This window comes from Citrobacter sp. Cy070 (assembly GCF_030332245.1).
GTDB lineage: Bacteria > Pseudomonadota > Gammaproteobacteria > Enterobacterales > Enterobacteriaceae > Citrobacter > Citrobacter youngae.
The window spans coordinates 114,368-170,565 of the sequence record NZ_JAOWIG010000074.1 but is presented as its reverse complement, the minus strand read 5'-3'; the positions used below and the strand labels follow the sequence as shown (position 1 = coordinate 170,565).

The window sequence follows — 56,198 nt, the reverse complement described above, 5'->3', positions numbered from 1 at the left end:
TGCATCTCCGGATCGCGTTGCTGCTCTTTGTTCTTGGTCGAGCTGGGTGCCTCAATGATGGTGGCATCGACCAAGGTGCCTTGAGTCATCATGACGCCTGCTTCGGCCAGCCAGCGATTGATGGTCTTGAACAATTGGCGGGCCAGTTGATGCTGCTCCAGCAGGTGGCGGAAATTCATGATGGTGGTGCGGTCCGGCAAGGCGCTATCCAGGGATAACCGGGCAAACAGACGCATGGAGGCGATTTCGTACAGAGCATCTTCCATCGCGCCATCGCTCAGGTTGTACCAATGCTGCATGCAGTGAATGCGTAGCATGGTTTCCAGCGGATAAGGTCGCCGGCCATTACCAGCCTTGGGGTAAAACGGCTCGATGACTTCCACCATGTTTTGCCATGGCAGAATCTGCTCCATGCGGGACAAGAAAATCTCTTTTCTGGTCTGACGGCGCTTACTGCTGAATTCACTGTCGGCGAAGGTAAGTTGATGACTCATGATGAACCCTGTTCCATGGCTCCAGATGACAAACATGATCTCATATCAGGGACTTGTTCGCACCTTCCTTAGTATGATTTATGAAATCAGGAAATCTTTTTCTCCATATTTTACAAAACTCATCTGTTATCTTTTGAGGAATTTGTAATATTGGATGTTCGCTATCCTCAGTTATAATTCCAGGGTTATATTTGGCTGGGATTGTTACTTGAGCTAAATGATAATTTGAACTAATAATTTCATGCTCTTTATTAGCCCACAATCCGGCATGTAATAACAAATAATAATCGTCGGTTTTTTTAATCTGCTGATTATTCATCATCATTTCTTTAATATTGAAATCATCTAATGGATATACATCCCATTTTTCATTAAACCTCTGTGCTAAATATGTTGAATAAAATGCCGCGTCCATTTTTGAATAAAATATAGAAATGCCTTCAATATTCTTATCGTATTTTCGCCATAACGGCTCTAACATCTTTTCATTCTTATGTGTAGTCTTATTATGTATTCCAGTGATCCGACCTAAAACCCATAATTCATGCTCGCTTATGTACTGACAAACTTCTCTATTGCTTTGATAGAAATACATTTCAGAAACTTACTCATCGGTTAAAAGAACAATGAAAAACTAATTTTTATATCAATTATGTGATTCCTGTAGCATAAAACATAAAAAAGCCTGAATCTTTTTTTGAATAATTCAGGCTTTCAATAATTAATTTAATTAAATTTTATTTATGAATGCGTTATAATTTTTTTCCGATGCTTTTATTAACATGATTAACGATTTATACGCTCAATTCTCGCTGGCAACCCCTGACGCACAGCGGCTCCTGAAACCCAATCCAGCCAGGTGTTGGCAACCTTTCGTGTCGGATCCGCAAAGCCCAGATCGTTGATATTGATTCCCGACTTTATCTTTTTATCAAATGGCATCGGCTCACCGTCGAGCGTATGCTGCGCAGCGCCCATCTCTTTATGTCCATAGCCATGCTCAATTGCGATTACCCCAGGCATCACGCCCTGCAGTAAGCTGATTTGCGCTTCAACCTGCCCGCCCGGCGTGGTGATGCGAACGGTATCGCCGTGAGATAAACCATAGCGCTTGCCGTCCTGCGGGTTAAGCGCCACCAGATTAACCGGCTTCAGATGATGCAGGCGCGGGATCACCGCTGTGGCGCTGGACATGGTATTCGATTTAAAGGAAATCAGTTTCAACGGCCACTCTTGTTCCGGGAACAACTCCTCAACCGCACGTCCATCAGAGAGGCGCGAAGGATACCACGCCGGACAGCCGCTGTAGCGCTCGCCGGTAATCGCATGACGGTGTGCAGCGACATCCGCATTCCATATTTGCAGCGGTTTTTCCCACGCATTGCCGACGCGGTTATCGACCCGACCACTGTTATCTGGCGCAAAACGGCCACCGCGCGAATAGATAAACGCCACGCGACTCACCTCATCGGTTTTTAACGTTTGGGTCATCACCGGCAAGATTCGTTGCACCCCGGTCAGCGCGATATCCTCTTCCCGTGCCTCCGCCACAGGCGTTTTGCCCATAAAAGCAATGTTGGCGGCCAGCCGCAGATAATAATCTTCGGCGCGGTTGAGCGGATACTGATTGCCCTGCGGGTCGGCAATGGCATTGTCACCAAAGCCGGGGAGACCAATGCGTTTTGCCACCGCGATGCAGAAAGCCTCCATTGAGACTGGTTGACCGTCAGCGGTCTGGCGGGTAGCGGGCCTGACCACGGGCCAGCGGGCGGTGGTGGCTTTACTGGCGACACCGGCCCATGGGGCGCTGAATCCCCAGCTTTCAAAGTTATGCGTGTCCGGTACGATGTAATCCGCCAGCGCGGTTGTTTCGTTCATGAACGCATCAATCGCGATAAACAGCGGCAAACGTGCAGGATCTTTTAGCTTTTCTTCTGCCACACCGCGTAAGCCCGCAATCCCATAAAACGGGTTGGTCATGTTGGAGATCCAGGCCTTTAGCGGATACGGATATCCTTCCAGTGCTGAAACCAGCAATTCGGTAAGCTGGCCTGCGACAAACGGATACCAGGGCGCTTTGGCCGGGAAGGGCGATTGCCCGGCGGCGACTTTGTTGCGGTACTCTTCGGAAGACTCATAGGCTGTCTTGCTGCGGGCGATGCTCAGACCTTTAGGTTTCACCTTCCCGGCAAAACTGTCCATATTGTAGCGCGGGCCGTCAGTTGCGCCGTTGAACTTACCGCCGCCGACGAACACGCCGCCTTCGAGGCTCAGGTTCCCGATCAACGCATTGAGCATCATTACCGACCAGGCATTATAAAAACCGTTACCCGCCATCATCCCACCGTGCGTGATCACTGCTGCTTTTCGTCCGTGACGGGTGAAAGCATCGGCCAGCGCGCCAATGTCTGCCTCAGAAACACCACACTGCTGGCTGTATTGCGCCATTGACAGTTTCTCAGCGGATTCTTTCAGACACTGGAAGCCACTTTTTACCGTGACCGTTTGCCCCCCGGCCAGCGTGACTTCACGGGAGATAAACAGTTGGGCACGTTGGCAACTGCTGGCGGCGACGATCTCACCGGCTTCGTTAATGACTGTTGGTTCGTTGGCGGCGTCTGCGCGTAAATGCGCCAGCGTTAAATGCTGACCGGCGAGCGTTGGAATTTCATCGGTAATGACCAGATGGGTGGCGTTGGTCCAGCTTTTTTCCCCGGCCTGCTTCATGGCCTGTACGTCTGGAATAGCCAGGTAATCAGCGTTATAGCGCTGCTTTTCAATTATCCAGCGGATCATCCCCATCGCCAGAGCGGAGTCCGTCCCTGGGCGTACGGGCTGCCAGTGCCCACGATCGTCGGCAAGCACTGTCGTTAGCGGTAGGGCTGGTGCAACCACAACATAGCGGAAGTCATCACGTAAACGGGCACTGGCGAGTTGCCGTGCCTGGCGTTTAAACGGGTTGCCGGATTGTGCTGGAGACGTCCCCATAAACAACGCAAATTCGACATTATCCCAGTCGGGTTTTACGTGGGTATTTTTATCCAGATCGCCCATCAACGCGCCAGATCCGGCACGATAGGCCAGACCACAGTATGCGCCATGGGCACCGAAGTTTTTGCTGCCGAAACTGTTCAGGGCAAAGCGACGCAAAAATGTATCACGTCCTTCATCACTGGTATTGGTGACCAGTAGCTGATTGGATTTTGGGCCGAAACCGGGGTGTCGGGCATCAATCGGCGTATCGGGATCGTGGATCGCCCGCAGACCGTCAACGTGGCCTTCGCCAAACAGATCGCCGCCTTCCACCACTTCTTTGATCAGTTGCTCAAAGCTGATGCGCTGCCATTTGCCTTCCCCACGTTTACCCATGCGTTTCATTGGCTCCAGAATACGCAGTGGGCTGTACAGGCCTTCAAGTAACGTTGCACCGCGAGCGCAAGCGGTGGAGCGGGCATCAAGGCCGGTTTCGCCCGCCAGTTGTTCCATCGCGGCGGCAAAGGGAACAGAGGAGTCAATGTGGTGTTCGTGAGATAGCGGATGGTACGGGTTGCCCGCAATACGCAACACTTTGCCTTGTTCGTTATCAACACGGACACGCACGCCACATTGCGTCCAGCAGCCGAAACACTGCGTCATGGAGATCACCTGTTGCGGGTTCTGTTGCCAGCGCGTTTGGGCATGTGCTTCGGGGATGAGTGCATTACCAAAGATACGGTCACGGGTTATTTTTCCTGATGTTCCGTCAAGCAAACCATCAATCGCACGCTTTGCCACGTCCCGATAACTCAGGCCGAAGGTCACCATGCCCCCGACGGCTAGACCAACTTTAAGCCACTGACGACGAGTTAAATTAGCCATGTTGCATTCTCCTTGCGATCGCGTTCAGGGCTTCACGAACCATAATGATCAGTGCGACCCACAGGCCAAAAGTGCCAAGAATAGCCAGCCAGCCATCTGTGCCACCGGGCAGGATATAGGGATTAAACTGGGCGTTAAATTTCGGTACGGTCTGTACCTGAATGAGTAATGTCCAGCGCATTAGCCAGCACAATGCCATTGCACTTATTGCCAGCGAAATACGTAATGGCAGTGATAACGGATGGCGTAACACCTGGGCGCAAACGCCCAGTGAGGTAACCCAAAGTGCAATCCAGCCGATGGCGTAATGTCGCGCGGAAGCCGCCACATCCAGCCACTGGCGAATTGCTGACCCCGATAGCGTGTTGCCACTAGCCCATATCACCACCACGATAGCCAGCGCGCACAGCGTGGCTATCTGTCCCCATGCCAGTTTGCGCGGTAATGTTGTCCCTGCGTTTTTCACCGTGGCGATAAGCAGGGCAAGGAACGTTTGCAGGGCACTGAGGAACATCGCTACCGGGAAGGCGTAGCTGAACCAGATCGGACGCGCCTCGACAATCGAGACCTCGCGACCTGTATAGACCAACAGTCCAATCGCCGATAGCGCACTTCCCACGGCCAACCATTTAGTGACGCTGTAACTTTTTGCGGTTAATCGCTTAACCTGTTGTGCGATAAACCACAGCCCTAAAAACCCGGTGAATAGCGGTAAAAACAGCGCGCCCCACGGCATCCACGACCATGGCGTCGGAAAGGCGTAGAAATGCCAGACACGAGCGGTCTGGTGTAAATCAGCGGTCAGCGCCAGCGGCGCGGTAATCGCGCAGGTCAGGGCGATTAACAGCGTCAGGTTTTCCAGTTCCGGCGTCTCTTGTTTGCGCCAGTGGATCACGCAGGCAAACAGTGCGGCGCAGGCGGCAATGCCGATAAAAAAGAAATATTGCACAGCCCAGGGTAACCAGCTTACGTCCTGTGGATGCGTCAGAACCTCTTCGATAATCAAGGTAGGGTTCATTTAAACCTCCTGCCAGAGCGCGGGCTGGGCACGCCCCATTAATGGTGTCACAAAGGCCTCATCCAGGCCCAGATAGAACACGTGCGGCGAGGTGCCACTTTCCGGTTTCAGGACCTTGATGGCGTCATGATGTTGTTGCAGCATTTGAGAAATCCGGCTGTGTGGATCCTTGATATCACCGATGATGCGCGCGCCGCCAACACACGACTCTACGCAGGCCGGGAGCAGGCCCGCTTCCAGTCGATGAACGCAAAAAGTGCATTTATCGGCGGTTTGCGTTTCATGGTTGATAAACCGTGCATCGTATGGGCAGGCCTGCACACAGTAGGCGCAGCCAACACAGCGTGTGTTGTCGACAACCACAATGCCATCTTCGCGCTGGAAGGTGGCCTGCACCGGACACACCGGCACGCAAGGGGGGTTATCACAATGGTTGCACAGGCGCGGCAGCAGGACGTTGGTGACGCTTTGCTGGCCTTCAAGTTGCACCTGATACTGATTAACGTTGGTACGAAACTCACCTTGCGGCGTCTGGTTTTCAATCGCGCAACTCACGGTGCAGGCCTGGCAGCCGATACATCGACGCAGATCGACCAGCATGCCGTAGCGATGCTGGGGCGATCCTTCATGCCGTTCAGGCGAAAAGGGAAACTGGGCCTGTGCGAGGGGAACCAGTGATGCGCCAGCGGTCAGGACGCCCAGTTGCTGGAGAAACTGCCGTTTACTGCTGTCCATATTTTCTCCCGTCACGATGCAACAACGAAACATTGGTCACGCCGTTGATTTGCGTGTGATGAATAAAGAATCTCAATGATTTACAGTGTAAAAATCGTGGCGGGGGCAGCTCTATTGTGGTTAACCACATACCCGGCTTGTTGTTGATCTAAAACAACATAATTGACAGGGATAATTCAGTGGGATGTAACGTCGTTCGATGTCTGACGCTATTGGCCTCCGTGTGGATGCTCGGCAGCGTGGCGTGGGCAGGTTCGTGGAATGTGGGTGTTTTGGCGATGCGTGGCGAGGTCTCTACACGTGCCCACTGGCAACCGCTGGAAACCCTGTTAAATCAGCAAATTCCGGGTGAACAGTTTCATATTCAACCGCTGGATCTGCAGCAGATGCAGGAGGCGGTTAACCGTGGAACCGTCCAGTTTGTGGTCACCAATCCGGCGCAATTCGTGCAGTTAAACAGCCATGCAGCGCTTCGCTGGCTGGCATCATTACGCTCCACTCGTGGCGGAAAGGCAACCAGCAACGTGATTGGCAGTGCGGTCCTCGTCAGGCGCGACAGTGGGATTGTGAATGCACATGATCTGATTGGTAAAACGGTAGGTGCCATTGATGCTCAGGCATTTGGCGGTTATTTGCTGGGATACAAAGCGCTCAGCGATGCGGGATTGCGCCCTGAACGTGATTTACATCTGACGTTTACCGGCTTTCCTGCCGATGCCTTGCTGTATTTATTACGTGAAAAAGCGGTTCAGGCGGTGATTGTGCCCGTGTGTCTGCTGGAAAAAATGGATGAAGAAGGGCTAATCCGCAAAGCGGACTTTAGGGCCGTGATTAGCTATCCAACGTCAATTCCTTGCGTAACCAGCACGCCGCTCTATCCTGACTGGTCGTTTGCTGCCTTGCCCGCGGTCAGTGATGAAATGGCCGATCGTGTCACGCGGGTACTGTTTAACGCGCCACAAAACGCTGTCTTTCGTTGGGGCGCGCCGGCCTCAACCCGCGAAGTAGAAGCTTTGCTGCGCGATGTCCGCCAGCACCCACAGCAGCGCCAATTGTGGCTGGATGTCAAAAGCTGGTTTATTCAACATCGTCTGGCCATGGGGGCGGCGGGTATTGTCCTGTTGTTGCTGACGCTCAATTACATCTGGGTCATGCTGCTGGTCCGCCGACGTGGAAGACTGCTTGAGCGTAATAATGTGCTGTTGCGTAAACAGGAACAGGCGCTGGAAACCGCGCGTCAAATGAGCGTGCTGGGCGAGATGACGTCCGGATTCGCTCATGAACTTAACCAGCCGCTTTCAGCTATCCGCCACTATGCACAGGGCTGTCTGATTCGTCTGCGCGGCCAGGATCAGCAGCATCCGCTGTTACCCGCCCTTGAACAGATTGACGTGCAGGCGCAGCGGGGCGCCGATACGCTACGCAATTTACGTCAGTGGGTCAGTCAGGCGCAGGGAAATCCGGTGATGACTGACGACTGGGAGCCCATTAACATTCATGATGCGATCCATCATGTCTGGCAGTTATTACGCATGGCACAGCAATTCCCGACGGTAGCGTTACAAACGCAGGTCGATAATTCGCTCACGGTTACACTGCCGACCGTTTTGCTGGAGCAGGTTCTGGCTAATCTGGTACTAAACGCGGCCCAGGCGGGGGCAAAAACGGTGTGGTTCTCAGCGTGCAGTGAGGAGCATGGTGTGCGTATCCTGGTGCAGGATAACGCCGGAGGGATCGACGATGCGCAGTTATATCAGGCATTCCAGCCCTTTATGACCACCCGTAAGGAAGGGATGGGACTCGGGCTGGCCATTTGTCAGCGACTGGTTCGCTATGCAAATGGCGACATTAGCATCAAAAATCACCCAGCGTCTGACGGTCTGGCGGGCGTAGCGGTGACATTACATTTTAAGCAAACACAGGAAGGAGGGCGTCGTGGCAATAATTCATCTGTTGGATGACGATGTAGCGGTTACTCAGGCCTGTGCATTTTTACTGGAAAGTATGGGGTATGAGGTACGCTGCTGGGAGCAGGGTGAAACATTTTTGGCTCAGGCCGATCTGCATCAGGTCGGCGTATTACTGCTGGATATGCGCATGCCGGTACTGGATGGACATGCCGTGCATGAAGCAATGCGTCAGCGCGAGAGCACCCTGGCGGTGGTATTTCTTACCGGGCATGGTGATGTGCCCATGGCGGTTGAACAAATGAAGCGCGGAGCCGTCGATTTCTTACAGAAGCCGGTTTCAGCCGCGCCGCTACAGGCTGCGCTGGAAAATGCTGTGCAGGCCTCGGTAGCGGCTTTTTCGCGACAGGAAATCGTTGCTTGCTATCAGCAACTTACCCCGAAGGAGCGAGAACTGGCGAATCTGGTTGCAAAGGGGTTGATAAATCGGGAAATCGCCGATGCCATGAATATTGCCGTTCGCACGGTTGAAGTGCATCGGGCGCGGGTGATGGAAAAAATGCGGGCCGGAAGCCTCGCCGAGCTGGTAAATCGACTTCAGCGGATCCAGTAAAATTTTGATATTTATTTGATTTTCATTGGATTTTGTCTAATTTGCCAGAGTGATATATGCTGTGGGTTTGAGTTAATGACGAGCGGGTGAATATGGGAAATCAAACCAAAGACGACGAGCTGTACCGCGAGATGTGCAGAGTAGTCGGTAAAGTAGTGCTGGAAATGCGCGATCTGGGGCAAGAGCCTAAGCATATCGTCATTGCTGGCGTACTGAGAACAACCCTCGCCAATCAGCGTGTGAAGCGCAGTGAGTTAGAAAAACAGGCCATGGAGACGGTGATTAAAGCGTTGGCCGGTTAATCCATAAAAGAGGGCGGTAGAATTATTCTGCCGTCCTCTTATTTTATTCTTCGTTATCTTCCAATAAATATAATTTAGTTCGGTCACTAAAATTACGCATTGCGCTATATATTTAATTATATATCGAATGGTATATAACACAATATTTGTGATTGCACTCCCAAATATTTTCATGCATATGAAATATTATTTCAATCTCGCTTAATGATAATAAATATCACTCCACATTAATTATTTTCCTTCCGATTTTTAATTGATAACGATCAAGGTTACAGGGGGAGAATAACCACATTATTTATCTGCCTAACCCTAAAGGATTATACCCGAGTTTAGGGTATGGATTGATTCAGTTTAACCACCGTCATCTGTGCGATCAGGTTAGGGCAAAAATTCACGTGTTGTTGGCAACATTTATGGCCGATTTGACCTGATCTGCATTCATTAAAATTAGCCTGGATCTGTTGCTACTACAGCGTTTGCGAAGAGGATGCGAAATAAATGAACCAGGTTGATCGTCCATTTTTAGATTGTGGTTTAACGCGGCTTGAATTTCTGCGTATATCAGGGAAGGGTCTGGCAGGATTAACGATTGCCCCCGCTCTGCTATCCCTTTTTGGTTGCAAGCAGGAAGATATCGATAGCGGCACAGTCGGACTTATCAATACGCCGAAAGGGGTGCTGGTGACTCAACGAGCCCGCTGTACTGGCTGCCACCGCTGTGAAATTTCCTGTACTAATTATAACGATGGCGCTGTTGGCACCTTCTTTTCCCGCATCAAAATTCATCGTAACTATTTCTTTGGCGATGATGGTGTTGGGTCCGGTGGCGGGTTGTACGGCGATTTAAACTACACCGCAGACACCTGCCGTCAGTGTAAAGATCCCCAGTGCATGAAAGTTTGCCCGATTGGCGCAATTACCTGGAAACAGGAAGACGGTTGCATTGCCGTAGATCATAAACGCTGTATTGGCTGCAGTGCCTGTACCACGGCCTGCCCATGGATGATGGCGACCGTTAATACCGTAACGAAGAAATCCTCAAAATGTGTTTTATGCGGGGAATGCGCTAATGCTTGTCCGACAGGGGCATTAAAAATTATTGAGTGGAAAGATATTACTGTTTGATGGATAGCAGGGCTGCCTGATACGCGTCATTTAATGCCGGAAAATTGCAGTTTTTGAATAAAAGAACTGCCTGAAAGGTGGCGAGTATATCTATCGGACCTTCTTGCAAAGGAAAACATGATGGCTAATGGTTGGACAGGTAATATTTTACGGGTCAATCTCACCACGGGTAATATCACCGTTGAAGATTCCAGTAAATTTAAGAAATTTGTCGGTGGGATGGGCTTTGGCTATAAAATTATGTACGACGAAGTCCAGCCAGGCACCAAACCTTTTGATGAAGGAAATAAGCTGGTTTTCGCGACCGGGCCGCTAACCGGTTCGGGCGCGCCCTGCAGTTCTCGCGTTAATATCACCTCATTATCGACATTTACCAAAGGCAATTTAGTGGTCGATGCCCATATGGGCGGTTTCTTTGCCGCACAAATGAAATTCGCGGGTTACGACGCCATTATTATCGAAGGGAAATCACCTTCTCCGGTCTGGATCAACATCAAAGACGATAAGGTCAGCATCGAAAAAGCGGACTTCATATGGGGTAAGGGTACGCGCGCAACCACTGAAGAAATTTGCCGTATCACCAGCCCGGAAACGTGCGTTGCAGCTATTGGTCAGGCGGGTGAAAACCTTGTTCCGCTTTCCTGCATGATTAATAGCCGTAACCACAGCGGCGGAGCCGGCACTGGCGCAGTCATGGGGTCGAAAAACCTGAAGGCCATTGCGGTAGAAGGGACCCAGGGGGTCAATATTGCCGATCGCAAAGAGATGAAGCGGCTTAATGACTACATGATGACCGAGCTAATCGGCGCCAACAACAACCATGTTGTGCCGAGCACGCCGCAGGCCTGGGCTGAATACTCTTCACCTAATTCGCGCTGGACGGCTCGCAAAGGGTTGTTCTGGGGCGCTGCGGAAGGAGGGCCAATCGAAACGGGGGAAATTCCACCGGGAAACCAGAATACGGTCGGTTTTCGTACCCATAAATCCGTGTTTGATCTCGGCCCGGCCGCTGAGAAGTATACCGTCAAAATGAGTGGCTGCCATTCATGTCCAATTCGCTGTATGTCGCAACTCAATGTTCCCCGTGTGAAAGATTTTGGTGTGCCAAGTACCGGCGGGAATACCTGCGTGGCGAACTTTGTACACACCACTATTTTCCCGAATGGGCCGAAAGATTTCGACGATAAAGACGATGGGCGCGTCGTAGGAAACCTGGTTGGCCTGAACCTGTTTGACGATTATGGCATCTGGTGTAACTACGGGCAGTTGCACCGTGACTTTACTTACTGCTACTCCAAAGGCGTCTTTAAGCGAGTGTTACCTGCGGCAGAGTATGCAGAGATCCGTTGGGATCAACTGGAAGCAGGCGATCCGAACTTTATCAAAGATTTCTACTATCGACTGGCGCATCGCGTGGGTGAACTCAGCCACCTGGCAGATGGTTCCTACGCGATTGCAGAACGCTGGAATCTGGGCGAAGAGTACTGGGGTTACGCGAAGAACAAACTATGGTCGCCGTTTGGTTTCCCTGTTCACCATGCGAACGAAGCCTCGGCGCAGGTGGGGGCGATCACCAACTGTATGTTCAACCGCGACTGTATGACGCATACCCATATCAACTTTATCGGCTCCGGTTTACCGCTGGCGCTACAGCGTGAAGTAGCGGGCGAACTGTTTGGTTCACAGGATGCCTACGATGAAACCAAAAACTATACCCCGATTAATGCCGCCAAAATCAAATACGCCAAATGGACGCTGCTGAAAGTCTGTCTGCACAATGCGGTTACGCTGTGTAACTGGGTCTGGCCAATGACGGTTTCACCACTGAAGAGTCGAAACTATCGTGGAGACCTCGATCTGGAAGCGAAATTCTTCCAGGCCGTAACGGGGGATGAAACAACTCAGGCGAGTCTGGATTTGGCCGCGGAGCGCATTTTTACCCTGCACCGTGCTTATACAGTCAAGTTGATGCAAACCATGGATATGCGTAATGAGCACGACCTGATCTGCTCCTGGGTGTTTGATAAAGATCCGAAGATCCCAGTCTTTACCGAAGGGACCGACAAGATGGACCGGGAAGATATGCGTCAGTCGCTTACGATGTTCTATCAGGAAATGGGCTGGGACCCGGCGTTGGGCTGCCCAACTCGCGACACCCTTCACCGCCTCGGCCTTGAGGATGTGGCAGCCGACCTGGCTGCACACAATCTGTTGCCGGCGTAAGGAACGCAGATGACGTACGTGAGTAACGACCTGGCCGCTGCAGAGGATGTGCATGGTGATGACGTGGATAGCCAAAAGAGACAGTGGCTGCACGCGTTACACCAGCCTGTCGCACACCAGAGTTCGTCATTAATTCAGGAACCCACCAGTCCGGAGTCGATAGTGGCGGATTTTATCCGCCAGCATTCTGCTTCAGGTCAACTGGTGGCACGCAGCGTGTTTCTGCTGCCACCTTATTCGGTTCCTGAAAGTGACCTGGCTATGCTGCTGGACGCGATGTGTCAGCACGCATCCGACGCAGATATTCTCTGTATCCAGGGCTCAGAGGATACCTACTTCTACTCGACGCAAACCATGACGGCAAACTACGCCGAGATGTGTGTGCAGGTGGTGGAAAATGATATCTGCCGTGCCATTGCAGAAGCGGTACGTTTTGACTGCCAAACGTATCCTCGCCCCTATAAGGTCGCCATGCTGGCGCAGCCGCCATACCACTTTGCACCTGAGCAGGTTACGGCGGCGCTCACGGCAATGGAAACGCATCCTGATTATGCAGACATACGTGCTGTGGAATCGTCGAATGCGGAACCTTATCTGTTTAGCGAGCGCTTTATGAGTTACGGCAAAGCGTATGGCCTGTGCGAATGGCTTGAGGTTGAGCAGTATCAGAACCCCTGAATTTTTCAGGTTGATGTCATGGAACGTGTGGACGATCACTGTCACAGCATTAGAGGATAACCCGATGTCCTTCACCCGACGAAAATTTGTCATTGGCATGGGGACGGTGATTTTTTTCACCGGCCCAGGCCAAAACCTGTTAGCGAGTACGAAGAGTACTAAAAACGTTCGTTATGTCATGATCCACGACGAATCATTGTGCAACGGATGTAATATTTGCGCCCGAGCGTGCAGGAAAACGAATCATGTTCCTGTTCAGGGGAGTCGTTTATCAATAGCCCATATCCCGGTAACGGATAACGATAACGAAACGCTGTATCACTATTTTCGTCAGTCCTGTCAGCATTGTGACGATGCCCCCTGCATTGAGGTGTGTCCGACCGGTGCTTCCTGGCGAGATGAAAACGGGATTGTGCGAGTCGATACCTCTCGTTGTATCGGCTGCAGTTACTGCATTGGCGCATGTCCGTATCAGGTACGCTATCTCAACCCACAAACCAAAGTGGCGGATAAATGCGACTTCTGCGCCGAATCACGTCTGGCGAAAGGTTTCCCGCCAATTTGCGTCAATTCTTGTCCAGAACACGCGTTGATTTTTGGCCGTGAGGACAGCCCGGAAATTCAGACCTGGTTGCGGGAAAACAAGTACTACGAATATCAACTTGCAGGCGCCGGGAAGCCCCATCTGTATCGTCGGTTCGGTCAACATTTGATTAAAAAGGATAATGTATGAACGCGTCGCAGAATGCCGAACAGTTTCACGCACAGCTTGCGCAGTACGTCCCAATGTTTTCGCCGGATTACTGGCCTGTCTGGTTGGTTTTCGCCGGGTTAATGCTGGTGGGGATGTGGCTGGTGCTGGCACTCCACGCAATGTTGCGCTTTCGTTCAGCGAATAAAGCGTCTGCAGGACACGGAGAGAAGGTCTATTTATACTCGAAAGCTGTCCGTTTGTGGCACTGGTCGAATGCGCTATTATTTCTGTTGCTGCTGGCCAGCGGCCTGCTAAATCATTTCACTGCGGTCAGTGCCCCAGTGATGAAAAGCCTGCTGACTGTGCATGAGGTCTGTGGCTTTTTGCTGCTTGCCTGCTGGATTGGTTTTGTCCTGATTAACCTGATTGGGGGGAACGGGCATCACTATATTATTCAGCGTCAGGGCTGGATCGGCCGGGCGCAGAGGCAGACGCGATTTTACCTGTTTGGCATTATGCAGGGCGAAGCGCATCCATTCCCGGCATCAACGCGTTCGAAATTCAATCCGTTACAGCAGGCGGCGTATGTCGGCGTGATGTACGGTTTGCTGCCGCTACTGCTGATCTCCGGGTTGCTATCCCTGTACCCACAGGCTGTGGGCGATCTGTTCCCTGGCGTACGTTACTGGTTGCTGCAGGCGCACTTTGCGCTGGCTGTCGTGAGCGTGTTTTTCATTTTTGGACATCTTTATCTCTGCACCACAGGACGCACACCGGGCGAAACCTTTAAGTGCATGGTGGATGGCTATCACCGGCATTAAGAGATGATGATTACGCGTGGTGACTTACGGGCCTGGCGCGTCGGGCCCGTGATGTATCGCTGGTTTCTGCGTGCGTTTCCTGAAGGAGGCAGCTATGCGGAGGTGCACCGTGCACTCCAGCAGGAAGGGTATAGTGACTGGGCAGATAGCCTCGTGGAATACGGCTGGTCAAGATGGCAGGATGAAGAGAATTTTGTCCAGCAGGATATCTGTGCGATGGGCCGTGTTGTCTGTCCGCAGACGGCAGACGACAACGGTAAACAATTGGCGAGCGCGGCTGATGGCGACAGTCTCGGTAGCGCGGGCGATAACATTAAAATCGTCAGCGCCGGGTACGCCGCGCAGATTGCCAGTGCAGGTTACAGCGCACGTATTGGCTGCGTGGGTTATAACGCTCATGTTGCCAGCTCCGGTGAGCGTGGCCGTATTGCCATCGCGGGAAACTCCACACGAGTCAGTAGTGTGGGAGGCGGTACACGAATGGCCAGCACGGGTATGCGGGTGCGCATCAGTTCGCTGGGTGACAGAAGTCGTATCGCCAGCAGCGGTGATTTAACCCAGATAGCCAGTTTTGGCGCAGAGTCGAAAATCGCCAACTGCGCGGACAACGTGCAGATCATGGCCAACGGAGAAAACACTGTTATTGCCAGTACTGGCGTGGTCGATTCAATAATTCTCGGCCCCGGCGGATGCGCGGCTCTTGCCTATCACGACGGTAAGAGAATGCGCTTTGCGGTGGCTATTGAGGGTGAAAATAACATTCGCGCAGGGGTGAAGTATCGGCTCAACGAAGACCATCAATTTGTGGCATGTTGAGCCGTGTTGCTATTTCAACGCGAACCGACGCTGAGTGATCTTCTCCAGGCTAAAGCACAGCAGGTAATAGACCAGTCCGGTAAAGACAAAAATGGCCGCCGGGTAAATTTGTACCCGGTTGTTAACCTGACCCGCAACCGTCGTGAGTTCAGGCACATTGACGATAAATGCCAGCGACGTGTCCTTGAGTAGCCCGATAAAAATCCCCGTTAGCGAGGGCAGTACGTTGCGCAGAACCTGTGGCAACAGAATTAACCCGAGCGCCTGGAGCGGACGAAACCCCTGAACGATGGCCGCATCATACTGACCGCCTGGCAGCGCAGTGATACCCGCGTACACAGAATGCATCACCGAGGCGGCGGTAAACCAGGCCAATGCCAGCGTAACGGTTATGGCTCCCGGTAAATCACTGCCTGTGAGCATGGGCAACAGATACCACATCCAGAAAATCACGAAGATTAACGGAATACCACGAATAAACTCTGCCCAGATAAACAGCCCCTTACGTATCGCCCCAGGAAAACGCCAGGCACAGCAGGCGAGTGCGATCCCAGCGGGAAGCGCCAGTGCCGCTGCGCCAATCGCCATCAACAGCGTGAGCAGAACGCCCCCCGGTTGCCCCTCTGTGACCCGCCCCCACAGGAGGTAGTCCAGATTGTCGGTAATAACCGAAATATTAGCGATCATGCAGTAGGCTCCTGAAACGGAATATGCGTGTTTTACGCGCCAACGGTTTACCTGCTGCAGACACAGGACCAAGACGGGTTAACAACATCCCCAGTACAATGCCGGTCAGCAGGTAGAGTGCCGTGCCGACGGCAAAGGCTTCCAACGCATGGGCGTTATAGCTTTCAATTTGCCGTACCTGGTATGTCAGTTCTGCAAAGCCAATGCCGCTGGCCAATGAAGACAGCTTCATCAGATTAAGATATTGCCCCACGATCGGCTGCCAGGCATTTGCCAGCCCCTGAGGGAGCAGGATGTGACGAAACGTCGCCCATGACGAAAACCCCTGTGCTATGGCTGCCTCGCGCTGCCCGCCAGAAACAGCCTGTAAACCGGAGGCGACCTCTTCGACCAGAAAGGCCGAGGTAAAGACACCCAGTCCCCATGCGGAGCAGAGAAACTCCGGCGTTAACCACCAGACATCCCCCGGCAGAATGGACCAGGAGTGTTCCGCATTAATGAAGGTAATCACGTCGCGAGGAAGGAGATTCCATGCAGCGAAGTACCAGAACATCAGTTGGACGAGTAAAGGAGTATTGCGAAAAACAGAGACCCACACGCTGACCATGGTGGTCGCAAAGCGCTGTCCTGTCAGGCGCAGGCTGAGCAGAAAGATGGCAAACACCGTGGCGAGTACCACGCCGGCTAGCGTGACCCAAAGTGTGGTCAGAAAACCGGAGATTATCCATTGCAGAGGTTGCCCGCTCAGCACCCCCTGCCAGTCCATTGCATGCATTATAACGATGACTCCTGGTGTAACGGGTCGAGCACTTTTTTCAGAAAACGTTGGGTCCTGGGGTGCTGAGGGCGAGTGAAAAACGCCTCAGGAGGTGCGACTTCGAGAATATCGCCGCCATCAATAAACACCACACGATCGGCAATCTCCCTGGCGAAATGCATTTCATGGGTCACGACAATCATGGTAATACCGCTATGAGCCAGACGCTTCATGACCTGCAACACTTCGCCAATCATTTCTGGATCCAGCGCGGAGGTGGGTTCATCAAACAGGATGATTTGCGGCGAGGAGGCCAGCGCGCGGGCGATAGCAACACGTTGTTGCTGCCCGCCGGAAAGTTGGGCGGCATACGCATCGGCTTTCTCAGCTAATCCTACCTGTTCCAGCAGTTCAAGTGCCCGTTGCTCAGCATCCGTTTTTTTCCAACCGTGAACATATTCCAGCGCCAACGTGATGTTCTGCTGTGCCGTCAGGTGGGTGTAGAGATTGAATTGCTGGAACACGAAACCAATCCGGCTGCGAAGCTGACGCAATGTGGGGCCGCGCAGCTGACCGATTGGTTTGTCATCAATAAAGATATCGCCGCCGCTCAGTGACTCCAGTTGGTTTATCAGGCGAATAAGCGTCGACTTTCCTGAGCCAGAAGGCCCGAGAATGGTGACGACTTCGCCCGGTTCAACCGACAGGCTGACGCCGTTAAGCACGGTATGATTGTCATAGTGTTTTATGACATTACGCAGTTCAACACGCGCCTGGCGCAGATGCGTAAAATCCGCAGCCGAAGCTGCGGGACGATTAAAAAGGCCTGAGAGCATATTACTTCGCTTCTATTTTGAAGGCGCGGGGCTGTGGATTTTTGGTTTGCGGACCAAACCAGACATCATAAATTTTGGCTGCCTGCCCGGTTGACTCGAGCTTTAATAGCTCGTCGTTCACGGCCTTCAACAGCGCAGGTTCACCTTTTTTCACACCCACACCAATTTCTTCTTTGCTCAACAGGTCGGGCAAAATTTTGAAATCTGCTTTATCCGGCGCACCGCCTAACAACCCTGCCAGAATGGTGCTGTCCTGGGTGATCGCCTGGACATTACCATTACGCAGTGCGGTTAATGCCAGCGGAATATCGTCATAGGCCAGCACACGTGATTGTGGAAAACGCTGATGCAACGCCTGCTCACCTGTCGTCCCTTTCACCGCACCGATACGGGCCTTACTGTAGTCATCAAGCTTATCCGGCGATTTTGCCGGAACGAGGAATTGCTGTCCGGTAACGAAGTAAGGGGCGGAAAAATCGATAACCTGTGCACGCTCAGGTGTAATCGTGATATCCGCTACGATTAAATCGGCCTTACCGGACTGCAATAACGGTATACGGTTAGCCGGATTGGTGGCGACCAGTTCCAGTTTAACGCCAAGTGATTTAGCAAGCGCTTCAGCGAAATCAACGTCGTAGCCGACAATTTTATGTGTTTTTGCATCAATAGAGCCGAACGGTGGATTGGCGTCAAAGGTGGCGATTTTTACCACGCCTGCGGCTTTGATATCGGCCAGTTGATCGGCCTGAGCGTATGACGTGGCAATGCCTGACGCCAGCAGGACACTGAGTGCCAGCCATGTTTTTTTTGTGCTGTGAATCGTCGTTGCCATCATTTTCTTTGAATCCCTGTTGTTTTGGTTTGTGCTTTTTACGCTCCCATAACTTGCGGCGGTGACCAAATAAGAAAAAATTCTTATCTATATACAAAATGGTATTAGTGAAAAGGGTGTTAATTGCGGGTGAAAATAATGAAAAACTGAAATGCAAAATAGCGCACAACGTTGGCAAAAATTCGCATTTCATTTTTTACGCATTCTGCGCTGGAATAAGTTGAGCCCAACAGACAGCGGAGGCGGAGAAGATGAACGGGGTTAAATATCTTTGGTTGCGTATAAAGAATCGACATCCACAGACTCCACAACATAGTGCGGAACGAAATCTTCAGCGTGTTGTGGAGTCTGTTCTTCCTGCCGCCAGCCTGTATGGGGTGGATATCGCCAACATTGATCCGGAGTGGTTCCGTGATAAAACAACACGCTGAACTTCGCCTGACGCGCGAAATGTACTGGAATGAAGTGTGCAAAATGAGCAGAAATACTACTGAATCTCAATTCTGATCTGTAACATACATCGAAACAGGTCTGGATTGGGAACAAGCATGCTGCGTGATAATTTTAACGATCTCTATTATCTCATTGTCGTTGCCCGTGAACGCAGTTTTACCCGCGCCGCAGCGAAGTTAGGGGTCTCGCAGTCAGCATTAAGCCATGCCATTCGCGGGCTTGAAGAGCGACTGGATGTCAGATTGCTGACCCGTACCACGCGAAGCGTCGCGCCAACCGAAGCCGGAGAACGGCTTATCAACAGTATCAGTCCGCGTTTCGATGACATTGAGTCGGAGCTACTGGCATTAACCGATATTCGCCAGCGCGTGGCGGGGAATATCCGTCTGACGCTCGGGGAACATGCGTTGCAATCGACCGTCTGGCCTGCACTACAGCCGTTTTTGCAGGCGTATCCTGATGTAAATGTGGAAATGACCATCGACAACAGCCTGACGGATATCGTGACGGGACGCTATGATGCCGGTATCAGGCTCGGCGAGCAGGTGGCCAAAGATATGGTTGCTGTCAGGATCGGTCCCGACTGGCGCATGGTTGTGGTGGGATCCCCCGCCTATTTTGCCCGCCATGGCAAACCGCAAACCCCGCATGATTTACAGAATCATAACTGTATCAATATGCGCATGCCGACCCTGGGCGGGCTGTATGCCTGGGAGTTTACCAAAAATGAGCAGGATCTCCGCGTGCGGGTAGAAGGGCAGCTTATTTTTAACAATCTTCCACCGCGTATCAGTGCGGCGATTTCGGGCATGGGCCTGGCATTTGTACCGGAAGACACCGTCGAGCAGGCGGTAGCAGAGGGAGCGCTGGAAAAAGTGCTGGAAGACTGGTGTGAACCTTTTCCCGGTTATTACCTGTACTATCCCAGCCGTAGACAACATACCGCAGCCTTTGCACAGCTGATTGAGGCGTTGCGTTATACGGCGTGAAGCGCAGGCTGACTATAAAAAAACCGGCATTGAGCCGGTTCAGAAATTAGATTTTGCAGGCATCGCCGCAGTCGTTATCAGCAATCATTTCCTGCGCTTTTTTGTCCGCATCTTCCAGACGTTCAGCATTACGCTCTTGCGCTTCTTCCAGCCCATCAAAGACCAGATTATCGAGATCAATTTCCATCATTCACCTGCCAGGTTCAGCGTTTAACATCATTCCATTATATTGCAAAAATGTTGCTGAACAGCAGCGATTATTGCTAATAAGCACGTTCTTATACCAGGTCAGCGTATTTTTCCGGCAGCGTATCCCACAGATGGCGGTTCGCTTCCAGCAGCAGACGGTGCTGCTCAACGGCGTGCGCGTTTTCCCGTGCCCCGCGCGACATCAGCGTCCAGGCCTCCAACGCTGAAAACCTCTCGTCACTCACTCGTTATGTTAATTAAATGTTATTAAATCGAGTCGAGCCCTTGTTTATTCAGGAACGTGATGTGCGATTTGTTTTAACAAATATGCGACAAAATCACTATACATATAACTTAATATCTTTTATACATTAATTGTTCAACCCTGCGACTATTCCACAAAAGAGAAAGCAATATGGAACAGACTCCTGATAAGAAAAACGATAATTTTCAAAAAGATGGCAAAGAACAGTTCAACCGCTCGATCGGGCTTATTTCAAATTTTGCGTTGGGTTTTACCTACCTGTCACCGCTCACCGCTGTTTATTCGCTGTTCGCGTTGGCAGTGACGCTGGCGGGACCACCCGCGGTGTGGTGGATTTTAATCGTCGCGTGTGGGCAGTTGTTAGTCGCCCTGGTGTTTGGTGAGGTTGCGTCTCAATATCCGATCACCGGGGGGCTGTATCCCTGGGCGAGAAGGTTGTGGGGTAAGAAATATGCGTGGATCGCCGCCTGGATCTACCTGTGGGCGCTGGTGGTGACGATTACCTCGATCGCGGAATATACATCAACATTTGTTGAATCACTCTTTCATTATGGCCAGACACCCGCCACCATGCTGGTGACCTCCGTCTTGCTGCTGCTTTTGATGATGGCCGTCAATATGTCCGGGACCAGGAATCTGGCCAGGGTCGCCAAAATTGGTTTCTGGTGTGAAATCGTCAGCGTGATTGCGCTGGGTATTTACCTGCTGATTTTCCACCGTTCACAGCCTTTCTCCGTCATCTTTGATTCGATGGGGGTACTGGCACATGACGGAAGTTATTCCACCGCCTTTATGTCTGCCGCGCTGATGGGCCTGTTTATGTTCTTTGGCTTCGAGGCGTGCGGTAACGTTGCAGAGGAAGTGCAAAATCCAAGCAAAAAAATTCCGGTAGCCATGATTTTAAGTATCGTGTTTGGCGCGATCTCCGCCATTATCTCCGTCATGGGCTATCTGCTGGCGTCACCGAACCTGGTGAGTATCGTGAATGGCAAAACCGCCGATCCGATCCCGGCAATCCTCAATGAAGCGCTGGGGGAAACCGGTGCGACGGTCTTTATCGTTGTCGCTATTATCGCGATGCTGTCGTGCATTCTGTCTCTGCAAGCGGCGTTAAGTCGTCTTATCTTTTCTTTCTCCCGCGACAGAATGCTGCCGGGCAGCGAGTGGATGGCCAAAATTTCCAAAAATGGTGTCCCGGATAATGCCATGGTCGTCAGCTGCCTGTTGCCGGTTATCATTTGTGTCTGGGTCTATTTCCAGCCAGATAACTTATCGCGTATCACCGCATTTGCTGTGATCGGTATTTATATTTCATTCCAGATGGTGGTACTGGCCGCGCTGCGTCAACGTCTGAAAGGCTGGAAACCCGCCGGAGAGTGGACGATTGGTGGTTGGGGCGTGATTGTAAACGTGCTGGCATTAGCTTACGGCCTGTGTGGGATCTGGTTACTGGCGCAGCCAGCTGACAGCAGTGATTTCATTGACCGTTGGACAGTACTGTTTGGTCTGGCGATTGTGGTAGGTTCAGGATTGATCTACATGTTCCTTACCCGACCTTTTGGCCGCTCGGCTGCACCGGAAAACGATGCTATTGCCTATGCCACGAAGCTCAATATGGGGCAGGATAACTAAAACTAAGGGCCTTCGGGCCCTTATTTTCGAACGCTATCCGGTAACGCTCAGCCTTGAATGGACTATTTCTGGTAGTGATAAAGGATAAAGTAGTCGCTTTGATACACCACCGTGCTGTGGGCTGGTGACAATAATTCACCGACGCGAAAGCGCGGCCAACTGGAAAAGATGATCCGGTTTTCCAGATTGGTCAGAATGACATAATCAGGGTGAGGGCAGGAGAGCAGTTCGGCTTCTATCTGACTGACCAGCAGATCGACGGCGGCGACGCCGAGGAACTGATCATGATAGTAAACCGGAACCGCTGAGGTTAGGGTATAGGAGATGTTACAGATATAGTCGACATACGGGCCATGGATGTACGCTTCACCTGCCGGAGGCGAATGCTTAAACCACTCAAAGGTTCTGAAATCCAGTCGCTGTTGCGTCGCCTGATCCAAATCCAGATGTGCCTGACTCAATCCATTATCTTTCTTATACCACCATTCCAGCAGCCAATATTCTTTGGTGGTTTCTGTACTCTCAATATGGCTGGCGAAACCTGCGCCCGAACAGTAGTGATTGTTGTTCAGTGTGCTCTTGATGTGTTGCTGAACCGTTGATCTGACAGCGGGGTCGAGGACAACTTCGGCGGAGCCTTTTTGCACACCGGCAATGGCCTCGTGAATGCTCCTCGCCAGCGCAACGGTAGACTCTACGGTAGAGACGGTAATATCATCAATTTTACGGATTAATGCGCTTAAGGATGTCGAAGAGCTCATGGTCTGTCCTGCCTTCACTGATTGTCAGTTCGAGTTATATTTCAGCTTTTTTTCAATAAGGTAATAGGTAAACGTATCGATGATCTGCGTGGCGTACTGGACTGACCCGGTCTCGTTATGGGCGGCTAGCGCGTCGGCCAGCGCCGAATAAAGCGCGATAATTTCCGCATGAATATTGTCGGCGCGATAGAGTATTGCCACCAGTGATGCCCACTCGGCCTGGACCTGAAGCTCCTGGTTGGCCAGCCGTGCTGAATGAGAGCTGGCCGCAATTGCCAGCAAACAACGCATATCGGCCTGAGTCATCAGTTCTGGTGAGTCGGCTTTCCTCAGCACGTCTACAAACTCGCGAAATTTGGCAATATCCGACGCGGTCATGCGTCTGGAGGCTAACCTGGCGCTGTGGCTGATAATGGCGCAATGCATTTCGCCTAAATCCGAAAGGTAATCGGTACTGATCGATTTAAACGGATGCAGGGCGCTATTTTTGCCATCAATATTCTCGCAAACGAAGCTCCCGCCATTACGGCCACGAACCGTATGGATAAGATTATTAGCCCGAAGCGTGTTGAGCGCTTCTCTGATAGTAATATGTGAGACACCCATCATCTTTGCCAAATCGGTTTCATTGGGCAGCTGTTCTTTTGGCTCCAGTAACCCGGTAATAATGGCATTTGACAGGCGCTGCACTATCTGGTCTGAACGACTGACCTGCCCGATAGGCGCAAATATGACCGCATGAGTAATCATAATCTTTTCTGCACTCAATTCCCTGAAACAACGACCATTTTTAACACATGCCCGCGGGGCACGAAAGGTCAGAATGGCCGCGTTATTTTACCTGCCCACGCGCAACATCGCTGCACAGGCGGATGTGTGTCCCGATAGCGTCAAAGCGCACTGCACGCTGACGATGAAAACCTTACCCTGAAAATGTAAAATTTAAGTTAAAAGTGCGAGGTTTATCATAGTGTCAATGTTGCGCATTTGAAAAATTTTTACAATATATATATTACATAAGCTTCTTTATGTATTAATTGGCGGGAGACAGGCATGAGAACCCTGAAGCATTTTATAAATGGGCAATATGTAGCGGGTAACACAGAAGACACGTTTGAGCTGGTGAGTCCGGTTGACGGTGAAACGTACGCGTTATCGCCTAATGCCGGTGCGACTGAGGTGGATCTTGCCTACTCGGCGGCCGCGGCGGCATTTAACATGTGGAAAAAATCGACACCAGCCCAGCGGCAAAAAGCACTGCTGCAACTGGCGGATGAGATAGAAAAAAATGTTGAACGACTGGTCAACGCGCAAAGCCAGGAAACCGGTCAATTGCGTCATTTTATCGAAAAAGAAGAGATTGCAGCCTCGTGCGATGCGATCCGTTTTTTTGCCGGCGCAGCGCGTTGTCTGGAAGGGAAGGCCGCCGGAGAATATTCCGCCGGGTTCACCTCAACGATTCGTCGTGAGCCGTTGGGCATTGTGGGACAAGTCACACCGTGGAACTACCCGTTTATGATGGCGGTGTGGAAGATTGCACCGGCGCTGGCCGCAGGCAATACGGTAGTTTTAAAACCGAGCGATACCACCCCGGTAAGTACGCTGCTCCTGGCTGAACTGGCGGCACCCTTATTTCCGCGCGGGGCGTTTAACGTTGTGTTGGGCAAGGCCAGTACTGGCTCACTGGTGGTTTCTAACCCGACGGCTTCATTGGTGTCGATTACCGGTTCGGTACGCGCTGGTCTGCAGGTTGCGGCATCAGCAGCAGCTAACCTGACAAGGGCCCATCTTGAACTGGGTGGCAAAGCACCCGCCGTCGTGTTTGCTGATGCAGATATGGATAAGGCGATTACTGCCATCACTACCGCAGGATTTTTCAATGGCGGACAGGATTGTACTGCCGCCACGCGCATCCTGGTGGAAGATTCTGTCTATGCGACGTTCCTGGAAAAACTGATCCAAAAAACGAAAAGTATCAAGTTTGGTCCTCCGCAGGATCAGGATGCGTTATATGGCGCGCTGAATAGCAAAAACCAGCTTGAGCAGGTGAAGGGGTTTATTGAGCGTTTACCTGCACATGCGAAAATTGAAACCGGTGGTCATGCGGGGCCTGGACCGGGTTTCTACTTTGAGCCAACGATAATTTCCGGCCTGCATCAACATGATGAAGCCATCCAACACGAAGTGTTTGGCCCGGTAATGACCATTCAGTCGTTTTCTGGTGATGAAGACGCGTTGCGCAAGGCGAATGATGTGGAATATGGCCTGGCCGCGAGCGTCTGGACCTGCAATCACAGTCGCGCTCAGCGTTTCAGTATTGATCTCGATTTCGGCACAGTATGGATTAACAGTCATATTCCTCTGTGCGCCGAAATGCCGCACGGTGGATTCAAAAAATCCGGCTACGGAAAAGATCTCTCCTCTTATTCGCTCGATGAGTATACCCGGGTGAAACATATCATGTGTGATATTTCCGAATAACAGGTAATACGATGAAAACATTAAAAATAGCCGCACTTTCATTGGTGATGTTCTCAGGATTCAGTCTGGCAGAAAGCTCACCGCTGAACACGGTTAAAGCATATATGGCAGCATGGAATGCGCATAATGCGCCGCTGGCTGCCCAGTACCTGGCGGACGATGCCGTTTATTACGATGCCGCCGCAGGAGAGCCGGTAACCGGCCGGAAAAAAGCTGAAAAAGACGTGATTGGTGCATTTATTAAGGCGGTCCCGGATCTGACCTGGAAAATGGTCGGTAAACCTGTCGCGGATGAAGATACTGTGGCATTTCGTTGGGAATTCTCGGGTAAAAATAGCGGCGAATGGGCGGGAAGTCCGCCGACAAATAATCCGATCAAATTTGAAGGTGTCAGCTATATTCATGTTAAGGCAGGAAAAATCACCTGGCAGGGTGATTATTATGACGCTAAAAAACTGGATGAAGAGCTGAAGCCAGTGAAGTAGTCGGCGGTATCCTCCTTGTATCTGCGAGGGGGAACCTCTCATTTGTAGTGTTTTTTAGGACAATGTGTCAGTGGCAAAAGGACAAAGTTAATGGCAATTACCCGACGTGATTTTCTCAACGGCGTGGCGGTGACTATCGCTGCGGGACTGACCCCTCTGGATCTGGTCAGAGCGGCAGGAAAGGGGCACGAATTTATTGATGGAAGTTATTATCCGCCTGCGTTAACGGGGCTACGCGGTAACCATCCGGGTTCGTTTGAAATGGCCCATGCGTTAGGCCGTGAACATAAGCACTTTGATTTAAGCGCTCTGCCCATCGAGGAAGAGTACGATCTGGTGATTGTGGGCGGCGGTATCAGCGGACTGGCCGCGGGTTGTTTCTGGCATGAACTGGTTGGGAAAAACAGCAAGGTGCTGATCCTCGATAACCATGATGATTTTGGTGGTCACGCCAAACGCAACGAATTCACCTCCGCAGGCAAAAAACTTATCGGATATGGCGGGAGTGAAGCCTTTCAGTCACCCGCGCATAATTTCAGCCCCGAAGTGAATAAGCTGATGGAAACCGTCGGCGTGAGCGTCACGCGGTTGAAAAAGAGTTTTGACGTTAATTTCTACCCCGACTGGCAGCTAAGTCGCGGCGTCTTCTTCGATAAAAAGAATTTTGGTGAGACGAAAATAGTCAGCGGCGATCCGGGGCGTGCGGTATCCGATGATATTCCGCCGGATCGGCTCAATGGCCGTAATATCGAAGACTTTATCAATGACTTCCCCTTGAGTGAGGAAGATCGTAAAGCCCTGATCGATTTGCATGTGCGTCCGGTTGATTATCTTCCTGGGATGACGGTTGATGAGAAAACGGAATGGCTGGATACCCACAGCTATAGTGAGTTTCTTTCCACCAGGGTTGGTTTAAGCAAAATGGCGCTGCTCTATTTCCAGCAGCGTTCCAACGATTTCTTTGCCATCGGTATTGAAGGCATTTCCGGTAGTGATGCTCGTGCGTGCGCATTGCCGGGAATGGAAGCGTTAGGGCTGCCGCCGCTGGACGGTGAATCGCTTGCCGACCTCGAAGAGCCATATGTCTATCATTTCCCGGATGGCAATGCGGGTCTGGCACGGTTGCTGGTCAGACACATGCTGCCGGACGCGCTGCCTGGCAATACCATGGAAGATTCTGTCCTCGCCAGACTGGATTATGAAAAGCTCGACTTGCCGGAAAACACCACGCGTTTACGCCTGAACAGCACGGTGATTAATGCGGCGAACGTGGAGGGTGGCGTTGCCGTCACCTGGCTACGCGATGGCAAAATGCATCGCGTGCGCGGTAAGAATGCCATCATGGCGGGCTATAACATGATGATCCCATATCTGGTACCGGAAACACCAGAGCAGCAGCAGGCCGATCTCAAACTGAACGTGAAGGCGCCGCTGGTGTACACCAATGTGGTGGTCAAAAACTGGCAAGCGTTTAAGCAACTGGGGGTTCATGAGTTTTATTCACCGGCCGCGCCTTACAGCCGAATCAAGCTCGACTATCCGGTCAGTATCGGCGGATATCAACACCCGGCCTCGCCGGACGAGCCAATGGTGATTCATATGGTCTATGTGCCCACGTATCCTGGCAGTAATCTGTCCGCGAGGGAGCAGTTCCGTTTGGGGCGTGCTTATCTGCTGGGGACCACGTTTGCCGCACATGAAGAGATGATCCGTTCTCAGTTGCAGGAAATGTTTGGCTCAACCGGTTTTGACAACCAACGGGATATTGCGGCCATTACCGTTAACCGCTGGGCGCATGGTTATGCGTATTACGCTAATTCACTGTTCGATGATATGGAAAAAATGCCGGAGATTATTGAGCGGGCGCGTAAACCTATCGGACGTATTGCCATCGCTAACTCTGATGCTGACTGGAGCGCTTATGCTCATGCTGCGATCGATCAGGCATGGCGCGCGGTTAATGAACTCAAGGATATGGGGTGATTTATGCGTAATGTAACCGTTTTAATCGCCTGCCTGTTTACCGCTTCTGTCTCTGCCGCTGAATCTAACGGTGAGTACATCGCGAGGATCTCAGACTGCGTGGCATGCCATACCGCGGAAGGCGGCGCAGCGATGGCGGGAGGTAAGAGGTTCCCCACGCCGGTTGGTGATATCTATTCGACGAATATTACCCCGGATAAGACGCACGGTATCGGCAACTATTCTTACGACGATTTTGAGAAGGCCGTGCGCCAGGGGATTGCCAAAGACGGTCATCCGCTGTACCCGGCGATGCCTTATCCTTCTTACTCGAAACTGTCCGACGCAGATGTTCAGGCGCTGTATAGCTACTTCATGCATGATGTTAAGCCGTCAGCAGAACCCAATAAAGAGAATGCTATTCCCTGGCTGATTTCGGCCCGCTGGCCGCTGCATATCTGGAATTGGTTGTTTACCGATGCGCCGACTGCCGCTGTTGAAGGCAACAAAGCGGATGATACGGCAGCGCGGGTAAAACGGGGGGCTTATCTGGTTGAAGGTCCGGGTCACTGCGGGTCATGCCACACTCCGAGAGGGATGGCGATGAACGAAAAAGCCTATACCAATGCCGATGCTGAGTACCTGAGCGGGGCGATGATCGACGGCTGGTATGCGCCATCGCTGCGGGGAACCGGGATGTCTGAGCAGGCGTTAACGTCATTGCTGCTGACGGGGAAAAGCAAACATGCTGCAGTATCGGGATCGATGTCTGAAGTCGTCAGCCAGAGCACACAGTACCTGACGGACGAAGATGCCACGGCGATTGCGCAGTATCTGTTGAGCCTGAAAAGCACGAAGAAGGAACCGGCGCGTACGAAAGCCGCTACGGCCTCTTGGTCGAATTCCCCTGAAGCGGGTAAAGTGACCTACAACCGCTACTGCTCGACCTGTCATGGTCTGGAAGGGAAAGGGACCGATGATAATGCACCTTCGCTTATTCACAACCCGTTAGTGATGGTAGACGACCCAACGCCGTTGTTCAGGGTGATTGCCCACGGCGCAGAAACACCGACGACGCGGGGGAATGTCTCCTTTAAGATGCCAGCCTATGGCGGGTTGCTCAGCGACAGCGAAATGCGCGATGTGATCAATTACGTGCGTAAAAGCTGGGGTGAAGGTAATGGTGAGGTAAGTCAGGAAGATCTGTCCGGGATTAAAAAAGCCTCACATTAATCTGTGCAATGATACCGGATGGCGCTGCGCTTATCCGGCCTACAAAAAGCGTACTTCGTAGGCCGGATAAGGTGCTTACTCGGTATTTATCCTGATAATATCCGCAAGTCGGGTAAACGCCGCAGCCATCTCATGTTCTTCAATACTGGCAAAGCCCAGCAGCAGACCGCTGCGTTTTTCTTCTTTCACGTAGTACCGCGAAAGTGGGCGAACCAGAAGACCTTGTGCGTTGGCCTGTTGGGCAATTGCGCTATCATCAGTACCCGCAGGTAGCTGTAAAATCAGATGTAGTCCGGCGTTGCTGCTGTAAGGTCCCAGATAATCCTCACCAAGCTGGCTGATGATGAGCTCTACCAACGTATGGCGTCGGCGGCTATATAACTGGCGCATTTTACGGATGTGCGCCGCATAGTAACCCTCACGAATAAACTCAGCCAGCGCCGCCTGAATCAGGAGATGCCCACCACGATAGAGATCGTTATGTACCTTCATCAGTGGGGCGGCAAGCGGTTTGGGTATCACAACGTACCCGAGCCGCAGTGCCGGATAGAGGGTCTTGCTGAAGGTGCCGATATAGATAACCGGAGCATCTTCTTCCAGTCCCTGCAATGACGGGATGGGTTGGCCGGAAAAACGAAACTCGCTGTCGTAGTCATCTTCCACAATCCAGCTGTGCGTTTCACGTGCCTGATAGAGTAGCTGCCGTCGTCGACCAAGGCTCATTACCGGGCCAAGCGGATATTGATGTGACGGTGTCACAAAAATAAGTTTCGGCGCCGGTTCGACGCAAGCAGGCGCAAGCATGCCTTGTTCATCAACCGGGATGGCCGAAAAGTTGACGGCATTGATGCGCAGAATGTTTTTTATTCCCCAGTAACCGGGTTCTTCAATCCACGTATTATCGCCAGGATTACACAACGAGCGGGTTACCAGATCCAACGCCTGGTGAATGCCCTCGGTAATCAATATTTGATCTGGCGTACAGCGCACGCCGCGTGCGGTGCGCAGATAGTCCGCCAGCGCTTCTTTCAGTTCAATCAAACCACCAGTGGCATCGTAGGTGAGAAACTCCGGGCGTAGCCGCCTTGCCAGCCGATCCTGAATCTTTTTCAGTGTGCGATGCGGGAAAGAATGCACGTCCGGTACACCAGGAATAAAAGCTCCCCACTGGCGAGGGCTGGCGCTGGCATGCCCAAGCAGTTCAAGGCTACGGACGGACAAACTGGTGTGGTCTTCACGTGTCGCAGGTGAAACCGGAGGTTTATTAGGGGCCAGACCGAGATTGTCCAGCACGCTGTCGGTCACAAATGTACCGCTGCTGGTGCGCGCGGAGATATAGCCTTCGGCCTGCAACTGCTCGTAAACCCGCAGGACAGTATTCCGTGATAACGCCAGCTCACTCGCCAGGTCGCGTGAAGGTGGCATGCGGGTAGCAGGTTTCAGGCTCCCCTCAAGGATGCAGCTACAGATGGCGGCATACAGGCGACGATGCAGCTTCTCGTCAGTCTGCTGGCTAAATGCATGCTTGATCACATCTCCGGCAAGTGAACGCATTTGGATCCTTAAAATAAAACGATTTGGCTCTCGATTAAAGTACCAGATGGCGTCTAAATTTAAAGGGTAATTCAACCAATTGTGTTTATGGACAAGGTGTAGAGAATGAACAATAAAAACCTGCAACAACGTCGTCTGGATGCCACCCCACGTGGCGTAGGTGTGATGTGTGATTTTTATGCCCAGTCGGCTGAAAACAGCACGATTACCGATATTGAAGGCAATCAGTATATTGATTTCGCCGCCGGGATTGCCGTGCTGAACACCGGGCACCGCCATCCGCGTCTGGTGCAGGCCGTTGAGGCGCAACTGCAAGCCTTTACCCATACGGCTTATCAGATTGTTCCCTACGAAAGTTATGTATCGCTGGCGGAGAAAATCAACGCGGTGGCGCCAATTGACGGTAAGCGTAAAACGACATTCTTTACCACCGGGGCTGAGGCCGTGGAAAATGCGGTTAAAATTGCCCGCGCTCACACCGGTCGCCCTGGCGTTATCGCCTTTGGCGGTGGTTTCCATGGGCGGACATACATGACGATGGCGTTAACCGGCAAAGTGGCGCCATACAAAAAAGGCTTCGGTCCGTTCCCGGGGTCCGTTTACCATGCGCCATATCCTTCTGCGCTGCAGGGGGTTTCAACTGCAGACTCGATTAAAGCGATAGAACGTTTGTTTAAAGCGGATATCGATCCGAGCCAGGTCGCTGCGATTATCTTCGAACCCGTCCAGGGGGAAGGCGGCTTTGTTGTCGCTCCGGCGGAGTTTGTCGCGGCAATTCGCCGTATCTGCGATGAGCATGGCATCGTGATGATTGCCGATGAGGTGCAAAGTGGTTTTGCCCGTACCGGGGAGCTGTTTGCGATGGATCACTATGCTGATAAAGCAGACCTGATGACCATGGCAAAAAGCCTTGCGGGTGGGATGCCGTTGTCGGGTGTCGTAGGCAAAGCCGATATTATGGATGCGCCCGCGCCGGGTGGGCTGGGGGGGACTTACGCCGGGAACCCGCTATCGATTGCGGCAGCTCATGCGGTACTGGATATTATCCGTGATGAAAAGCTGTGCCAGCGTGCGGCAGCGCTTGGCGAGCAACTGCGTGCTGTGCTGACCGATGCGCGTGCAGTATGTCCTGAACTTGCCGAAGTGCGGGGATTAGGCTCGATGATTGCCGCTGAATTCTGCGATGCGGCCACGGGTGAACCCAGCGCCACCGCCGCGCAGCGCGTGCAGAAAAAAGCGCTTGAGCAGGGGCTGCTGCTGTTAACCTGCGGCCAGTATGGCAACGTGATCCGCTTCCTTTACCCATTGACTATCCCGCAGGATCAGTTTGCAAAAGCGTTAGAGATAATCAAAACGTCGATGAAGTAATCTCGTTCAGTACAGATCGTGTGTAAAGCCGACAGTAGCCATTACCGTCGGCTTTTTTGTTGTAACCATTTCGCCAATCCTCTCTCGTTATATATTTACATATATATCGATTAAGCCTATTCTATTCATCATACAAATATAATAAACGTGCCCCGCAAGAGAAGGCGCTTGTGTTATCGACCGCCAGTCTTTCTATCTAACGAATTGAATCAACAAATGTTAAATTGCAAAATCACCCCAATTGCCTCCGGGTTGCTGACTTTTTCTTGTCTTGCCGCCTCCCTGTCGGCCCATGCTGATGACACCATTACCGTTACTGCTTCCGCGCCTGCTCAATCTTCGTTTCCCGAGCAGGAGCCCGCGGCAGCTGAAAAAAAGGCGACGATCGGTAGCCTGGGCCAGCGAGAGTTAATTGATGTTCCGTGGTCGGTACAAACGCTGTCGAAAAAAGTGATTGATCAGCAACAAATCAAAGATGTTAAGGATGTTTATCGCTACATACCGTCCGTTCAGGGAGAGGGGGTTCGACCACAAACCCGTGGCATGCAAGGGAGCGTGGTGCAAAACCATATGATTGATGGGCTGAATGCCGTTTCCACCACCGAATATCCGACAGAGCAGTTCCAGAATATAGACGTGCTGAGTGGTATCGCGGGTTCACTGTACGGGCCAGCCAACCCGGCGGGGATGTTTAATCTGGTCTCGAAACGCCCTCTGGATACGCCACTGCATCGGGTTACCGTAGGGCAAGGTACAGGGTCAGGAACGCTGGCATCAATGGATTTCAGCGGGCCTGTCGACGCGGGAGACAGAGTGAAGTACCGCCTCAACCTGATGAATGATGAAGGGCACAGTTACACCACCGATAGTCATGTTCGTCGGCAGTACGCGGGGTTGGGCCTGGATTTTCAGCTGACCGATAAAACCGTGCTGGAGAGTAATTTCAGCTATTACCACTATTATGAAAAAGGCATGCCAGGCAGCTTTGCGCTGGCAAAAGGCGTGCAGTTTCCTTCGGCATTCGATCCGACGAACAGTAAATATGGTCAGTCATATGCAGGTCATGATGATGAAACGACCACTGCGGACATGCACATCAAGCATGATTTTGACGGTAACTGGATGCTGGATCTGGGGGCCTTACACCAGGTTGCTGACCGTGAATCGACGGCAGTAACCAACACCCTGACGGATAATCGGGGTCACTACACCACCACGACCTCGAATTCAGCGGCCAGTCGCTTTACGATCAACAGCTATTTAGCGAACCTGACCGGCAGCATTGATTCCGGCTGGTTGACGCAGGATATCGCGACCGGAATGCGCGGATTTGTATGGAAAAACTATAACCCGAGAAATGGGGGAACCTTTACGCTGGGGCATTCTTCACTTGATCAACATCCCGACTATCCGCGCCCGCCTTATCCTGACTTTACTAATCGCTATCATTCGGCGACCACTACGCAGCATGCATTTCTGTTAAGCGATACGCTGCATTTCACTCCGCAATGGAGTTTGTTGCTGTCTGGCAGCGAAAACTTGTTTACCGTCAGCAACTATAACAAATCCGGTCATGAAACCAGTCGCCAAAAGGATAACGGCATGAGCGGCTCCGCCAGCCTGATGTATAAACCGGTTGAGAACGTCACGCTGTGCACCACCTGGGCTGACAGTTTGCAGCAGGGCGATACCGCACCTGCCGGGGCCAGCAATGCAGGACATGTGCTGGATCCGTACCGCAGCCATCAGGTGGAGGTGGGGGCAAAATATGCGCCCGTCAAAGATCTGCTGCTCACCGCGGCGCTATTTGAAGCAAAACGTCCCTTTGCTTATACCAACGACAACGGCGAATTTGCTCAGGACGGTACGCAGAAAAACCGTGGGCTGGAACTGATGGCTGATGGGCATATCACGGAAAATTTACGGGTGTTAGGGGGAGCCGCCTGGTTGGACCCCATGCTGCACAACACTGCCGCCAGTAATGCAGATGGTAAGCAGGTTGTCGGCTTGCCACGCTTTACCTCGAATGTGCTGGCAGTCTATAGCATTGAACAGGTTCAGGGACTGGATGTGGATGCCAACGTGCATTACGTCGGACGTCGGGCTACCGATAACGCGAATGATACCTGGGTAGGCAGTTATACCACAGTGGATATTGGTAGCCGTTATGCCACCAGACTGTGGAACACACCCACAACTTTCCGGTTTGATATCACTAACCTGACTGACCGCCGCTACTGGACCAACATTGTCCCCGGCGCGTTGACGGGTTATACGGGGGCCGGGGCGGCCAGTGCGCAACTTGGCGCCCCACGTCAGGCGCAGATTTCCGTTCAGGTTGATTTTTAAGGATTGCTGATGAAAACGTGCCACACATGGTTGCTCTGTGTGTGGCTGGCGTTTCCCACCCTGGCCACGCGTCAGGTTGTGGATGATGCCGGTCACACTGTAACCGTCCCCACACAAGTTCAACGTATTGCGGATAGCTGGTTTGCCCATCACTCGGTGTTGATGACGCTGGGGGCGGGACGTCAGATTGTCGCCACCGTCAACCATCCACAGAACCAGCCGTGGATGTTCAAAATAAACCCATCGCTGAATCAGGCCTTACAAATTCACGGGACGTCATTCAATAGCGAGGCCCTGCTGGCTCTGCATACCGATGTTCTGTTTGTCGCAAAGGGCAAGGGGGATGCGCAGAGTTACAACCAGGCGGGTATCCCGACGCTGGAAATGGCATTTACTGATTATCCTTCGATGGAAAAGTCAGTCACGACCACGGCGGACGTGTTAGGCACGGATCAGGCTCGCGCCAGGGCGGTGGCATATAATCAATTTTTAACCCGCACTATTGCGGATGTTCGCGCGAAAACGGCGACATTAGCGGAAAATCAGCGCCCGCGGGTTCTGCACATTCAGTCGCTGAACCCACTGAAAGTCGACGGTAGAAACACGTTGATTGATACCTGGATTGCGCTCTCTGGTGGGCGGAACGTCGCCGGGGAAGTGGACGGTAACATGAAAGAAGTCTCACCCGAGCGGGTGCTGTATTGGCAGCCGGAGGTGATTATTCTCGGGGCGGGATGTGGCGATATTGCCAGTTCACCTTATGCAGCGTTGTTCAAAGAGCTTAACGCGGTGAAACAGGGCAAAGTCTGGCGCAATCCGGCGGGCGTCTTCCCCTGGGATCGCTATGGAACCGAAAGCGCGTTGCAGTTGCAGTGGGCCGCGTCAAAGCTGCATCCAGCACTGTTTGGCGGCCTGGATATGGTTAACGTAACCCGCGATTTTTACCGCCAGTTTTTTGATTATTCGCTTAGCGAGGCGCAGGCGAAGCGGATTTTAGCCGGACTACCCCCACAGGGGTAAAGCGGGAAGCGCTGACGGGCAAATGCAGGCCAGTTCAGGGTTACACACTGTATTTGCCGTGACGAACCGCGTGGCGGTATACCGTGTCTGGCGATAATGGGTTGCCAGCTATCACGTTATATAATTTAATGCATATCGAATTTTTCCCAGTCCAGATGGTATCTATGTTAACTCTTCGCTCTTTTGTGCTGGTTTGCGCCAGCATGTTTTTTGCCTTTTCCGCACAGGCGGATCGCACTATCACCGATCAGCTTGGGCGTCAGGTTACAATCCCTGACCATGTCGATAAGGTGGTTGTGCTGCAACACCAGACGCTGAATATTCTGGTGCAACTGGATGCTGCGCAGGATATCGTCGGCGTGATGTCGAGCTGGAAAAAACAGCTTGGGCCTGAGTTTGCCCGGTTTATGCCGACAATAACTACGCTGCCTACGCCTGGCGATCTCACCAGCGTGAATATCGAAAGTTTGCTGGCGATTCATCCGCAGGTAGTGTTTGTCGCCAACTATGCGCCCGCTGAGATGATCCAGCAGATTCAGAATGCCGGTATCCCGGTGGTGGCTATCTCGTTACGTCAGGATATTGCCGGGCAACAGAATAAAATGAACCCGACGATGGCTGATGAAGAGCAGGTCTACAACGAAGGCTTAAAGCAGGGGATCCGCCTGATTGCGGATGTGGTCGGGCGTAAAACGCAGGCGGAAACGCTGATCAATTACGTCTTTACGGCGCGAGCAAAATTCAATGCGCCAGTTGCGGCCATACCGGAAGCGCAAAAGGTTCGCATTTATATGGCAAATCCTGACCTTATGACCTACGGTTCCGGGAAATACACTGGCCTGATGATGCAACATGCGGGTGGGTTAAATGTGGCGGCGGCCAGCGTGAAAGGCGCGCGTCAGGTGGCGCTTGAGCAGGTGCTGGCGTGGAACCCGCAGGTGATTTTTGTTCAGGACCGATATCCGCAGGTGGTCAAAGAGATCCAAAACGATCCTAACTGGCAGGGAATTGACGCGGTGAAAAATCATCGTGTCTGGCTGATGCCTGAATATGCCAAAGCCTGGGGTTATCCGATGCCGGAAGCATTGGCAATAGGTGAGTTGTGGATGGCCAAAAAACTTTACCCGGATGCCTATAAAAATGTCGATGTGGATGCGCAGGCGCAGGATTACTATCAACGTTTTTATCGTGTGAACTGGCAGTCAGATGCTGCTAAGTAAACGGGATTTCCCCTTGCAATCATTACTGATAGCAGGGGTGTTGGTGCTGGGGGTCAGTTCGCTGTGTCTTGGACAATATCCGCTGTCACTTCGTGAAGTGTTTTATCAACTCACCCATTTTGGCGATGCGCAGGGTATTGCCAGTCAGGTGATATGGACAGTCAGACTACCGCGTATTCTGATGGCGTTGCTGGCGGGGGGCGCGCTGGGATTGTGCGGCGCTACCTTGCAAGGGGTGTTTCACAACCCATTGGTCGACCCGCACATCATAGGCGTAACCTCGGGGGCGGCCTTCGGCGGGACGCTGGCGATTCTGCTGGGTCTTGAGCCGTGGCTGATGATGGGGTCAACCTTCTTCTTCGGTCTGGCAGCGCTCATTCTGGTATATGCCATTGCGGCCTTACAAGGGCTGGAAAATACGCTGGTGCTGATCTTGTCTGGCATTATTTTAAGTGGTTTTTTTGCCGCGCTGGTGAGCCTGATTCAATACCAGGCCGATACGGAAGAAACCTTGCCGAACATCGTATTCTGGCTGCTGGGCAGTTTTGCCACGGCTAACTGGCATAAAGTCCTGCTGCTGGCGATCCCGGTATCCATTGCGGCGACGATGTTGTACCAGTTGCGCTGGCGGATAAATCTGTTATCGCTCAATGATAAAGATGCTAAAGCGCTGGGCGTGGCGGTGGTTCCGCTGCGGCGTAGCGTGCTGGTGTGCTGCGCGTTTTTAGTTGCCGCTCAGGTGGCGGTCAGTGGCAGCATTGCCTGGGTTGGGCTGGTTATTCCCCATCTTGCGCGGTTGCTGGTGGGGGTTGATCATCGTCGCTTGCTCCCGTGTGCTTTTTGGATGGGAGGTGGTTTTATGATTGCGGTCGATGATATCGCCCGCACTCTGATGCATGCGGAAATACCGCTTGGGATCATCACCGCGTTGCTCGGCGCACCGCTGTTTGCCTTCTTGCTCATTCGTACCAGTCGTCGGGGGAAACAATGACATCTATTGCGCTCAGCGTGAATCAGCTTAGCTATGGCTATCGCTCTCCACTGTTTGACCCCCTCACTTTTCAGTGTCAGAAAGGCCAGATCTGGGCGGTGCTTGGGCGAAACGGTCTGGGTAAGAGCACGCTGCTGGATACGCTAACGGGCACGCGACCCGCGCTGGGCGGGAGTATTGACGTTCATGGGGGGATAGGCATTGTGGCCCAGCATTGCCATCTGCCGTTTCCCTATACGGTGAGCGACGTGGTGTTGATGGGGCGGGCGCAGCACGTAAAATTGTTTGCTCAGCCTAGTCGCCAGGATCAACAACGGGCGGAGCAGGCGCTGGAACAGCTAAACATTGCGCATCTCGCCACCACATCGTTTAGCTCACTTTCTGGCGGTCAGCAGCAACTGGTGATGATTGCCCGTGCTCTGGTTACAGAATGCCAGACGCTGTTGCTTGATGAGCCATGTTCAGCGCTGGATCTTGCCAATCAGCAGGTCGTGCTGCAGCTCATCAGCGATTTGGCACACCGGCAGGGGTGTAGCGTGCTTTTCTCGACGCATGATCCGTTGCACGCCTTACAGATTGCAACTCATACGCTGCTGTTGCTTCCTGAGGGAAAATGGCTGGCAGGGCCGACGGACGGCGTGGTGACAGAAGACAATCTGTTCCAGGCCTATGGCTTGCCATTGCGAAAATTCAGTGTGGAAAACTATCAGACTCCGTTTATTGCGCCGCTGTTTGCTATCCACCGCTAACAGGCAAGAATCCGGCGGCGGTCAGCAACGCCTGACCGTCGTTGGCAAGCATAAATTTAACCAGTCTCATCACCTCTTCAGAAGCATCGAGCACCGCCAGTTGGTATTCACACAAGATGTTCTGTTCCGCAGGAATAGCAACGTAGCGAACATCGGACGGTGAACCGAGTGCTTTTGCATAATGTGCGTAACCAATAAACAGATCGGCCAACCCCTGGCGAAGAAGCCAACTGCTTGCCAATTCTCCTGGCGGGATGCTGAGCGTATCGCGGCCACCAACCAGTGGCAGGGCGCGTGCACGAAGCTGTTGTCCAAGGCCCGGTTCCAGTGCATCCATGTTATCGAAAAATGTCCAGGTATAATCACCGGAAGGGTCGCAGCCCGGTGTGGATGTGCCAATACGCAGCGCCGGGTCGCGTAGTAAATCCAGCCATTCACCGCGCCGGTTGGTAACCAGGCCCAGTTGATTCCAGCACAGTGTATGTGTGGAAACGGCCCGGTGTGTGTCCAGTAGTCGTTGTGGATGTGCCCGATTTGCACTGGCGAACAGAGCACACGGTTCCCCGGCTTCAATACGCTCGCGCAGCAAACCTGCCGGGCCATAGCCAACGTTGACCTCAATGCCGCTAAGGCGGGTGAACTGATTGAGTAGTGGGGTAAATGCCAGTCGTAAACTTCCCGCAGCAAGGAGGGTGATTGAAGAGGGCATGATATCTGATCTCTGGGCTATGGCAGTTATGCGAAGAAGATGAATGATACGCCCTGCACAAGGGACTTTGAAGGCATCTGATGATGCCATTTCGCTTACATCATTTGATGTTGTAGTCACTTTCAAAGGGTTATTTGATCCAGCGTGCGGTGGGATGCTGACGCTGTCTTTTTTTGTTCTATGCTTTGACCGTAATAAAAGATCCTGAACGGAAGAGAGCATACGTGCAGGGGGAAGACAAATGACAATCTTGTGTAAGACCTGCGGAACGTCCTATGACGATACGCATGGGGCTATAACGCATTGCAAAATCTGCGAAGATGAGCGCCAGTATGTTCCCGTTACCGGACAATCATGGATCGATCCAGCCGCGCTTCACGCGACGCATACGAATAAATGGCTGCAGCATGAGCGTTCGCTACTGAGTATTCAGACCGTGCCACGGTTTGCCATTAACCAACGGGCATTTTTGCTACGCACCCCGCAGGGGAATGTGCTCTGGGATTGTATTGCGAATCTGGACCCGGCCACGCAGACGCTCATCACCGCGCTGGGTGGGTTGAGTGCCATTGCCATTTCGCATCCTCACTACTACTCCACGATGCAGGATTGGGCGGCAGCATTCGATGCACCAATCTATCTGCATGCCGACGATCGCCAGTGGATTATGCGTGACAGCCCCTCTATTCGGCTATGGGAAGGCGATGTGCATAAATTACTCCCTACCGTGACGTTGTTACGCCTGGGCGGACATTTTGCGGGGGGTGTATTATGCATATTGATGATGGGGAGGGGATAATCCTTGTGGGCGATATTCTGCAGGTCACTCCCGGTGCGGATGCTGTGTCGTTTATGTGGAGCTACCCCAATATGCTGCCATTGCCGGCAAGCGCGGTTATCCACATTATGCACGCGTTGCAGGATGTCAGATTCGACCGACTCTATGGCGCGTTTGAAGGTCAGGATATTAAATCCAACGCCAGACAGATTGTGGTGCGATCGGTGCGGAAGTATCTTGCTTGTCTGCGCAAAGAATAGAATGGGTTTCAGGAGAACGTTTGAGAATTTAGCACCAAATCAAAGGGATATGATTTGGTGCGTCCGAGTGGACTCGAACCACCGACCCCCACCATGTCAAGGTGGTGCTCTAACCAACTGAGCTACGGACGCAAATGGTGCGTTCAATTGGACTCGAACCAACGACCCCCACCATGTCAAGGTGGTGCTCTAACCAACTGAGCTATGAACGCAACGTTGTAGGTGACAACGGGGACGAATATTAGCGGCACAGACCGAATGAGGCAAGAGGGAATTAGCATTTTTCTGCATGTTTTCACGCGATTGCAGAGTAATTAAGCAAGTTGACTATATTTTGTTGATTTTGCAGCGTGTTTTTTATTCAGACAGCGAACTGGAGCATACCAGGTTCGGTTTGAATGACAGGGGCGCTCAGACTTTACGCGCTGTAAGGATAGTAGTTTCTATTTTCTCTGGGTAGTGAAAGGGGTAAAACGCTTGAGCGGCTTGCTGTCACGCCTATCGGGAAGCCCACACTGTAGTTGATGTGACAGGCTTCGCTGCGTACGCGACAGTGGATTGGACAGAAAACTGATTCAAGAGGCGATGAACTTTTGCGAAGAACAGAAATTCTCTGCGGTTCAGTTATGGACATTCCATAATTTATATTAACCAACCTGACGAGTGTTCCATTCGTCGCGCGTGATTTCCCAAAGTTCAGAATCCAGCAAACCGCTGACATACTCTTTCTTTTCCGTCTTGATAAGCCGCATGCCGCTACTGTCTGAAATACGTTTGGAACGGATATTGAGAGATGCTTTCGGCGCACGCAATACCGTCTTATTTAACGTATTAAACCAGTAATCCGTAGCGATATTACTGGCCTCACGCATAAAACCCTGACCCTGATATTCCGGATCTAACCAAAATCCACGGTTATTATCCTCAACGTCATAAAGGCAAATTAAACCTATGAGAGCGTCAGGGGCCTCACGGAGTCTGATAGTCCAGATCCACGCAATCCCTTTTTCCATATCAGGCAGGGCAACGTTATTGACGTAATTCTCCGCACCGTTATCAGGATAGGGCCAGGGTACTGAGGAAACCATATAGCGAACTATCTCCCAGCGTGGATAAAGCAACTGAATCTGCGAGGCATCTTCGGCTTCTAATGGTTTTAACAGCAAGCGTTCCGTATGGAGTTTTGGTATTTTCATATGCGCTTTTCCTACAAGAGCAAGATAAGAGAATCAATGTGGGGAGGATTTTGAAAAAATATTAATAACCAGAACCCCAGCACAAATAAGAAGCATGCCTGCGATCGCCGGAAAATCAAGTTTTTGCCCACTTACCAACCAGCTCAAAAGGCTGATTAATACGATTCCAGCACCTGACCAAATTGCGTACGCAATACCCGTTGGAATGGTCGACAGAGTCTGGGAGAGAAGATAAAAGGCTGTGCAGTAGCACACAATAGTTGCTACCGATGGCCATAGGCGTGTGAATCCGTCAGAGAACTTCATCAGGGTTGTACCTATGACTTCAGCTACAATAGCTCCTGCAAGGAAAATGTATGAATTCAAGATCTGATCCCATGTGACAATCTAAAGCAAATATCGTATCACAAAGGGTTGGGTGAGTTTGAACGCAGCCCAAACTACTTTTTCGTGTAGTGATTAATAATCACCACGATATTGATTATTTTACGGCGCTGACCGCATGAAGAATTACACTTGCCACGGCATCTGGCTGAGAAATATGTGGGGCATGACTGGTGTTCAGGGTAGTCACCGTCGCGTGGATTTTCTCCGCCATTACTTTCTGCAAGTTAATGTCGAGCATATGATCCTGTTCGCTGACAATATACCAGGAAGGTTTATTTTCCCATGCCGCGTCTTTCACTTTTTCGCCAAATACTGCGCCGTTAGTTGGGCCCTGAGTGGCGTAGATAAGTCTCGCTTGTTCCGTAGTAACATCCTGCGCCAGGTGCTTAGAAACGCCTTCAAAAGTTAGCTTCAGATAACCCGCATCATCAGCATCAATATGGCTGAAACCTGATGGCGTAGGATAATCTTTTGTTAAATCACCGACAGACTCTCCGGCCGATGGTGCAAAAGCGGCAACATAAACCAGTGCTTTGACGTTCTCATTTTTTGCACCGGCCTCTGTAATGACTGCTCCACCATAGGAATGGCCGACCAGCACAACAGGACCTTTTACTCGTGCCAGTGCGCGACGTGTTGTGGCGGTATCTTCAGCAAAGGAGGTGAGTGGGTTTTGTACGGCAACGACATTAAGCCCTTTAGCCTCAAGCAAAGGAATGACCTTATTCCAGCTTGAACCATCTGAAAATGCGCCATGCACAAGCACAACCGTGGGTTTAGCCGCTTTAACATCAGCTGCAGATGCCAGCGCTGAACAGCTCATGGAGGCCGCCATCAGTAAGGAAAGAGAGAGATTTTTCATATCAAGAATGCCGTTTAACCTGCATGCAGACATTCATTAGGGTGGTCGAGTCAGGCTCCATTTCTGCCGCAGCGGGTGAACTGGATCAGTCCTCTCAACTGACGGGTAAGCAGTTACGCATGCTTGAGCAAAATCTTGGCATTCAACTGATCAACCGTACGACCCGGAGCCAGAGCCTGACGGACAGCGGCCGTCTCTTTTATGAAAGAGCGAAAAATATTCTGGCTGAAATGGAAGAAGCGGAAGCCGTGATTGCTGAAACCCGTGCGATCCCCCGTGGTAATCTCAGGATCAGCGCTCCCATTACCTTTGGCAGTCAGCTGCTGGCCTCAAAACTGCCGGAATATCTCAAACAAAATCCCGAAGTCTCGCTCGAACTCTGTTTGTCGAATCACACTGTCGATCTGGTTGAAGAGCGCTTTGATGCCGTTTTTCGTACGGGAGAACTGGCGGACAGCCAGCTACTGGCAAGAGCGCTTGCTCCCTATCAGATGGTTATTTGTGCTGCACCGGCTTATCTTGAAGAGGCTGGAACGCCCTCTGTGCCGCAGGATTTGACGCGGCACCAGTGCCTGATCTTTACCCATACATCAATGCGGACGGAATGGAAATTTGAAGGCCCTGGCGGACAAGTCTCGGTACCTGTAACCGGCAGGTTTAAAACGGACAACAGCGAAGCCCTGCTTGCGGCGGCCCTCTCAGGGCTGGGAATCATTATGCAACCGCATCCGTTGATGAGCGCGGACATCGCCGCCGGGCGGCTGGTGCGGGTTCTGCCCGATTATGAACTGCCCGGTCGGCCCGTCCATGTGCTTTATGCCCAGGACAGAAGAATGACTCCACGATTACGAAGTTTTATCGATTTCTGCATCACCCATTTTGGCTCTTAGATACCCGTGAAGACGGCTTACTTCGGATCGCCGAGAACCTTTTTCAACTCCTCGATATCCTCTTCAACCGCTGTTTTAAGACCGCGGCGTTCCAGCCAGTTTCTGCCCCATATGCTTAGATCCAGAACCAGTTTGTTCAGCTCCCGTCCTTCGTCACTCAACGAGTATTCAACCTTTGGTGGAACAACGGGATAAACCTGGCGAATAATCAGGCCATCCTCTTCAAGTTCACGCAGTTGCTTCGTCAGTAAACGCTGATTGATGCTGGTTAAAAACCGCTGGAGTTCGCTAAACCGAAGCGTACCGTCCTTAAATAAATGATAGAGGATCACCCCTTTCCATTTCCCACCCATGATATGCAGTGCTGCTTCCATTGAATAACCTGGTGCCGAATCGTAGTTACGTAATTTCTTCATAAAAACATCATGGTTACCTTTTGGTAAGTATGTGCATTTTTTTAGCGTATAAACGAATTATCATCGTATGGTACTTTTAGCGGGCTAAATATCAATCACTTTCTGGAGTAGAAATGTCAGCTTTGCTTTTTGAACCCATCACAATCAACGGCGTTGAATTCCGCAACCGTATTGCCATGTCCCCGATGTGCATGCACTCGGCATCTGACGACGGCAAGATTAATGACTTTCATGTTATCCACTACGGCGCGCGTGCCCTGGGCGGAGCAGGTCTTATCATGCTGGAAACGGCCTCTGTATTACCGAATGGTCCAATCGGTCCTGGAGACATCGGTATCTGGGATGATAGCCATATTGAAGGTTTGTCCCGCGTGACAGATGCCATTCACCGTTTTGGCGCGAAAGCCGGCGCACAGATTGGACATGCTGGTCGCCAACTGGGAATTGACCTGCCCTCTATCGCGCCGTCAGCTATTCCGTTCACACCTGATTCCCGCGTACCACAGGCGATGAGTATTGAGCAAATTAACGAAGTCGTAGAGGCGTTCCGTCAAGGTGCTCGCCGTGCGCGTGAAGCCGGTTTTGACGTTATTGAAATCCACGGTGCCCACGGCTATCTGTTGAATCAGTTCCTGTCGCCGCTAGCGAACAAACGTACCGATGAATACGGTGGTAGCCACGAGAATCGTTACCGCATTGTGCGTGAAGTCATTGACGTCGTGCGCAGCGAGTGGAAAGGCCCATTGTTCCTGCGTATCTCTTCAACCGATTATGTTGAAGGCGGAAACCGTCCGGAAGACTTCTTGATCTACGGCAACTGGATGAAAGAACAAGGTATTGATCTGATTGACTGTTCAAGCGGCGGAATTGCGATGGTACAGGTAAACACTTACCCAAATTATCAGGTCCCTGCAGCCGAGCTACTACGAAGGGAGTTGGATATTAAAACCGGGGCTGTAGGTCTGATCGAAACAGGCCGTCAGGCAGAAGAAATTTTGCAGAATGGCCGAGCAGATATCATTCTTGTTGGCCGGGATATGCTGAAGGATCCGTTCTGGGTGCGTACTGCAGCAGACGATTTGAACGTTGTACTCCCCGTTCCTGCACAGTACACCCGCTATGGTTCTGGCTGGCAGCGTTCTCAGCCGCGACTGCCGGCAGCTGACCTGGCAAGCACTGTAGAGCAATAATAACAGCTACTTCATCAGCCCTGCACGGTTGTAATGCTGTATCTGTATCAATAGACCCTTTGTTGTAACCCTCATAGTTAAAAAAACGGAAGTGCTTTCCTATTGCCCCCTGCATGCTGACGCAGGGGGTTTTTATTGAGAACATCTGATTTTGTATTGCGGATGGTAAAAACCTTAAAAATCAAAGATAAAATTAATTTCATAAATATACTCATCAAATCATATCAACGTCCGCTCCTGGCTGTGAGTCAAAACACCGAAGCACAGTACTGTGACTCCTCAACGTTACCCCTGTGCTGATTTCTTACTCTGTGTTCGATCGGATGAAATAACAATGGCTATGCCAGCCAGAACGATCAGTGTGCAAACCAGAATTCTCAAATCAGGCAATTCGCCAAGAAATAGCACTCCACCTACCGCAGCAATACAGGGCACACTCAACTGCAGCGTGCTGGCGGTTGCTGAAGACATAGTGGCAACAAGTTGGTACCAAAGTACGTAAGCCACACCAGAAGCTAGTCCGCCGGAGAGCAGGGCAAGGATGACGCCGTTGGCGTCAGTATGCACGGGCTCCTGTCGTACCAAACTCAGGATGAAAATAACCGGAAGGCTCAGAATGAAATTTCCTGCAGTCGTCCCGGCAGGAGAAAGGATATTTTTCCCACGCACAGAGTAAGCTCCCCATGCCATGCCTGAAACAACCATCGTCAGGGCGGGTATCAAAGGGGGAGCGGTTGCGCCGGGGAGCAGCAGCATAATGATCCCCCCGATGGCAATAACGATCCCGGTGGCTTTGTATCCGCTAAGTGTTTCACCTTTTATTAATCCCCAGCCAATCATGCAGATCTGCACTGCGCCAAATAGCAGTAATGCGCCTGTTGCGGTATTGAGCTGCACATACGCGATTGAGAAAAATAATACATAGGCACACAGCAACAGGGCATCGATGATTTTCCAGCGTATTTCTTTCAGTTTACCCCGGGCTATATGCCAGAAAAACAGCATTACTGCACCACCGAGTAATCTCAGCATGCTGAACGTTTCAGGATCTGAATACCCATTCTTTAAGGCGATACGGCAGAGGATAGAATTGGCTGCAAATGCAGTTAGCACCAGGAGAACCAGCAACAGCTTTTTCATATCCATCCTTAATGTTGACGATCTGTTGCAGAGTATAGAGTGCGTACATCAGGACAGACATGCTAACGATGCTTTTGTTTATAATCCAACACGATAACGTTGCACAGGGGCTGGCGCTATCCCTAAATGATGCTCAGGAAAGTGAGAATGGAAAGAACTGATACACGGCCACCATAGCGGAGGTACTTAATATCACACTGATGATGAAGTAAGTTTTGAAGGGCTGCTTTTGTGTTTTATGGTGAAAGAGTTGTTGGCCGACAATGGCTCCAGCCCATCCGCCCACAGCGCCAAATACCAGCAACGTGGATTCCGGCACTCTGCGCCAGGCCTTACGCGCTGCCATTTTGTCCACGCCGTAAATCGCCAGCGTCAATATGTTGGCGAGCAGGCCCCATATCAGCAACGGATGTGGGGCAAAAAGGCTACTGACCGCAGCGCAGACCAGTAGCAAATAACAATAGCGATTGAGATTCATCTCATTAACCACAGCCGGAACGGAGAGGCGATTATCTTAACCCAGAACCGACACCGATAAATGGATATGTAGATTCCTGGAAGCCAGGGTTATCCAGATTTTGATACAGAAAATGTCGGGGTCGCATGTCCAGTCTATAAAATAGAACATTATGAAAAGTAATGATATTGTTCTACCAGCCACGCTCATAACGAGGTTTTATGAAAATCAGAAGGTTCAAGAATGGAGATGAGATTTCGTTACTCAGCGTTTTCTTATCTTCTGTACATACCCTCGCATCCCACTATTACACTCATGAACAAATAGATGCCTGGGCCCCGTCAGATATCGACCCGGATCACTGGACTAATCGCATGAGGGCACTACGTCCCTTTGTTGTTGAAGTGGATGGTGAAATAGCTGGATATGCGGATGTTCAGCCAAATGGGTACATTGACCATTTCTATGTCTCGGGAGTCTACCCGAGACAGGGCGTAGGGACGCTACTGATGGACCGCATTCATGAAGAAGCCAGACAACGTGGAATGGGTGAACTTACTTCAAATGTCAGTAAGGCTGCGGAAGCGTTCTTTCTACGACACGGCTTTCATGTCGTGGAACGAGGTTTCCCTGTGTGTCGTGGCGTGACACTACAAAATGCACTGATGCGTAAATATTTGGCGAAACAGATGAAAAGAAAAAGAGTCGTGTCTGGATAGTTAAATCAGAGTGTCATCATCATTTCATGCCAGGCCATACCACCGTGATCTGACTCTGACGGTTTCATATACTGGTAACCAAAATGAGCATACAGATCGACGTGGCGATCTTTACACAACAGGTGGATTGTTTTTTTGTTCATTGCTTTCATATGCGCCACGAATTCACGCATTAGCAACGACGAGTATCCTTTGCCCTGATAATCCGGGTGAACCACGACAGACATAATCACGGCATTAGGTGCATCCGGATCGTGTCCAACCAGTTCTTTAAATTCTTCATCAGACATCACGACTTCCCATGCGCAGCCTGCATTGATGAAACCAATAACGTCGCCGTTCAGCTCCATACACAGAAAACCTTCCGGATAGCGGTTAATACGGGTGGCTATTTTCTCGCGCGTTGCGGCTTCATCCCCTTCGTAGGATGTGATTTCAATATCATAGCAACGATCGACATCGGCGGCAGTGGCCTGACGGAATACAGGGGTAGACATAGTTTTGCCTCTTCAGAATCATTTTGTTGGAAATATACTATCTTTTTTCAATCATGCTTTCGCTGCATTTTATGCAAAAATAAAATGTACAATATTCATTAATCACTATTTTCAAATTTCACCCGGAAAAAAGAACCATGGTGTCGACGTTGCGCAAGACCGATCTGAATTTATTGCTTATCTTCGATTCTCTTTATCGGCATGGGAGCGTAACGGAGGCCGCTAATGAAATGGCGCTAAGTCCGTCAGCGCTGAGTCATGCGCTCAATCGCTTACGTGCCTCACTGGATGATCCCTTATTTGTGCGCACTGGCGGACGCATGGTGCCAACGTCAAAAGCAGAGAGCATTGCCGCCAACGTTTCCGCGGCTCTGAACAGTCTCTCGACTTGCCTACATGAGCCTGAACACTTTGAGCCGGAAAAAAGCCGGGAGACGTTTATTTTTGCCGCCACGGACTACACGGCCGCTGTGATCCTGCCAGGCCTGATCGCGAGAGTTAACAGCCTCGCGCCGGGTATTACCATTAAGCTTATCTACTCACGCGATTTTAACGCCGATGAAGATCTGCTTTCGGGCAAAGTTGATTTTGCTCTTGGTTTTGAAGAAGAGCAGAAAAATCCCCGGCGCGGTATTGAGTCCATTACCTGCTTTACGGATGATTACGTGGTTGCGGTGCGACGTGGTCACCCTGAAATTTATGATTCCCTTACCCATGAGCGATATCTTAACGCCGGACACGTGGTGGTACGCCCATGGCTGGAATCCCGGGGGGCTATTGACCGTTATCTGGAAAGTCAGCAGGTACGCCGCCGAATTGTTGTTGAATTACCAAGTCTGATGATTGCCCCGCTCATTGTTTCAAATACTGATCTGGTCATCACGCTGCCCAAGCGGGGCATCTCATCTGTTTTTGATATGAAAAATCTTGTGGTGTTTACTCCTCCATTCCCAACACCCCAGTATATTCTGAAGGCTTATTACAGCCCACAGCTCAGTAACTCCCCTGGACATTTATGGATGAAAGAGCAAATTTTACAGGTTTGCGAGCCGCAAAACCTGATTACGTCAATGAATGCAGCCGATCAAACCCCTGACCCAGATCGGTGATCAGGTCATCCGGATCTTCCAGGCCAATCTGGAGCCGAAGGGGTTCTCCCTTCTTGTGCCAGGTTGTCGCAGTTCGATATTCCCGGCAGCCGAAAGGAATAATCAGGCTTTCAAAACCGCCCCAGGAATACCCCATTCCGAACAGCTGCATGTCATTTAGCATGCGTGTACGGGATCAAGCACCACAGAGAACAGCCCTGACGATCCCGTAGGGTCTCGCTTCCATATTTCATGTCCCGGACAATCCGGCATTGCGGGGTGGAGTACAGTTTTGACTTCAGGTTGTTCTGCAAGCCAGTGAGCAATTGCCAGTGCTTCCGCTTCTTTCAGCGAATATGCAACGTTCTTAAACCATGTAAGGCAAAGAAACAGTCTTCTGCACCCGGTAACATGGCAAGTATGCCCAAAATCATGCCCGTTGATGTTGGGCTTTAGATACTTTTTACATCAACGTAACCCGCTTCCAGATAGCAGACAAAACTGGGTCAGAAAGTTAATTTATCCTGCTTTTTTGCCCGCAACTCGTTAACAATACCTACAAACGCAAGACCGACGGGAACAAGGGCCCCCCACAGGACGGAGTTCCAGCCGTAGAGGCTGAGTAGAGCACCTGAAGAAAATGACCCTACAATCATAACCCCAAATACCACAAAATCGTTCAGGGACTGGACCTGGGTTTTCTCTTCTGGACGATGATATTCAATGATCTTCGCCGATGCGCCGGTGAAGCCAAAATTCCAGCCGAGACCCAGCAAAATCAGCGACAACCAGTAGTGAAAAATATCGGTTCCACCGAGTCCGGCGAGGACAGAGCATGCAGTGATAAGCAAACCCGCAGCAGCGATACGCATGGCTCCAAAGCGGTTAATTAATTTGCCAGTGAAGAAACCCGGACCGTACATGGCAATAACGTGCCACTGGATACCGAGATTGGACGCCTGTTGAGAGATGCCGTGCATGTGCATCGAGAGTGGTGCAGCCGTCATCAGGAAGTTCATCACCATATAGGTTACCGCACCGCTGAATACGGTTCTGGCAAACCCTGGCTGACGGGCAATTTCGCGTAAAGGCCGCCCACCCGTTTTTATCGCGCAGGTAGGTTCTGCGGTTTTTACGCCTTTAAGTATGAATGCCGAAATAACGGCCACGAGCGCCTGCGCGAGGAACGTGACGGCGAAGGTATGAGGCGGCCAGAGGTGCATCGTGCCTGAAACCAGCATCGGGCCAATCACGCCGGCAACCACGCCGCCTCCCATCACCAGCGACAGGGCCCGGGCGCGACGTTCTGGCGTGACGCCGTCGGTTGCCGCAAAACGAAAGCTGAGCGCAACGGCTGCATAGGCTCCGCCCATGAAGGCGGCAATGCAGAACAATATAAATGAGCCAATCACGACGGCCAGGGCGGCGGTCAGTCCAGTCAAGACACCCGCCCCGGTTCCGACCATAAATGCGCTTTTACGGCCATTTTTACGCGCTAATGAGCCTAACGGCAGGATACAGCCTGCCATCCCCAGAACAAACATGGTGATGGGAAGTGTAGCCAGCGAGCTGCTGGGAGCGAGGGCGTTACCCACAATTGCGCCAGTGGCATAAAAGACGACAGAGTTGGCACCCGCGAGGGCCTGCGCGGCCGACAGGCGAATGATATTATTTCTCTGGTCTGCAACGGGCAGGAAATGTTCTGCGGACATGTGATTAATTATCCTGATTCATGGTGAGCACTATCCTGTATCGCGCCAGACCTTGCTTAAGTCTGTTGAGCGCCTCATTTGCCCGTTCAAATGGCAACATCTCTGTGATGGGCAACGTCTGAAAGAGGTGGCTGAACTGCAGTGCGCGCTCGGTTTGCGCCGGTGTGCCGACGAAGGAGCCTGTCAAGGTGCGTTCAGCGCCGATCATCATACCCGGCGAGACCTGCAGCGGCTTTTGTCCTGTACCCAGCAAGATTGTTTTACCCTGGGGGGAGAGGGCGGACAAGAGGGCTGAAACCGTTTCTGAAGCCGGTGCAGTTGCCACGATAAAATCCACACCGCCGTCATTTTTCAGGCGTTCTGATGCATTTTCCTCAAGTGTATTGATGTAGTGATGCGCACCCAGCTTAAAGGCCGCGCGTTCTTTTTCGCTATCCCGTGCAATCACAGTCACCTCAAAACACATTTTACGGGCGTACTGAACAGCCATGTGGCCAAGCCCACCCACTCCGAGAACAGCCACTCTGTCGCCCGCTCTTGCGCCTGAATTACGCAGTGCGTTGAAGGTAGCGGTACCGGCGCAAAGGATCGGGGCTGCATGCACGGAAGAGAGCGCGGAGGGAATTGCTATCAGCGCGGTATGTCGCATGACAACGTACTCTGCGTAGCCGCCATCGCAGCTGAGGCCCGGCGTCAGTTGATTTTCACAGAGATGAAAAAGCCCTCTGCGGCAAGGTTTGCAGTGCTGACAATACCCACCCAGTCGGCCGACGCCTACGCGCTGACCGCATTGCCAGATATCGGGTACCCTGTTCCCCTTGCGGGCAATAAACCCGACGATTTCATGTCCCGGTATACGGCCGGGTTGGCCCTCCTGCGGCGCTCTTTCCGCGTCCCGGAGATCGGCACCGCATACTCCGCATGCTTCAATTTTGATAAGCACCTCATCCGGACCGGGAGCGCGTATCGGCCGCTTTGTCATTTCCAGCACACCGGGGGCAACGATCTGCATCGCGCGGTATTTTTTATTCATAAATGGCACCGATATAATAGGGATTATCAGATGGCAAGGGCGAGATCTTTAGCCCTGGCTTCCTGAACAAAGACGGCCGTCATACAGGCATTAAACGCAGCGAGCATTAATTCCCGCGGATCAGGAGCCAGTCCCTCGCCACCCAGCGAAACCGGTTCATCGGAATCGATAACATGGTTTTGAAGTGCCAACGGAGCGGAACCTCCGGAATACGGCTGGCAGAGCGTCCGGCGCGGTCTTCAGGCGTTACGGCCAGCCATCACACCGCCATCAATATCCCAGATAGCGCCGGTGACCCAGCCAGTTTTTTCAGAAAGCAGGAAAGCCACAGTTTCAGCGATGTCGACTGGCGTACCCACGCGTCCGATCGGATGGAAGCTGTCAAAGCTGTTCATCACATCTTTTACGTCGTCTTTCGGAATGAAGCCTTCGTAAATAGGAGTGTGAACAACGGCCGGAGAAACCGCATTCACGCGGATCCCTTTTTCACCCAGCTCAATGGCCAGGTTTTTAGTTAGCGCGTGCAGACCGGCTTTGGCCATCGAATAGGCTGAAGACGGCGTGGCACCAATCGCCTGCTGCGCCCACATGGAGCCGATATTCACGATGGAGCCTTTAATCCCGGCATCAACCATATTGCGCACCACGTCACGGGTAATAAAGAACGTTGCGCGGTTAATGCTCATATACATGTCATAGTCTGACGCTTCATGTTCGGTGAAGGGTTTTGGGAAAAACACGCCAGCCGCATTGACCAGCAGGCTGATATCTTTGTGTTCGGCATTAATGGTGTCTACCACATGCTGCATCCCTTCTTCTTTCATCAGGTCGGCAACGATGATAGAAACCTGACCATCCGCAGCCAGTGCCTGGCGGGCCTGCCCGGCTTTGTCCTGACGATTGCCAACAAGCACGACGCTGCCGCCGTTTTTCAGAACCAGCTTCGCCGTTTCGAAGCCCATACCGCTTGTACCACCGACCACTAACAGTTTTTTACCGGCAAAAGATGCGTTCATCGCTAACCTCTTTGAATTCATATGGTTGTTATTGATGAAAAGCCGTACTCCTCATCGTGTGAAATCAGAATGCCACCCGGACGCCTGATTGACGACTGAGAAGAAATTGCGACTCAGGAAAGAAAATCTTTCTCGCTGGCGTATACTGAGGAAAATAATGAATCAGGATGACCACAATGCGATCGCTAAACCGACTTAAATGGCTGCACGCTTTTGAAGCCACCGCCAGGTACGGCAGCTTTACCGGCGCGGCACAGGAGCTTGGCGTTACGCCCGCTGCAGTAGGCCAACTGGTACGCTCGCTGGAAGACTGGGTCGGACATCCGCTTCTTCACCGCACCCGTTCCGGAAAAGAGCGGCTGACGCTGGTTGACGAAGCGCAGGAGGCGCTACAGGACATCACGCAGGGACTGGACAAACTCGAAACCGGGTTAAACAAGCTTCGCGGTCGCCGCTCGCGTTCGGTGGTGGTGGTGACAGCATCGCAGGTGCTGATGATGAACTGGCTGATGGATCGCCTGAACCGGTTTTCGGAAACGCACGAAAATATCAATCTGCGGCTTAACGTCACGGAAAAACTGATGGATGTGTCGCACGGCGAGGCGGACATCGGTATTCGCTGCGGACAGGGCGACTGGCCAGGCGTGCATAAAACCTGGCTGATGGATGAAGAAGCGGTGCTGGTCTGCAGTCCGCGCCTGGTGCCGCCCGGGAAAATGGCCTGCCGTGAATGGCTCGCCACGCAAAAACTCATTCACGATGACACGCCGCATCCTGGGGCGGATTTTCCGTCATGGGATGCTGTCCTGATGGCGGTCGGTGCACCCGAAGCGCTGGATAGCGGGCTGCATATTAACTCCACCTCAGCGGTCATCCTGTCGGCCCTGAGCGGCAGGGGCGTGGCCATCGTTCGTTACGCTTTGGTGAAGCAGCTTATCGAAACCGGTCAGTTGGTTCAACTGCACCCCGATCGCCGTTGGCCGCTCAAATGGTCCTATTATCTGGTCACCCCGCAACAAAAAGTTATGCGTGATGAAGTCAACGTTTTCCATGACTGGCTTCTTCAGGATGTCGTCTCAGACCGTTCATAAACTGCCCCCTCAGGCATTACGCTGCCCCGGCAATCACGTCGGGTGCGTAGTGCTTATACCACGACAATTCACGACATAGAATTTCTTTTCTGCTTCGCAAGATTATCTGATTTGTTGAAGCTGTCTGGCTTTCTGATAATCGCCCTCAACGAAAGGTAATACAGACCGGTTTTTTAAACGGGCGTATTACTTCAACCCTGAACGAAGGAGAGAACGATGGCTTATCTGCAAATCACCCTGAATATCAGTAATGAAAACCGTGCGGCAGCCGCTGAGGTATACCAGAAATACAAAACTCCGTTTCTGACCACCATTGAGGGTGCCACCTCTAAAGAGCTGCTTGTCCGCGACGAAGACGTCCAGGTGCTGCACGGTTTTACGACCGTTGCGCAGGCGCAGGCATACCTTAACAGCCTGCTGTTTACGCAGGATGTCGTTGCCGGATTAAAACCGTATTTAAACAGTGCGCCTGACGTGCGTATTTTCGACGTCATTTAATAACTTTTCTGAGACAAACAACAACCGGAGTTTTGAATGTTCTTAAACTGGAATGAATATCGCAGTGGCCTGCTCGCCACCATCGACAAATTTGCCAAACTGCAGCCTGAGTTTATGAAAGGCTTTCAACAGATGGATAAAGGTGCGTCAGAAAACAAGCACCTCGATCCCAAAACCCATGAACTGATTGCGCTGGCCGTGGCCGTAACCACCCGCTGCGACGGTTGCCTGGCCGTTCATGTGGATGCTGCTGTTAAGTACGGTGCCACGCGCGAAGAGATCGCCGAAGCGCTGGCGGTTGCCATAAACCTGAATACCGGCGCCGCGCTGACGTATACCGCACGCGCACTGGATGTGTACGATAATCTGCCGAACAAATAGGCCTGCACACGGCTCCGCGTGGGGCCGTCTAATCACTGATTATGATGTTACTGAATTCTGATTTTTCGCAGCGCGTAATCATTACCCCGGATGATTATCAATGGATATTTTCACCCTAGCCCTGGGTTGAGCGCATGATGCTTGACCGGATTGGTCGCAAGCAGGTACGCGCAACCCTTCTCGTCAAGCTGCGCCAGATGTCTGCCGATGCACGCCAGCCGCTCAGGTTATATACGCAGAAGCCGGCTAACTGGCATGGTCAGCCGCAAAGACAAGTCTTCGCTTTATTCTCTGGCACCTCAGAAACAGTGCTGCTTCAGAAGCTTGCCCCAGGCGCGCGGATTTTCTGTGCGCCGCATGTTGGCGGAGCAGAGATCCACGACGTATCCGAGCCAGATTCGGGTAAAACGGCGATTTTTGGTTTTACTGGCGTACTTGCAAAATCGAGATGAACTGTCAGCGATGCTGTTCTCAAAAGCCTTTGTCGGGAGCCGCTCGTACGCTTATTTGGGCAGGATGCGGTAGAGCCCGAAGCTGAGTATATAAAAGACTGGGCGGCCGATCCGTTTACTGCAACGGAATTTGATCTCCAGCAGGAAGTCGGCCACGTAATACCTGAGCAACTTTCCGCCAGGGGAGAATTGTCCGGTGAGATAACAGGTATTGCCAGTGAATGGTCTCCGCAGTTCCCGGGCTATCTGACAGGCGTAATTGACTCTGCATTAACGGGCATTCAGCACCGGCTACAACAGAAATAACCCGCGAAAATGGGGGGCTACCATCCGAGCAGGAGATGGGTTGTTGAAAACAGAGTATCCGGTTCGATAATGCGTCAGCTTTTAAAAAGAGTTGGCTTCTGAAGCGTCCGCTCCTGGCACAATGCGGACAAGCTGACTTAGCTGAAGGTCCGCTGAGAGCGATGAGCTGACCTAAAGATATAGCTTCAAACATGCGATGATGATTGATATCCAGCCAGATTTCAGAAGGACCGACAGACTGCCGGTCCTGCGGGGAGATTACTTCAGCTCCAGCATACTTATCACATGGGCAATATCCGCGATATCGCCTGCTGACAACGGCTGCAAAGGACGAGGCAGGCAATCCATGTCGGTTAGCCCAAGCACTCCAGCAGCTGTGGCAATAACACGAAGACTTCCACCATGTTTACGGAACAGCGCCCACAAAGGTTCAAGGCGGGCTGTCAGGGCAGTAACGCGTTGATGATCCTTTACCGCCGCGGCTTCAGTGATTTGTTTCGCCATCTCAGGGAACAGACCGCCACACACGGAGTACCAGACTTCACAACCAGCGTTTAATCCCAGCCCCGCATAAGCGTCGCCACTGATACCGATTGTTACGCCAGGGCGCAGATGTTGACGTAACTCATTCACCCGCTCAGTCGCTGCAGCGGGGCTATCCGGTACGCCAGGGATCTTGACCGAGCGAATCCCCTCAAGTGATGAGAGTCGACCGTGGAGTTCATCCGTAAAGGTAAAATGCGTAGTGCCCGGATTATCATAGATACACACCGGTACAGACACGTGCCGTGTAACGGTCTCAAAGAGTGAGAATACTTCTTCGTCACGGAGTGGCTGGTAGCTGACCGCCGGGAGTAACAGAGCATTCGCGCCGGCTGCCTGCGCGTCATCTGCCAGATGCAGGATAGCATCGGTACTGACCGCTCCCACACATACCATCATTGGGATATCCCCGGCATGCTGTTTTGCCAGCGTTGCTACGCGCTTGCGCTGCTCCCGGGTCAGATAGGCGTAGCTTCCGGT

The 56,198-nt window shown here is 51.8% G+C and carries 55 protein-coding genes, 2 tRNA genes and 3 pseudogenes (1 of these 60 cut by a window edge); 31 read left to right on the top strand and 29 right to left on the bottom strand.

What is annotated here, in order from left to right; all coding sequences use genetic code 11:
* The 5 genes and pseudogenes from OGY19_RS15130 to ttrB all read right to left on the bottom strand — a co-directional run.
* A pseudogene (locus OGY19_RS15130) lies at positions 1-494 on the bottom strand (IS5-like element IS5B family transposase); the annotation flags it as partial.
* Positions 495-534: 40 nt separating this feature from the next.
* Complete coding sequence (locus OGY19_RS15125) at positions 535-975, bottom strand: hypothetical protein (RefSeq protein ID WP_286596747.1); 441 nt, start codon at positions 973-975, stop codon at positions 535-537.
* Between the two features lie 305 nt (positions 976-1,280).
* Positions 1,281-4,352, bottom strand: coding sequence for a tetrathionate reductase subunit TtrA (ttrA, locus tag OGY19_RS15120; RefSeq protein ID WP_115602113.1), 3,072 nt, complete (start codon positions 4,350-4,352; stop codon positions 1,281-1,283).
* Positions 4,345-5,370 carry a tetrathionate reductase subunit TtrC gene (gene ttrC, locus OGY19_RS15115; protein WP_115602112.1) on the bottom strand — a complete coding sequence of 342 codons (1,026 nt, stop codon included), beginning with the start codon at positions 5,368-5,370 and terminating at the stop codon, positions 4,345-4,347. Before ttrC ends, ttrA begins: the two co-directional genes overlap by 8 nt.
* Complete coding sequence (gene ttrB, locus OGY19_RS15110; protein WP_005122827.1) at positions 5,371-6,105, bottom strand: tetrathionate reductase subunit TtrB; 735 nt, start codon at positions 6,103-6,105, stop codon at positions 5,371-5,373.
* A gap of 227 nt (positions 6,106-6,332) precedes the next feature.
* On the opposite strand from ttrB, the gene ttrS reads away from it, so the two are divergent.
* The 9 genes from ttrS to ydhT all read left to right on the top strand — a co-directional run bounded on the left by ttrS (position 6,333) and on the right by ydhT (position 15,284).
* Entirely contained in the window at positions 6,333-8,066 is a 1,734-nt protein-coding gene (ttrS, locus tag OGY19_RS15105) for a tetrathionate respiration histidine kinase TtrS (protein WP_115602415.1), read from the top strand.
* Positions 8,041-8,625 carry a tetrathionate respiration response regulator TtrR gene (ttrR, locus tag OGY19_RS15100; RefSeq protein WP_061067811.1) on the top strand — a complete coding sequence of 195 codons (585 nt, stop codon included), beginning with the start codon at positions 8,041-8,043 and terminating at the stop codon, positions 8,623-8,625. The genes ttrS and ttrR overlap by 26 nt, the downstream gene beginning before the upstream one ends.
* A gap of 92 nt (positions 8,626-8,717) precedes the next feature.
* Positions 8,718-8,927, top strand: a complete 210-nt coding sequence (gene fumD / locus OGY19_RS15095; protein ID WP_040233753.1) for a fumarate hydratase FumD — start codon at positions 8,718-8,720, stop codon at positions 8,925-8,927.
* A 498-nt stretch (positions 8,928-9,425) separates the two neighbouring features.
* Entirely contained in the window at positions 9,426-10,052 is a 627-nt protein-coding gene (locus OGY19_RS15090; RefSeq protein ID WP_048211828.1) for a ferredoxin-like protein, read from the top strand.
* Between the two features lie 120 nt (positions 10,053-10,172).
* The gene (locus OGY19_RS15085) at positions 10,173-12,275 is read left to right on the top strand and encodes an aldehyde ferredoxin oxidoreductase (RefSeq protein ID WP_048211827.1); all 2,103 of its coding nucleotides are present in this window, start codon (positions 10,173-10,175) and stop codon (positions 12,273-12,275) included.
* Positions 12,276-12,284: 9 nt separating this feature from the next.
* Positions 12,285-12,953, top strand: a complete 669-nt coding sequence (locus tag OGY19_RS15080; RefSeq protein ID WP_115602111.1) for a YdhW family putative oxidoreductase system protein — start codon at positions 12,285-12,287, stop codon at positions 12,951-12,953.
* 64 nt (positions 12,954-13,017) lie between these two features.
* Complete coding sequence (locus tag OGY19_RS15075) at positions 13,018-13,686, top strand: 4Fe-4S dicluster domain-containing protein (protein ID WP_048211825.1); 669 nt, start codon at positions 13,018-13,020, stop codon at positions 13,684-13,686.
* Positions 13,683-14,468: a thiosulfate reductase cytochrome B subunit gene (gene phsC / locus OGY19_RS15070; protein ID WP_061067813.1), complete on the top strand. Its 786-nt coding sequence runs from the start codon at positions 13,683-13,685 to the stop codon at positions 14,466-14,468. The genes OGY19_RS15075 and phsC overlap by 4 nt, the downstream gene beginning before the upstream one ends.
* A gap of 3 nt (positions 14,469-14,471) precedes the next feature.
* Positions 14,472-15,284, top strand: a complete 813-nt coding sequence (gene ydhT, locus OGY19_RS15065) for a protein YdhT (RefSeq protein ID WP_061067814.1) — start codon at positions 14,472-14,474, stop codon at positions 15,282-15,284.
* A gap of 9 nt (positions 15,285-15,293) precedes the next feature.
* On the opposite strand, the gene OGY19_RS15060 is transcribed toward ydhT, so the two are convergent.
* Genes OGY19_RS15060 through OGY19_RS15045 form a run of 4 tightly spaced genes read right to left on the bottom strand, consistent with a single transcriptional unit; the run spans position 15,294 to position 18,399 of the window.
* On the bottom strand, positions 15,294-15,971 hold the full coding sequence (locus OGY19_RS15060; RefSeq protein WP_101741682.1) for an ABC transporter permease subunit: 678 nt from the start codon (positions 15,969-15,971) through the stop codon (positions 15,294-15,296).
* Positions 15,961-16,746, bottom strand: a complete 786-nt coding sequence (locus tag OGY19_RS15055) for an amino acid ABC transporter permease (RefSeq protein WP_040233756.1) — start codon at positions 16,744-16,746, stop codon at positions 15,961-15,963. The genes OGY19_RS15060 and OGY19_RS15055 overlap by 11 nt, the downstream gene beginning before the upstream one ends.
* Entirely contained in the window at positions 16,746-17,564 is an 819-nt protein-coding gene (locus tag OGY19_RS15050) for an amino acid ABC transporter ATP-binding protein (protein ID WP_115602110.1), read from the bottom strand. Before OGY19_RS15050 ends, OGY19_RS15055 begins: the two co-directional genes overlap by 1 nt.
* 1 nt (position 17,565) lies before the next feature.
* On the bottom strand, positions 17,566-18,399 hold the full coding sequence (locus OGY19_RS15045) for an ABC transporter substrate-binding protein (RefSeq protein WP_115602109.1): 834 nt from the start codon (positions 18,397-18,399) through the stop codon (positions 17,566-17,568).
* Between the two features lie 248 nt (positions 18,400-18,647).
* Between OGY19_RS15045 and OGY19_RS15040 the strand changes: the two genes are divergently transcribed.
* Positions 18,648-18,827 (top strand): hypothetical protein, encoded by a 180-nt coding sequence (locus tag OGY19_RS15040; protein ID WP_071887336.1) that lies wholly within the window; start codon positions 18,648-18,650, stop codon positions 18,825-18,827.
* A gap of 117 nt (positions 18,828-18,944) precedes the next feature.
* Positions 18,945-19,838, top strand: a complete 894-nt coding sequence (locus OGY19_RS15035) for a LysR family transcriptional regulator (RefSeq protein WP_101741680.1) — start codon at positions 18,945-18,947, stop codon at positions 19,836-19,838.
* A 46-nt stretch (positions 19,839-19,884) separates the two neighbouring features.
* On the opposite strand, the gene OGY19_RS15030 is transcribed toward OGY19_RS15035, so the two are convergent.
* Entirely contained in the window at positions 19,885-20,025 is a 141-nt protein-coding gene (locus tag OGY19_RS15030; RefSeq protein WP_086523654.1) for a hypothetical protein, read from the bottom strand.
* 417 nt (positions 20,026-20,442) lie between these two features.
* Between OGY19_RS15030 and OGY19_RS15025 the strand changes: the two genes are divergently transcribed.
* A complete protein-coding gene (locus tag OGY19_RS15025) occupies positions 20,443-21,924 on the top strand; it encodes an APC family permease (RefSeq protein ID WP_115602108.1) in 1,482 nt (493 codons plus the stop codon).
* Between the two features lie 62 nt (positions 21,925-21,986).
* On the opposite strand, the gene OGY19_RS15020 is transcribed toward OGY19_RS15025, so the two are convergent.
* Positions 21,987-22,685, bottom strand: a complete 699-nt coding sequence (locus OGY19_RS15020; protein WP_116360133.1) for a cache domain-containing protein — start codon at positions 22,683-22,685, stop codon at positions 21,987-21,989.
* A gap of 24 nt (positions 22,686-22,709) precedes the next feature.
* The gene (locus tag OGY19_RS15015) at positions 22,710-23,435 is read right to left on the bottom strand and encodes a FadR/GntR family transcriptional regulator (protein ID WP_115602106.1); all 726 of its coding nucleotides are present in this window, start codon (positions 23,433-23,435) and stop codon (positions 22,710-22,712) included.
* A gap of 303 nt (positions 23,436-23,738) precedes the next feature.
* On the opposite strand from OGY19_RS15015, the gene OGY19_RS15010 reads away from it, so the two are divergent.
* The 4 genes from OGY19_RS15010 (at position 23,739) to OGY19_RS14995 (ending at position 28,846) form a co-directional block, all read left to right on the top strand.
* Positions 23,739-25,166: a gamma-aminobutyraldehyde dehydrogenase gene (locus OGY19_RS15010; RefSeq protein ID WP_115602105.1), complete on the top strand. Its 1,428-nt coding sequence runs from the start codon at positions 23,739-23,741 to the stop codon at positions 25,164-25,166.
* Between the two features lie 11 nt (positions 25,167-25,177).
* Positions 25,178-25,651 (top strand): ester cyclase, encoded by a 474-nt coding sequence (locus OGY19_RS15005; RefSeq protein WP_053065222.1) that lies wholly within the window; start codon positions 25,178-25,180, stop codon positions 25,649-25,651.
* A gap of 90 nt (positions 25,652-25,741) precedes the next feature.
* Positions 25,742-27,634 (top strand): NAD(P)-binding protein, encoded by a 1,893-nt coding sequence (locus tag OGY19_RS15000; protein ID WP_048211814.1) that lies wholly within the window; start codon positions 25,742-25,744, stop codon positions 27,632-27,634.
* A gap of 3 nt (positions 27,635-27,637) precedes the next feature.
* Entirely contained in the window at positions 27,638-28,846 is a 1,209-nt protein-coding gene (locus OGY19_RS14995; RefSeq protein ID WP_115602104.1) for a cytochrome c, read from the top strand.
* 75 nt (positions 28,847-28,921) lie between these two features.
* On the opposite strand, the gene pdxR is transcribed toward OGY19_RS14995, so the two are convergent.
* Positions 28,922-30,400 carry a MocR-like pyridoxine biosynthesis transcription factor PdxR gene (gene pdxR / locus OGY19_RS14990; RefSeq protein WP_048211812.1) on the bottom strand — a complete coding sequence of 493 codons (1,479 nt, stop codon included), beginning with the start codon at positions 30,398-30,400 and terminating at the stop codon, positions 28,922-28,924.
* Positions 30,401-30,505: 105 nt separating this feature from the next.
* Here pdxR and puuE point away from each other — a divergent pair, with 105 nt between their 5' ends.
* From puuE to OGY19_RS14960, 6 genes are all read left to right on the top strand, one after another.
* The gene (gene puuE, locus OGY19_RS14985) at positions 30,506-31,768 is read left to right on the top strand and encodes a 4-aminobutyrate transaminase (RefSeq protein WP_048211811.1); all 1,263 of its coding nucleotides are present in this window, start codon (positions 30,506-30,508) and stop codon (positions 31,766-31,768) included.
* Between the two features lie 216 nt (positions 31,769-31,984).
* Positions 31,985-34,117: a TonB-dependent receptor gene (locus OGY19_RS14980; RefSeq protein WP_286596736.1), complete on the top strand. Its 2,133-nt coding sequence runs from the start codon at positions 31,985-31,987 to the stop codon at positions 34,115-34,117.
* 9 nt (positions 34,118-34,126) lie between these two features.
* Positions 34,127-35,137 (top strand): ABC transporter substrate-binding protein, encoded by a 1,011-nt coding sequence (locus OGY19_RS14975; RefSeq protein WP_115602102.1) that lies wholly within the window; start codon positions 34,127-34,129, stop codon positions 35,135-35,137.
* A 164-nt stretch (positions 35,138-35,301) separates the two neighbouring features.
* Positions 35,302-36,357 (top strand): ABC transporter substrate-binding protein, encoded by a 1,056-nt coding sequence (locus OGY19_RS14970; protein WP_048211808.1) that lies wholly within the window; start codon positions 35,302-35,304, stop codon positions 36,355-36,357.
* Positions 36,344-37,348 (top strand): FecCD family ABC transporter permease, encoded by a 1,005-nt coding sequence (locus OGY19_RS14965; protein WP_048211807.1) that lies wholly within the window; start codon positions 36,344-36,346, stop codon positions 37,346-37,348. The genes OGY19_RS14970 and OGY19_RS14965 overlap by 14 nt, the downstream gene beginning before the upstream one ends.
* Entirely contained in the window at positions 37,345-38,097 is a 753-nt protein-coding gene (locus OGY19_RS14960; RefSeq protein WP_115602101.1) for an ABC transporter ATP-binding protein, read from the top strand. The genes OGY19_RS14965 and OGY19_RS14960 overlap by 4 nt, the downstream gene beginning before the upstream one ends.
* On the opposite strand, the gene OGY19_RS14955 is transcribed toward OGY19_RS14960, so the two are convergent.
* Positions 38,084-38,806 carry a substrate-binding domain-containing protein gene (locus OGY19_RS14955; protein ID WP_115602100.1) on the bottom strand — a complete coding sequence of 241 codons (723 nt, stop codon included), beginning with the start codon at positions 38,804-38,806 and terminating at the stop codon, positions 38,084-38,086. The genes OGY19_RS14960 and OGY19_RS14955 overlap by 14 nt on opposite strands.
* A 241-nt stretch (positions 38,807-39,047) precedes the next feature.
* Between OGY19_RS14955 and OGY19_RS14950 the strand changes: the two are divergent.
* Positions 39,048-39,844, top strand: a pseudogene (locus OGY19_RS14950) (MBL fold metallo-hydrolase).
* Positions 39,845-39,899: 55 nt separating this feature from the next.
* Here the strand turns inward: OGY19_RS14950 and OGY19_RS14945 are convergent.
* The 5 genes from OGY19_RS14945 to OGY19_RS14925 form a co-directional block, all read right to left on the bottom strand.
* Positions 39,900-39,976: transfer RNA gene (locus OGY19_RS14945), tRNA-Val, on the bottom strand.
* A gap of 3 nt (positions 39,977-39,979) precedes the next feature.
* Positions 39,980-40,056: transfer RNA gene (locus tag OGY19_RS14940), tRNA-Val, on the bottom strand.
* Positions 40,057-40,491: 435 nt separating this feature from the next.
* Positions 40,492-41,040 (bottom strand): GNAT family N-acetyltransferase, encoded by a 549-nt coding sequence (locus tag OGY19_RS14935; RefSeq protein WP_048211803.1) that lies wholly within the window; start codon positions 41,038-41,040, stop codon positions 40,492-40,494.
* A gap of 33 nt (positions 41,041-41,073) precedes the next feature.
* Entirely contained in the window at positions 41,074-41,406 is a 333-nt protein-coding gene (locus OGY19_RS14930) for an EmrE family multidrug efflux SMR transporter (protein WP_071887338.1), read from the bottom strand.
* 115 nt (positions 41,407-41,521) lie between these two features.
* A complete protein-coding gene (locus OGY19_RS14925) occupies positions 41,522-42,289 on the bottom strand; it encodes an alpha/beta fold hydrolase (RefSeq protein WP_115602414.1) in 768 nt (255 codons plus the stop codon).
* 23 nt (positions 42,290-42,312) lie between these two features.
* Here OGY19_RS14925 and OGY19_RS14920 point away from each other — a divergent pair, with 23 nt between their 5' ends.
* Positions 42,313-43,179, top strand: a complete 867-nt coding sequence (locus OGY19_RS14920; RefSeq protein WP_115602098.1) for a LysR substrate-binding domain-containing protein — start codon at positions 42,313-42,315, stop codon at positions 43,177-43,179.
* A 17-nt stretch (positions 43,180-43,196) separates the two neighbouring features.
* Here OGY19_RS14920 and OGY19_RS14915 read toward each other — a convergent pair whose 3' ends face one another.
* Positions 43,197-43,595 (bottom strand): winged helix-turn-helix transcriptional regulator, encoded by a 399-nt coding sequence (locus tag OGY19_RS14915; RefSeq protein ID WP_286596731.1) that lies wholly within the window; start codon positions 43,593-43,595, stop codon positions 43,197-43,199.
* Between the two features lie 113 nt (positions 43,596-43,708).
* Between OGY19_RS14915 and namA the strand changes: the two genes are divergently transcribed.
* A complete protein-coding gene (gene namA / locus OGY19_RS14910) occupies positions 43,709-44,785 on the top strand; it encodes an NADPH dehydrogenase NamA (RefSeq protein ID WP_286596729.1) in 1,077 nt (358 codons plus the stop codon).
* Between the two features lie 285 nt (positions 44,786-45,070).
* Here the strand turns inward: namA and OGY19_RS14905 are convergent, their stop codons facing one another.
* Together OGY19_RS14905 and OGY19_RS14900 are read right to left on the bottom strand one after the other, a co-directional pair.
* Positions 45,071-45,925 carry a DMT family transporter gene (locus OGY19_RS14905; RefSeq protein ID WP_115602096.1) on the bottom strand — a complete coding sequence of 285 codons (855 nt, stop codon included), beginning with the start codon at positions 45,923-45,925 and terminating at the stop codon, positions 45,071-45,073.
* 133 nt (positions 45,926-46,058) lie between these two features.
* Positions 46,059-46,403 (bottom strand): DUF1294 domain-containing protein, encoded by a 345-nt coding sequence (locus OGY19_RS14900; RefSeq protein ID WP_048211797.1) that lies wholly within the window; start codon positions 46,401-46,403, stop codon positions 46,059-46,061.
* A gap of 200 nt (positions 46,404-46,603) precedes the next feature.
* Here OGY19_RS14900 and OGY19_RS14895 point away from each other — a divergent pair, with 200 nt between their 5' ends.
* Complete coding sequence (locus OGY19_RS14895; RefSeq protein ID WP_048211796.1) at positions 46,604-47,101, top strand: GNAT family N-acetyltransferase; 498 nt, start codon at positions 46,604-46,606, stop codon at positions 47,099-47,101.
* A 5-nt stretch (positions 47,102-47,106) separates the two neighbouring features.
* Here the strand turns inward: OGY19_RS14895 and OGY19_RS14890 are convergent, their stop codons facing one another.
* On the bottom strand, positions 47,107-47,598 hold the full coding sequence (locus OGY19_RS14890) for a GNAT family N-acetyltransferase (protein WP_115602095.1): 492 nt from the start codon (positions 47,596-47,598) through the stop codon (positions 47,107-47,109).
* Between the two features lie 137 nt (positions 47,599-47,735).
* Here OGY19_RS14890 and OGY19_RS14885 point away from each other — a divergent pair, with 137 nt between their 5' ends.
* Positions 47,736-48,707 carry a LysR family transcriptional regulator gene (locus OGY19_RS14885; protein ID WP_115602094.1) on the top strand — a complete coding sequence of 324 codons (972 nt, stop codon included), beginning with the start codon at positions 47,736-47,738 and terminating at the stop codon, positions 48,705-48,707.
* On the opposite strand, the pseudogene OGY19_RS14880 reads toward OGY19_RS14885, so the two are convergent.
* The 5 genes and pseudogenes from OGY19_RS14880 to OGY19_RS14860 form a co-directional block, all read right to left on the bottom strand.
* Positions 48,661-49,105 (bottom strand): annotated as a pseudogene (locus OGY19_RS14880) (PLP-dependent transferase); the annotation flags it as partial. The gene OGY19_RS14885 and the pseudogene OGY19_RS14880 sit on opposite strands and share 47 nt — an antisense overlap.
* 87 nt (positions 49,106-49,192) lie before the next feature.
* Positions 49,193-50,398: an MFS transporter gene (locus tag OGY19_RS14875; protein ID WP_115602093.1), complete on the bottom strand. Its 1,206-nt coding sequence runs from the start codon at positions 50,396-50,398 to the stop codon at positions 49,193-49,195.
* 4 nt (positions 50,399-50,402) lie between these two features.
* Entirely contained in the window at positions 50,403-51,431 is a 1,029-nt protein-coding gene (locus tag OGY19_RS14870) for a zinc-binding dehydrogenase (protein ID WP_286596723.1), read from the bottom strand.
* 26 nt (positions 51,432-51,457) lie between these two features.
* A complete protein-coding gene (locus OGY19_RS14865) occupies positions 51,458-51,622 on the bottom strand; it encodes an OsmC family protein (RefSeq protein ID WP_226813999.1) in 165 nt (54 codons plus the stop codon).
* 48 nt (positions 51,623-51,670) lie between these two features.
* Positions 51,671-52,447 carry an SDR family NAD(P)-dependent oxidoreductase gene (locus OGY19_RS14860; RefSeq protein WP_061067834.1) on the bottom strand — a complete coding sequence of 259 codons (777 nt, stop codon included), beginning with the start codon at positions 52,445-52,447 and terminating at the stop codon, positions 51,671-51,673.
* A gap of 176 nt (positions 52,448-52,623) precedes the next feature.
* Here OGY19_RS14860 and OGY19_RS14855 point away from each other — a divergent pair, with 176 nt between their 5' ends.
* The 4 genes from OGY19_RS14855 (at position 52,624) to OGY19_RS14840 (ending at position 54,869) form a co-directional block, all read left to right on the top strand.
* Complete coding sequence (locus tag OGY19_RS14855; protein ID WP_286596720.1) at positions 52,624-53,538, top strand: LysR substrate-binding domain-containing protein; 915 nt, start codon at positions 52,624-52,626, stop codon at positions 53,536-53,538.
* Positions 53,539-53,754: 216 nt separating this feature from the next.
* Positions 53,755-54,036, top strand: a complete 282-nt coding sequence (locus OGY19_RS14850; protein ID WP_048211789.1) for a hypothetical protein — start codon at positions 53,755-53,757, stop codon at positions 54,034-54,036.
* Between the two features lie 36 nt (positions 54,037-54,072).
* The gene (locus OGY19_RS14845; protein WP_124021738.1) at positions 54,073-54,417 is read left to right on the top strand and encodes a carboxymuconolactone decarboxylase family protein; all 345 of its coding nucleotides are present in this window, start codon (positions 54,073-54,075) and stop codon (positions 54,415-54,417) included.
* 134 nt (positions 54,418-54,551) lie between these two features.
* The gene (locus OGY19_RS14840; RefSeq protein WP_286596718.1) at positions 54,552-54,869 is read left to right on the top strand and encodes a hypothetical protein; all 318 of its coding nucleotides are present in this window, start codon (positions 54,552-54,554) and stop codon (positions 54,867-54,869) included.
* Between the two features lie 564 nt (positions 54,870-55,433).
* On the opposite strand, the gene OGY19_RS14835 is transcribed toward OGY19_RS14840, so the two are convergent.
* Positions 55,434-56,198, bottom strand: partial view of a dihydrodipicolinate synthase family protein gene (locus OGY19_RS14835; protein ID WP_286596716.1) — the 3' portion only. Its footprint extends 129 nt past the window's final position; 765 of the gene's 894 nt are visible here — the last part of the coding sequence; its start codon lies off the right edge, out of view; it ends in the stop codon at positions 55,434-55,436.

Bases quoted from the DNA above. Each gene is read 5' to 3' on its own strand.
- OGY19_RS15125 (WP_286596747.1), bottom strand. From the start codon at position 975: ATGTTAGAGCCGTTATGGCGAAAATACGATAAGAATATTGAAGGCATT.
- ttrA (WP_115602113.1), bottom strand. From the start codon at position 4,352: ATGGCTAATTTAACTCGTCGTCAGTGGCTTAAAGTTGGTCTAGCCGTC.
- ttrC (WP_115602112.1), bottom strand. From the start codon at position 5,370: ATGAACCCTACCTTGATTATCGAAGAGGTTCTGACGCATCCACAGGAC.
- ttrB (WP_005122827.1), bottom strand. From the start codon at position 6,105: ATGGACAGCAGTAAACGGCAGTTTCTCCAGCAACTGGGCGTCCTGACC.
- ttrS (WP_115602415.1), top strand. From the start codon at position 6,333: ATGCTCGGCAGCGTGGCGTGGGCAGGTTCGTGGAATGTGGGTGTTTTG.
- fumD (WP_040233753.1), top strand. From the start codon at position 8,718: ATGGGAAATCAAACCAAAGACGACGAGCTGTACCGCGAGATGTGCAGA.
- OGY19_RS15090 (WP_048211828.1), top strand. From the start codon at position 9,426: ATGAACCAGGTTGATCGTCCATTTTTAGATTGTGGTTTAACGCGGCTT.
- OGY19_RS15085 (WP_048211827.1), top strand. From the start codon at position 10,173: ATGGCTAATGGTTGGACAGGTAATATTTTACGGGTCAATCTCACCACG.
- OGY19_RS15080 (WP_115602111.1), top strand. From the start codon at position 12,285: ATGACGTACGTGAGTAACGACCTGGCCGCTGCAGAGGATGTGCATGGT.
- OGY19_RS15075 (WP_048211825.1), top strand. From the start codon at position 13,018: ATGTCCTTCACCCGACGAAAATTTGTCATTGGCATGGGGACGGTGATT.
- phsC (WP_061067813.1), top strand. From the start codon at position 13,683: ATGAACGCGTCGCAGAATGCCGAACAGTTTCACGCACAGCTTGCGCAG.
- ydhT (WP_061067814.1), top strand. From the start codon at position 14,472: ATGATGATTACGCGTGGTGACTTACGGGCCTGGCGCGTCGGGCCCGTG.
- OGY19_RS15060 (WP_101741682.1), bottom strand. From the start codon at position 15,971: ATGATCGCTAATATTTCGGTTATTACCGACAATCTGGACTACCTCCTG.
- OGY19_RS15055 (WP_040233756.1), bottom strand. From the start codon at position 16,746: ATGCATGCAATGGACTGGCAGGGGGTGCTGAGCGGGCAACCTCTGCAA.
- OGY19_RS15050 (WP_115602110.1), bottom strand. From the start codon at position 17,564: ATGCTCTCAGGCCTTTTTAATCGTCCCGCAGCTTCGGCTGCGGATTTT.
- OGY19_RS15045 (WP_115602109.1), bottom strand. From the start codon at position 18,399: ATGATGGCAACGACGATTCACAGCACAAAAAAAACATGGCTGGCACTC.
- OGY19_RS15040 (WP_071887336.1), top strand. From the start codon at position 18,648: ATGAACGGGGTTAAATATCTTTGGTTGCGTATAAAGAATCGACATCCA.
- OGY19_RS15035 (WP_101741680.1), top strand. From the start codon at position 18,945: ATGCTGCGTGATAATTTTAACGATCTCTATTATCTCATTGTCGTTGCC.
- OGY19_RS15030 (WP_086523654.1), bottom strand. From the start codon at position 20,025: ATGGAAATTGATCTCGATAATCTGGTCTTTGATGGGCTGGAAGAAGCG.
- OGY19_RS15025 (WP_115602108.1), top strand. From the start codon at position 20,443: ATGGAACAGACTCCTGATAAGAAAAACGATAATTTTCAAAAAGATGGC.
- OGY19_RS15020 (WP_116360133.1), bottom strand. From the start codon at position 22,685: ATGAGCTCTTCGACATCCTTAAGCGCATTAATCCGTAAAATTGATGAT.
- OGY19_RS15015 (WP_115602106.1), bottom strand. From the start codon at position 23,435: ATGATTACTCATGCGGTCATATTTGCGCCTATCGGGCAGGTCAGTCGT.
- OGY19_RS15010 (WP_115602105.1), top strand. From the start codon at position 23,739: ATGAGAACCCTGAAGCATTTTATAAATGGGCAATATGTAGCGGGTAAC.
- OGY19_RS15005 (WP_053065222.1), top strand. From the start codon at position 25,178: ATGAAAACATTAAAAATAGCCGCACTTTCATTGGTGATGTTCTCAGGA.
- OGY19_RS15000 (WP_048211814.1), top strand. From the start codon at position 25,742: ATGGCAATTACCCGACGTGATTTTCTCAACGGCGTGGCGGTGACTATC.
- OGY19_RS14995 (WP_115602104.1), top strand. From the start codon at position 27,638: ATGCGTAATGTAACCGTTTTAATCGCCTGCCTGTTTACCGCTTCTGTC.
- pdxR (WP_048211812.1), bottom strand. From the start codon at position 30,400: ATGCGTTCACTTGCCGGAGATGTGATCAAGCATGCATTTAGCCAGCAG.
- puuE (WP_048211811.1), top strand. From the start codon at position 30,506: ATGAACAATAAAAACCTGCAACAACGTCGTCTGGATGCCACCCCACGT.
- OGY19_RS14980 (WP_286596736.1), top strand. From the start codon at position 31,985: ATGTTAAATTGCAAAATCACCCCAATTGCCTCCGGGTTGCTGACTTTT.
- OGY19_RS14975 (WP_115602102.1), top strand. From the start codon at position 34,127: ATGAAAACGTGCCACACATGGTTGCTCTGTGTGTGGCTGGCGTTTCCC.
- OGY19_RS14970 (WP_048211808.1), top strand. From the start codon at position 35,302: ATGTTAACTCTTCGCTCTTTTGTGCTGGTTTGCGCCAGCATGTTTTTT.
- OGY19_RS14965 (WP_048211807.1), top strand. From the start codon at position 36,344: ATGCTGCTAAGTAAACGGGATTTCCCCTTGCAATCATTACTGATAGCA.
- OGY19_RS14960 (WP_115602101.1), top strand. From the start codon at position 37,345: ATGACATCTATTGCGCTCAGCGTGAATCAGCTTAGCTATGGCTATCGC.
- OGY19_RS14955 (WP_115602100.1), bottom strand. From the start codon at position 38,806: ATGCCCTCTTCAATCACCCTCCTTGCTGCGGGAAGTTTACGACTGGCA.
- OGY19_RS14935 (WP_048211803.1), bottom strand. From the start codon at position 41,040: ATGAAAATACCAAAACTCCATACGGAACGCTTGCTGTTAAAACCATTA.
- OGY19_RS14925 (WP_115602414.1), bottom strand. From the start codon at position 42,289: ATGAAAAATCTCTCTCTTTCCTTACTGATGGCGGCCTCCATGAGCTGT.
- OGY19_RS14920 (WP_115602098.1), top strand. From the start codon at position 42,313: ATGCAGACATTCATTAGGGTGGTCGAGTCAGGCTCCATTTCTGCCGCA.
- OGY19_RS14915 (WP_286596731.1), bottom strand. From the start codon at position 43,595: ATGAAGAAATTACGTAACTACGATTCGGCACCAGGTTATTCAATGGAA.
- namA (WP_286596729.1), top strand. From the start codon at position 43,709: ATGTCAGCTTTGCTTTTTGAACCCATCACAATCAACGGCGTTGAATTC.
- OGY19_RS14905 (WP_115602096.1), bottom strand. From the start codon at position 45,925: ATGAAAAAGCTGTTGCTGGTTCTCCTGGTGCTAACTGCATTTGCAGCC.
- OGY19_RS14900 (WP_048211797.1), bottom strand. From the start codon at position 46,403: ATGAATCTCAATCGCTATTGTTATTTGCTACTGGTCTGCGCTGCGGTC.
- OGY19_RS14895 (WP_048211796.1), top strand. From the start codon at position 46,604: ATGAAAATCAGAAGGTTCAAGAATGGAGATGAGATTTCGTTACTCAGC.
- OGY19_RS14890 (WP_115602095.1), bottom strand. From the start codon at position 47,598: ATGTCTACCCCTGTATTCCGTCAGGCCACTGCCGCCGATGTCGATCGT.
- OGY19_RS14885 (WP_115602094.1), top strand. From the start codon at position 47,736: ATGGTGTCGACGTTGCGCAAGACCGATCTGAATTTATTGCTTATCTTC.
- OGY19_RS14875 (WP_115602093.1), bottom strand. From the start codon at position 50,398: ATGTCCGCAGAACATTTCCTGCCCGTTGCAGACCAGAGAAATAATATC.
- OGY19_RS14870 (WP_286596723.1), bottom strand. From the start codon at position 51,431: ATGAATAAAAAATACCGCGCGATGCAGATCGTTGCCCCCGGTGTGCTG.
- OGY19_RS14860 (WP_061067834.1), bottom strand. From the start codon at position 52,447: ATGAACGCATCTTTTGCCGGTAAAAAACTGTTAGTGGTCGGTGGTACA.
- OGY19_RS14855 (WP_286596720.1), top strand. From the start codon at position 52,624: ATGCGATCGCTAAACCGACTTAAATGGCTGCACGCTTTTGAAGCCACC.
- OGY19_RS14850 (WP_048211789.1), top strand. From the start codon at position 53,755: ATGGCTTATCTGCAAATCACCCTGAATATCAGTAATGAAAACCGTGCG.
- OGY19_RS14845 (WP_124021738.1), top strand. From the start codon at position 54,073: ATGTTCTTAAACTGGAATGAATATCGCAGTGGCCTGCTCGCCACCATC.
- OGY19_RS14840 (WP_286596718.1), top strand. From the start codon at position 54,552: ATGATGCTTGACCGGATTGGTCGCAAGCAGGTACGCGCAACCCTTCTC.